The sequence below is a fragment of the Leifsonia sp. NPDC058230 genome, from assembly GCF_042882245.1.
Classification (GTDB): domain Bacteria; phylum Actinomycetota; class Actinomycetes; order Actinomycetales; family Microbacteriaceae; genus Leifsonia.
Genome location: NZ_JBHVWM010000001.1, coordinates 1 through 56498, shown reverse-complemented (window position 1 = coordinate 56498; position 56498 = coordinate 1). Strand labels below are relative to the sequence as shown.

Below are 56498 nucleotides of genomic sequence, written 5' to 3'. Positions count from 1 at the left end.
TAGACGCGGAGGGTCTCCTCCTTATTGTCGTGCTGCAGATAGCCGGCGAACTGGTCGACGCCGAGCTCGGCGAGCTGCTTCAGTTTCGCGATGTGGTCGTCCGCCGTGCCGAGCACGCAGAACCGGTCGACGATCTCGTCGGGCACGAACTCGGCATGCGTGTTGCCGGCCCGGCCGTGCTCGTTGTAGTCGTAGCCCTCGCGCCCGGCGATGTAGTCGGTCAGCGCTTTCGGCACCGCCCCACCCGTTCCGTACTTGGCGACGATGTCGGCGACGTGGTTGCCGACCATCCCGCCGAACCACCGGCACTGCTCGCGCATGTGCTCCCAGTCGTCGCCGATGTACATCGGGGCCGCGACGCAGAACGTGATCGACTGCGGGTCGCGGCCGGCGCGCTCGGCCGCCCGCCGGACGGTGCCGATCATCCATTCGGCGATGTCGGGATCGGCGAGCTGCAGGATGAAGCCGTCGCCGACCTCGCCCGCCAGTTTCAGCGCGAGCGGTCCGTAGGCGGCGACCCAGAGCTCGAGCTCGGATCCCTTGCTCCACGGGAACTGCAGCGTCGAACCCTTGTACTCGACCGACCGGCTGTTGCCGAGTTCGCGGATGACGTGGATCGCCTCGCGCAGCTCCGCCAGCGTCGTCGGGGCACCGTTGATCACGCGCACCGCCGAATCGCCACGCCCGATTCCGACCACCGTGCGATTGCCGTACATCTCGTTCAGCGTTGCGAAGACGGATGCGGTCACGGTCCAGTCCCGCGTCGCCGGGTTGGTCACCATCGGCCCGACCGTGATGCGCCGCGTCTCGGCGAGGATCTGGCTGTAGATCACATACGGCTCCTCCCAGAGGAGGTGTGAATCGAAGGTCCACACGTGGCTGAACCCGTACTGCTCGGCGAGTCGGGCCAGGTGGATCGTGCGGGAAGCGGGCGGATTGGTCTGGAGTACTGCGCCGAAGTCCATCGCGTGCTCCTAGACCAGGTACTGCGACAGGCCGCGCTTGAGGAAGCGCCCGTCGCCTTTCGTTCCGAGGTACTGGTTGTCGTCGACGACGACCTTTCCGCGGCTCAGCACAGTGTCGACGTGTCCGTCGATCTCGAACCCCTCCCATGCCGAGTAGTCCATGTTCATGTGGTGGGTCTTCTCCAGCCCGATACTCGTGTGGCCGTTCGGGTCGTAGAGCACGATGTCGGCGTCGGCACCGGGCTGGATGACGCCCTTCTGGCCGTACAGCCCGAACATGCGTGCCGGGGTCGTGCTCGTGAGTTCCACCCATCGTTCGAGCGTCAGCTCGCCGGTCACCACACCCTGGTACATGAGGTCCATGCGGTGTTCGAGCGACCCGATGCCGTTCGGGATCTTGCGGAAGTCGCCGAGGCCGAGCTGCTTCTGGTCCTTCATGCAGAAGGGGCAGTGGTCGGTCGACACCATCTGCAGGTCGTTGGTGCGCAGGGCCTGCCACATCGAGTCCTGGTGACCCTCGGCCCGCGAGCGCAGCGGCGTGGAGCAGACCCATTTCGCGCCCTCGAAGCGACCCCATTCCGGGCTCGAGGCGCCGAGCTGGTCTTCCAGCGACAGGTAGAGGTACTGCGGACAGGTCTCGCCGTAGACGTTCTGGCCTTTGTCACGAGCCCAGGCGAGCTGCTCGACCGCCTGCTTCGCGCTCACGTGCACGATGTAGAGCGGGGCGCCGGTGAGGTTCGCGAGCATGATCGCCCGGTGGGTCGCCTCCTCCTCCATCTGCCAGGCGCGTGCGATGCCGTGGTAGTAGGGATCGGTCTTGCCCTGCTCCACGAGCTGGGCGGCGAGCACGTCGATGGCCGGGCCGTTCTCGGCGTGCATCATGGTGAGCATCCCGGTGTCGCGCGAGACCTGCATCGCCTTCAGGATCTGGGCGTCATCCGAGTAGAAGACACCGGGGTAGGCCATGAAGAGCTTGAAACTGGTGATGCCCTCGTCGGGCAGCGCGCGGAGGGCCGCGAGCGAATCCTCGGTCACGTCGCCGACGATCTGGTGGAAGCCGTAGTCGATCGCACAGTTTCCCGCGGCCTTGGCGTGCCACTTTGCGAGTCCGTCCTGGATGCGGGTGCCGTACGTCTGCACCGCGAAGTCGATGACCGACGTCGTGCCGCCCCACGCGGCGGCCCGGGTGCCCGACTCGAACGTGTCGCTCGCCTCCGTGCCGCCGAAGGGCAGCTCGAAATGGGTGTGGGCGTCGATGCCGCCCGGGATGACGTACCGGCCCGTGGCGTCGATCACCCGGTCGACGGATGCTGCCAGGTCCGTTCCGAGCAGCACGGAACCCGGCTGCAGCACAGCGGCGATCGTCTCGCCGTCGACGAGCACGTCGGCGAGGCCGCGACCGGTGGCAGAGACCACGGTGCCGCCGGTGATGAGGGTTGTGGTCATGGAGCGCTCCTTGGTCGTCGCAGTCAGGGCTTCGGGATCGAGGTGTACGAGTCGGGGCGGCGGTCGCGGTAGAACTGCCACGCGTTGCGTACCTGTCTCACCATGTCCAGGTCGAGATCACGGATGACGACCTCCTCGTGCTCGGCGCTGCCGTACTCCCCGACCAGGTTTCCCTGCGGGTCGGCGAACTGGCTCTTGCCGTAGAAGGTGACGGCGAGGTCGCCGTACTCGTTGTCCTCCCTGCCGACCCGATTCGGCGCGGCGACGAAGTAGCCGTTGGCGGCTGCGGCAGCCGGCTGCTCGAGCTCCCAGAGGCGGTTCGACAGCCCCGGCTTCGTCGCGTTCGGGTTGAAGACGATCTCGGCACCGTTCAGGCCCAGCTCCCGCCAGCCTTCGGGGAAGTGCCGGTCGTAGCAGATGTAGACGCCGATGGGGCCGACGGCCGTTTTGAAGACCGGGTAGCCGAGATTGCCGGGGCGGAAGTAGAACTTCTCCCAGAACTTGTCGAGATTCGGCAGGTGGTGTTTGCGGTACTTGCCGAGGATCGTGCCATCGGCGTCGACGACGACGGCGGTGTTGTAGTACACCCCCGGCATGTCCTCTTCGTAGATGGGGAGCACCATGACGATGTTCAGCTCTTTGGCGAGCGCGGCGAACCGCTGCACGATCGGACCATCGGCCGGTTCTGCGTAGTCGTAGTACCTCGCATCCTCCGTGATGCCGAAGTACGGCCCGTAGAACAGCTCCTGGAAGCAGATCACCTGCGCGCCGTCGGCAGCGGCATCCCGTGCGAACTTCTCGTGCTTGGCGAGCATTGACTCCTTGTCGCCCGTCCACGTCGTCTGGGTGATTGCTGCTCGAACGATTGCCATGTGCTGCCTCCGGGAGGGTTGGAACACTTCGCTGATGTTCTCTATGACTACTGCCTCGGACTCGCGAAGGCAATGGTCGGTGTGTGCGAAATCGAGCAACGCATCGGACACCTTCGAGGGGTAGCCTTTCGCAATGGATCGCGGGCGGCTCGCAGAGGATCTTCAGATCGCGATCGACCGCGCCCTCGGCGGCGAGCGGCTCACGGTGGACCAGGCCGAGGCGCTGGTCGGCGCGACCGGTGCCGACCTGGAGCGCCTGCTCGACGCATCCGCCCGCCTTCGCGACGAGGGGCTGGCCCGCGCGGGGCGCCCCGGCGTGATCACCTATTCGAAGAAGGTGTTCCTTCCGATCACCACGCTGTGCCGCGATCGCTGCCACTACTGCATCTTCGTCGACACGCCGGGAAAGCTGGCGACCAAGGGCAAGCCCCTCTACATGTCGCCCGAGAGCATTCTGGACGTCGCCCGGCTCGGCGCCTCGATGGGCTGCAAAGAGGCCCTGTTCACGCTCGGCGACCGACCGGAGGACCGGTGGCCTGCAGCGCGCGACTGGCTCGACGAGCACGGCTACGAATCCACGCTGCACTACGTGCGGGAGATGGCCCAGCTCGTGCTCGACGAGACGGGGCTGCTCCCGCACCTGAACCCGGGCGTGATGACCGCCGAGGAGCTGGCGTGGCTCCGGCCGGTGGCCCCGTCGATGGGGATGATGCTCGAGACAACCTCGCAACGGCTGTGGGCCGACAAGGGCGAGGTGCATTTCGGCTCGCCCGACAAGCAGCCCGCGGTGCGCCTGCAAGTGCTCGAGGATGCCGGGCGGGCCCGTGTGCCGCTGACCACCGGGCTGCTGGTCGGTATCGGAGAGACGGCCCGCGAGCGCGCGGAATCGCTGGTCGCACTACGGGACGTGCAGGATCGCTTCGGTCATCTGCAGGAGGTGATCGTGCAGAACTTCCGCTCCAAGCCGGCGACGGCGATGCAGAACGACGACGACCTCGGCCTGCACGAGTACGTGGCGACGGTGGCGGCGGCGCGACTGGTGATGGGGCCGGATGCGCGCATCCAGGTGCCGCCGAACCTCTCGGATGCGAGCGAGCTCGGCCTCCTCCTGCGTGCCGGGGCCGACGACTGGGGCGGGGTGAGCCCACTGACCGCCGACCATGTGAACCCGGAACGGCCGTGGCCGCAGATCGTCGAGCTGGTCGAGCTGACCCGGCGCGAGGGTTTCCGGTTGACCGAGCGGCTCACGGTGCATCCGCCGTACATCCGGGATGCCGAGCGATGGATCGACGCCGCCGTGCGTCCGCATGTCGATGCACTCGTCGACCCGTCGACGATGCTCGCCGACGAGGGAGCACGGGCGACCCCGCGCCTCGCCGGCGACGGATGGCCTGCGCGGGCGCGGTCGGTCGCCATCCACACGTCGCCCGTCAGGTCGGCGCTCGCGCGCGCTGCGTCCACCCCCGACGGGCTCACCGATCGCGACTACACGGAGTTGATGGAGGCGGAAGGCGACGACCTCGAGGCCCTCGCCGCGCTCGCCAACGACCTGCGCCGCTACACGGTCGGTGAGGCGATCAGCTTCGTCGTCAACCGCAATGTCACGTCGACCAACCTGACCCCGACCGGCCTCGGCGACGCCCCGGATCGCACGGCCCTCACCTTCGAGACGCTGGCCGACATCGTCGACGATGCGTGGGCGCTCGGCGCGACCGAGCTCTGCGTGCAGGGCACGATCCCGGATGCACTGCCTGCCGGCTCCTACCTGCGACTGGCCCGCATCGTGAAGGCCACCCGCCCTGAGCTGCACCTGCACGCGTTCCGTCCCGCCGACATCGCCGACGGCGCCGCCCGGCTCGGGCTCGACGACGTCGACTACCTCGTCGCGCTCCGCGAAGCGGGCGTCGACACCGTGCCGGGAACGGGAGTGAAGATCCTCGACGAGGCCGTGCGACTCCGGGTCGCGCCGGGCGACCTCCCCGTCGACCGTTGGACCTCGATCATCATGGCGGCGCATCGCACAGGATTCCGCTCGACCTCGGTCATGGTCTACGGAAACGGCGAGTCCCCGGCCGATCGCGTCGGGCACCTGCGCCGGCTGATCGAGCTCCAGAGCTCGACGGGCGGCTTCACCGAGTTCGTGCCCATGCCGGCGGTCGGCCTGTCTTCCAGGCCGGCCGGGCGGGAGTCGGATGAGCACCGCCGGGTCCACGCGGTCGCCCGGCTCATGCTGCACGGGCACATCGACCACATCCAGGCGCCGTGGACACGACTCGGGTTCGCGGAGGCCGCGCTGATGCTGCAGAGCGGAGCCGACGACCTGGGCGGCACCCTCCTCGACGGTCGCGTCCTGCCTGACGCGGGGGTCGAGCACGGGCACGAACTGCTGCCGGCCGACGTCGACCGGATCGCCCGGTCGCTGTCCAGGCCTGTGCGCCAGCGCGGGACGACCTACGGCGATCCGACGGCTGAGCGCAAACGCGTGGCCCGCGCATGATGGAGCTCGATGTCGCGATCGTCGGCGCAGGATTCGCAGGACTCGGACTCGGCATCCGTCTGAAACGTCGCGGCGTGACCTCGTTCCTGATCTTCGAGCGCGCGGATGCGGTCGGCGGCACCTGGCGCGACAACACCTATCCCGGGGTCGCCTGCGACGTGCCCTCGCACCTGTACTCCTGGTCGTTCCGACCGAACCCGCGCTGGTCGTCGTTCTTCTCGGAGGGCGCGGAGATCCGCGACTACCTCGTCGCCGGTGCGGACGAGGAGGGGCTCGGCGATCACCTGCGGCTCGGCATGGATGTGGACGCCATGACGTGGGACGAGTCGCGTTCGCGCTGGGCGCTCCGCACGAGCCGGGGCGAGTTCTCGGCCCGGACCGTCGTTCTCGCGTGCGGCAGGCTGACGGAACCGCGCATCCCCGACGTTCCGGGGCTCGACACCTTCCGGGGGCCGATGTTCCATTCGGCTCGCTGGGATCACGACGCCGACCTGCGCGATAAGCGCGTCGCGGTGGTCGGGTCGGGGGCCTCGGCCATCCAGCTCGTTCCGCAGGTCGCGGAGATCGCGCGCGAGCTGGTGGTCCTGCAGCGCAGCGCGCCGTACGTCATCCCACGCGAGGAGCACCAGTACACCGAAGCCGAACAGGCGCTGTTCGAGCGCGACCCCGAGGGGCTGACCCGCCTCAGGTCGACGCTGTTCTGGGGCGCGGAGGAGGCCTACGCGCAGCGTGCGGGCGTGCCAGTGGCGGTCGAGGAGGCGCGGAAGCGTGCGCTCGATCACCTCGCGGCGCAGGTCCCCGACCCGGCGCTGCGGGCGAAACTCACTCCGCACTACGAGATCGGCTGCAAGCGCGTTCTCATCTCGAACGAGTACTACCCCGCCCTCACCCGCCGAACGGTGACGGTCGAGCCGTCGGCGATCGAAGCGGTGAACGGCAACACGCTCATCACCGCCAACGGCGCGCAGCACGAGGTCGATGCGGTGATCTTCGCCACCGGATTCCATGCGGCCCAGCAGCCGTATGCCCGAATCGTGCGCGGTATCGGCGGCGAACTGCTGGCGCGGCACTGGGCCGGAGGTATGACCGCGTACGCGTCGACGGTCGTCAGCGGCTTTCCGAACCTCTTCGTCGTCAACGGTCCCAATGCCGGGCTCGGACACAACTCGGCGATCTATATGATCGAGACGCAACTGGACTACATTCTCGGCGCACTCGATCACCTCGAAGCCGACGCAGACCTGGTGCTCGACGTGAGCCGTCAGGCAGAGGACGAGTACACCGCGCTGATCGACGAGTTGAGCGCCACGACGGTGTGGATGACCGGCGGCTGCGAGAGCTGGTACCGCGACGGACGCACCGGGCGGCTCACCCTGCTCTGGCCCGGATACGCGCACACCTTCCGTGAGCGCAACGGCGAGTTCTCGCTGAGCCCCTTCTCGTCCTCACCTACCCGACTGATCGCGAACTGAGGAGAACCACGTGCCCATTCCCCTGCGCTTCGGCTACAAGGCCTCCGCGGAACAGTTCGGCCCGGGCGAGCTGCTGAGATACGGAGCACTGGCCGAGAAGGCGGGCTTCGACTCCGTGTTCGTCTCCGACCATTTTCAGCCGTTCCTCCACGAGGGCGGCCACGCGCCCGCCGCGATCCCGTGGCTGGGCGCCCTCGGGGCGAGTACCGAGCGCATCCTCATCGGCACCTCCGTGCTCACGCCGACGTTCCGCTACCACCCGGCCGTCGTCGCCCAGGCCTTCGCGACGCTCGGCTCGCTCTTTCCGGGCCGGGTCGTTCTCGGTGTGGGAACAGGCGAGGCGCTCAACGAGGTCGTGCTCGGCATCCAGTGGCCCGAGGTCAAGGAACGATTCGCCCGCCTCAAAGAAGCCGTCACGCTGATCGAGAAGCTGTGGACCGAAGACGAGGTGACGTTCGCGGGCGACTTCTACCGCACCGACAACGCGACCATCTATGACAAGCCGGATGCTCCGGTGCCGATCTACATCGGAGCATCCGGCCCCGCAGCGACCCGGCTCGCCGGCCGGATCGCCAGCGGGTACATCACCACCTCGGGCAAGGAGCGGACCCTCTACACCGAGACCCTTCTGCCCGCGCTCGAGGAAGGCATCGAGAAGTCCGGCCGCGCACGCGACGACGTCGACACGCTCATCGAGATGAAGGTCTCGTTCGACCACGACCGCGAACGCGCTCTGCAGGACACCCGCCACTGGGCGCCTCTCGCGCTCACGCCGGAAGAGAAGATGAGCGTCGACGACCCGCGCGAGATGCAGCGCCTGGCCGACGCGCTGCCCATCGAGCGGGCGGCCTCGCGCTGGATCGTCGGGGCCGACCCGGACGAGCACGTCGAGCGCATCGAGGAGTACCTCGATCTCGGCTTCAGGCATCTCGTGTTCCACGGTCCCGGCACAGACCAGGAGCGATTCATCGAGCTGTACGGCGCGGAGATCCTGCCGCGCCTGCGCGAGCGGCACGGATCGGCGGTCACCGGATGAGGGGGATCACCGTGCTCGCGGGCGGGGTCGGCGGCGCGCGCTTCACGCGTGGGCTGCTCGCGCACCTCGCCGCGGAGTACCCGGCGGCAGACGGCCACGGCTCCACGGTGCCGGTCACGGTGGTCGTCAACACCGGCGACGACATGTGGCTCACCGGCCTGCGCATCTGCCCCGACCTCGACACCGTCATGTACACGCTCGGCGGGGGGATCGCCGAAGACCAAGGGTGGGGCCGCGCCGACGAGACGCGCCGCACATCCGGCGAGATCGCGGCCTACGGTGCCGGCTGGGACTGGTTCACCCTCGGCGATCTCGACCTCGGCACCCATATCGTGCGCACCGACCTGCTCCGCTCCGGCCGAACGCTGAGCGAGGCCACGGAGATCCTCGCGCGACGGTGGCGCCCGGGCGCCCGGCTGCTCCCCATGAGCGACAACCCGGTCGAGACGAACGTGCGGCTCGCAGCCGACATCGACGAACACCGGGCAGGCGACCTCATCCACTTCGAGGAGTGGTGGGTGCGCTACCGCGCTGCTGCCCCAGCCAGCGCGTTCGTTCAGGTCGGCCTGGAGCAGGCGGAGGCCGCCCCAGGCGTGCTGGAGGCGATCCGCGACGCCGACGTCGTCATCGTCCCTCCGTCGAACCCGGTCGTCTCCGTCGGCACGATCCTCGCCGTCCCGGGTGTGCGCGAGGCGCTGCGCGACACCGACGCACGGGTGGTCGGGGTCTCGCCGATCATCGGCGGCAGCGTCGTGCGCGGCATGGCCGACCGGTGCCTGGAGATCGTCGGGGTCGAGTCGACCGCCCTTGGCGTGGGACTGCTTTACGGCTCGCGGGCCGACGGCGGCATCCTCGACGCCTGGCTCGTCGACGAGACGGATGCGGGGCTCGTGCCGGCCCTGCAAGCGGCCGGCCTCCGCGCCTCAGCCCATCCCCTCTGGATGCACGATGTCCGGGCGACCGCCGCGATCGCCGCCGACGCTCTCCATGCCGCCGGCGCCGGCGCACTCGATTGACCGACGACGACCTTGAAGGAGCCCCATGACTGACCGCCCCGTCCGCATCGGCGTGCAGCTCGCGCCGCAGCACGCGACCTATGCGCAGCTTCGCGACACCGTTGCCGCCATCGAAGACCTCGGTGTCGACATCGCCTTCACCTGGGACCACTTCTACCCGTTGTCGGGCGAGCCGGACGGCTCGCACTTCGAGTGCTGGACGATGCTGGCCGCGTGGGCCGAGCAGACCAGCCGGATCGAGCTCGGTGCCCTCGTCACCTGCAACTCGTACCGGAACCCCGACCTGCTGGCCGACATGGCCCGGACGGTCGACCACATCAGCGCGCGCGGCGGCGAGGCCGGGCGTCTCATCCTCGGCATCGGCTCCGGCTGGTTCGAACGCGACTACCTCGAATACGGCTATTCGTTCGGCACGGCCGGGGAACGTCTCGACGCGCTCGCCGAAGCGCTCCTGCGGATCGAGTCGCGATGGGCGACCCTGAATCCGGCCCCGACGCGCTCGATCCCTGTGCTCATCGGCGGCGGAGGCGAGAAGAAGACGCTGCGGATCGTCGCCCAGCACGCCGACATCTGGCACAGCTTCAGCGACGTCGAGACGCTGGAGCGCAAGCTCGGGGTGCTTCAGGAGTGGTGCGAGCGCGTCGGTCGCGACCTCTCCGAGATCGAGATCTCGACCGGCGTGCGGCGCACCCACGACGGCACGATCGGTGCGATGGATGCGATCGAAGCGCACCATGCGCTCGGCGCGCGGCTCTTCACGCTCGGAATCAGCGCACCCGACCTCGATCTCGGTCAGGCCCGAGAGCTGGTCGCGTGGCGGGATCGGATGAACGCGACGTGACCGTCCACTCCAGTACCGCGCGCGTCGCCTCCCCCAGACCGAGCAGCCGAGCCCGCTCGAGGTCGGTGGCGTCGTCGATGTCGAGTCGCAACGACGATTCGGGCGGCAGCGCCAGCGCACGGTAGCCGGCGGTCGTGTGAGCGGCGCACGACCCGATTCCGAAGTGCGTCGCAGCGTGGGCGCCGGGTGCGAGTGCCACCATCGTGGTTCCGGAGCCCTCCCGGTCGGGAACGAACGTGAGCCGCGCGCCGGCCGTCGCCGCCGCTTCGGCGAGGTGGAAAGCCTGCGTGAGGTCAGTCGGGCGCAGGGCGGCGAGGTCGCCGGTGACGGCTGCGGTGCAGGCGCCGGGAGCGGCCGCGCGAAGGTGTGCCAGACCGGATGCGACCGCCGCGTTGACGCCGCCGCCCGGGTCGGGGATCACCTGCGTCTCCACGTCGGCGCTGCCGGGAGGACGAGCGACCGCCGCCGCGAGCTCCGCGGCGAGCCCCGGCTGGTTCGAGACCACGATCACGCTCGACACAGCGGGCACCCGGCTCACAGCCCTGACGGTGTCGACCAGGAACGCGACCGCGATCGCGGCCCGCTCGCCGTCGCCCAGCGATTCCGTGAGCCGGCTCTTCGCATCCGCGCCGCCCTTGAACGGCACGACCACGGCCCAGCGGGTCACTCGGATGCCCGCCCCGCCTCGAAGCCGCGTGCGTACCCCTCGGCGAGCGCCTCATCCGTGCCCAGGCGGAACATGTCGGTGGGGCCCGTGCGCACCAGCGTTCTCGCACCCGGGGCGTCGAGACCGGTGACGAAGCGGCCGAGCCCCCGCACCACGGCGACCGGCAGTCCGTTCGCCTTGCCCTTCACAAGATCGGTCAGCGCCGCGATCTCGTCGGCGACGACGGGCTGGGTCACACCGAGGGGCCGGCCATGCGCATCCGTCGACCCCCGAAGGTCGTCGGTGACCAGCACGCCCGCGGCCCCGATCGCGACGTCCGTCTGGCCGATGCGCCAGGCGCGTCCGAGCGTGTCGCTCACGATCACGCCGACATCGACACCGAACCGCTCCCGGAGCGCCGCGCAGATCGAGCGGGCGGAGGCATCCGGTTCGATCGGCAGAAGCAGCACGGTGCCTTCGGGTGTGTTGCTGGCATCCACTCCGGCTGCCGCGCCGACGATGCCGAGCCGGTTCTCGACGATACGGGTGACATGGTCGCCGGCGACACGGGTCGCCACGACGCGCACCGTCTCGTCCGTGATCGCCTGCTCACGGTCATCCGCCCGCACGATGCGGCCCTCCGCTTTCGAGACGATCTTGCTGGTCACGACGACGATGTCCCCCGCCTGCAGCTGGTCGTCGGGTGCGGATGCGGCGAGCGCGTCGCCGATGAGCCAGGCCAGCTCGTCGCCGGGGGAGACCTCCGGGATGCCCGCCACCGCCCATGCCGAAAGTCGCGCCGTCATCATTGCCCAACTGTAGAACGCCCGGGTAGAGACGAGTCCACACATTCGCGATAATCGCGTTATGAGCGTGAGCACCACGGAATCGGTACCGGCGGCGCGCCACATCATCAGACCGCCCGGACTTCACCGACTGTCGAGTCGGCCGCAGAGCTGGGCCGACTCCGAGGGGAATCCTGTTCTCGATGCGGCGGTCACCGATCGTTTGAATCGCCTGCGGATTCCGCCGGCGTGGACACATGTCTGGGCGTCCCTGGATCCGGCCAGCCCCATACAGGCGACCGGTGTCGACTACCGCGGCAGAACCCAATACCGCTACTCCGCCTCAGCCACGGCTGCTGCGTCGCAGGACAAGTTCGACCACCTCCTCCAGTTCGCGGCGTCCCTTCCTCAGCTGCGGGAACAGGTAGACGCGGATCTCGGGCCGGTGCCGCTCGGATCGACGGAGAACCTGGAACCCAGGCGTGTCACCGCGGCCGTCATCCGGCTCCTGGATCGCGGACTCTTTCGTGTGGGAAACGAGCGGTACGCGCGCGACAACCACACCTACGGACTCACCACGCTCCGACGAAGCCAGGTCTCCGTCGCCGGCGACACCGCCACCTTCGATTTCATCGGCAAAGAGCACGTCGCGCATCACCTGGTCGTCACGGACGTCGGCGCGGCAGTCGTGGTCACGGGCCTCCTCGGGCAGGAAGCCGATCCAGAGGTCCCTGTCTTCGCCACGGCGGATCCGCCGCTCTGGCGTCGGATCGACAGCGTGACCGTGAATTCCTACATTCACTCCCACGGTGCCGTTGAGGCGACCGCGAAGACCTTCCGCACGTGGGGCGCGACCGTCGTCGCAGCATCCGTCGTCGCCGGCGCCTCCTTTCAGGACGCCGCCAGGACACGACGCAACGCTGAGCTCATTCCGTACGATGCGGCCGCCTACCTGCTCGGCGACACGCTCGCTGTGGCACGCCGGTCGTACGTGCACCCCCTCGCGGTGCAGGCCGGCCGTTCGGTGGACGTGGCGGCAGCCGTTCGTCGTGCTACCGCCGAGTCCGACTCAGATGACGTGCGTGATATCTTCCACCACCACGGGGTCCAAGCCGCCGTGCTCGACTTCTTGGTCTCGAATGCGGGAGCTGCACCCATCCCCCGATAGCGTCGCGCGGCGCATCGTATGCGCAGCTACGCAACCCCTGCGGGAGTAGTGCCGGCCTTATGGGAGTCGGCCGGCACTACGAGGTCGCCCGCGAACCGATCAAACCAGGGGCGCCCTCAACTGTTAGGACACGACAACAGCGCATCCATTACGGCAAACGCCAAAACACGTGTGTGAGGGCACCGCCGGCCCTGCAAGGGAGGAGACCACAAGGGGCCGGCGGTGCCGCTTCGCGGACCCGACCTCGAAGCGCGACGTGAGCCAACCCGAATGGCCCACGTCAATAGCTATAGACCGCCGCCCGGCTGATTCGTAACGCTATGTGTGAGAACCGGTCGGTGCTGATGCTTGGTGCGCGGTCCACACCGCGAGCTGAGACCTCGAGCCGAGGCCGAGCTTCGCGAGACTGTTCGCGACGTGTCCTTCGGCAGTCCGTCTCGAGATCACGAGCCGGTCGGCGATCTCCCTGTCGGTGAGTCCTTGTCCGACCAGCGCGGCGACCTGACGCTCGCGCGGGGTGAGCGAATCAACGTTCGCCCCACGCGATTTCGTGTCCGAGCGCGGGGGAAGCTGTGCGCCGAGCGCGTACGCGATCCCATCTTCCATCGTCATGGCCTTGCCGCTGGCGATCGCAGAGTCAGAGGCGCGCGGACCGAGCATTCGGCGGACGACGTCCTCTGTGTCACCGCGAACCGCCGCATCGGCCGGGAAGACGGACGCGATTGCGCCGACCGGGCCGACGATCGCGCGAGCGATGCCCAGAAGCGTGGCCGCCCGCCGGTAGTCGTGACTGTCTGCCGCGACGTACGCCAACACCTCATCGACTTGGGCGAGCCCGAGCGCATGATCGAGGTTCTGCATAAGGCTCAAAGCCTGTCGGAGAATCTTGACGGCAGTGTCCAACTCGCCGCGCCGGGCGGCTAGCAAGCCGGTGTTGTAGAGCAGGAACACGGTCTCGAACGACTCTCCCGCCCGGATCGCTCGAGCGACGAGAGTGTCCCGCATCCGTTTGGCGATGTCGGGGTGCCCCAGCCGATCGTGTGCGTTCGCGATCCGTTCCTCGAAATTCGCACGAGCGGGCATCGGATTGCTTCCTCCGAGCAGGGCAAGCGACTTCGTGTAGAGCGCCAAAGCCTGCTCGGCGTCGCCCCCGACCGAACCGCGCATCGTGTAGACGAGCGCCTCGGAGAATCGATCGCCGAGCTGCTGCGCGAGCTCCGCGGCTTGGGAGAGTCGTCGCGCTCCCGCGTCGGTGTCCCCTTGGACGACCTCCATGCCGCCGAGGATGGTCATCGCCTGGCAGAGGTCCGGCGTCGGTAGTGTGTCGAGTTCCATCACTCTGGAGCACCATCGAGCCAGCTCGTCCGTGCGGCCGTGCGCCTGCCAGACCACCCGCCACGCGGTCACCAAGAGCGTTGCTCCTCGTGCGCCATCGTCCTCTGCGATGCAGTACTCGAGTGCGGCTCGGATATTGGGTATCTCTCGCTGGGTCAAGGCCAGCCAGTACGACTGTTCGGGCCCGTACCAGTCGGCCTCGAGCGCTGCCAGACGTTTCAAATACCAGTCGCGGTGGCGAGCCTTCGCAGAGTCCACTTCGCTCTCGGAGGACACCTCGATCCCGAACGTGCGGACCGTGTCGAGCAGGCGATAGACGATGCCGCCCCTCACTCGCCGCCCGGCGACGATGGACTTGTCGAGCAGCGACTGGACGACATCGAGCACCGACTCCGCACCCGTGGATGGACCGGACATCCACTCCGCCGACTCGAGATCCCACCCGCCGGCGAAGACGGACATCCGCCGCCACATCGCCTGCTCGCTCTCCGTGCACAGCTTGTAGCTCCACGCGATGGTCGTTCGCAGCGTCTGTTGCCGATCGGGAGCGTCCCTAGCCCCTCTGGTGAGAAGATCGAGGGGCTGGGCGAGCCGGTCGAGGAGCTGAGCGGGGGTGAGCATCCTCACACGGGATGCGGCCAGCTCGATGGCGAGCGGCAGCCCGTCGAGTCGGCGACAGATCTCCGCGATGGCCTCGAGATCCACCGGCGACGGATCCGGAAGGTACATCGCGCACCGGTCGAGGAACAGGGTGACCGCCGGAGATGCGGCACCTCGATCCGAGCCCGTCGTCTCGAGCGGTTCGACCATGAATGTCGACTCGGCGGCTATTCGCATCGCCTCGCGGCTCGTTGCGATGACCGTCATCGCCGGGCACTCGCCCAGGAGGTGTCGAACGAGCTGGGCGCACTGCTCCACCACCTGCTCGCAATTGTCGAGCACGAGCAGTCCCCGTTTCGACCCGAAGAACTGCGAGAGAGCCTCGTGTCCGTCACGGGACGTGCCCTGCGAACCGACGATCCTGCCGACTTCGTCCACGACCGAACCCTCCGGGCTCACCCCGCTGAGATCGACGAACCACACGGCGTCCGCATACAGCCGGCGTACATTCTTGGCCAGCCGGACCGCGAATCGTGTCTTGCCGACACCGCCCGCACCCAGCACCGTCAGAAGTCTGGTCGAACCCAGCACAGATCGCGCCGCCGCGAGCTGCGACGTCCGCCCCACGAAAGTGGAGAACTCGATCGGCATGGAATCCGCCCGGGCCGAGTCAATTCCGCTCATACCCGCACGGCCTCCGACCTCTCGCACTCCCGCCATTCTGGCCGCCCGATCCGAATGCCGGAAGCCCTTTCGCAGATCTTGGCCTCCGGGATGAGGAGCTTCACCCTTTCGGATGACGATCCCGAGCCTGAAATGTAGAACCCTGGTCGAAGGGCGCCGGCGATCGTGCATCCCGATGAGTTCAGACCGCTGTCCACACTGGAGTATCCAAGATGACCGACCCTTCATCAACCCATGCCACTCGTGAGGGTTGGGGTGATGCGCTCAAGGGTGTGCTGATCCTGCTCGTGGTGCTGTGGCACGTCATCATGAAGAGTTACCTGCAGGTCGACTGGCATATCAGCGTGCCGATTCCCGGAGCGTGGGGGCTCTTCGGCGACCTGATCTGGCCGTTCATGATGCCGCTGTTCCTGCTGGTATCCGGCTACTTCGCGGCGAACGCGCTCACCCGACCCTGGTCGGCGGTCGCCCGCCCGCGTATCCTGCGGTTCCTCTACCTGTACCTGTTGTGGTCCCTCATCCACATGGCCCTCCTGTGGGCGTTCCCTGACTTTCCCACGCTGATTCCGCGGAGCCTCGCCGAGTTCGTCGAGTTCGTCACGATCAGCCCGCCGAACACGTGGTACCTGTACGCGCTGGCGCTCTACTTCCTGGTCGCCAAGGCGCTGTCTCGCTTCCGGCCGTGGCTGATCATCAGCGCTGCCGCCGTCCTGTCGATCGTCGTCTCGGCCGGCTATGTCGATGTGGTGAGCAATCGGGCCTCGCTGCTCTACAACTTCACGTTCTTCCTGCTCGGACTGCATCTCGCCCCGCAGATCCGTCGCTTCGCCAACCGAGTCACGCTACCTGTCGCAGGGGTGCTCATCGCCGGGTATCTGGTCGTCTTCGGGGCGATGCGCCTCACGGGCACCGAGACGCTACCGGGCGTTTGGCCGCTCGTGTCCGTGGTCGGGGTCGCAACAGGGCTGGCAGCAGCGAGGACGATCTCGCGGATGTGGAGGGTTGGAGCGGGGTTGGCGTGGTTGGGACGCCGCAGCCTGCCGATCTACCTGATTCACATGCCACTGCTCGCCATCTGCGACCTCGTCCTTGTCCAATGGCTGTCCGACGCCCGCGTGGGAGTGCAGCTCGTCGCCGCTGTCATGCTGCCCGTAGTGCTTTCCGCCCTCCTCGTCGCGGTGTCTCTGCTGCTGGACCGTCTCCTGGCTCGCGACGGCGCCTCCTGGCTCTTCGATCTGCCACGGCGGCCCGTGCCGTCTCGCACACGCCGGTCGGTCGCCTCGGGTGCCGTGCTCCGCCGCGCGCCTTGGCGGGCAGGCGTCGCGGTGATGCTGCTGGCCGCGAGTGGAATCGTCGCCGCACGCGCGATCGCGATTCCCGGATGCGCGCCCGACTTCCGCAGTCAGCCCGCCGACCTGCCCGGGCAGGTCAGCATCGGCGCGACCGGCGATCTCCTGATCCACGACATCGGCCACGGAGTCCCTGACGACGGCGGGGCCGACCATTTCGAGGCGGTCCGTCCGTGGTTCACACAGGACGTGGTGACCGGAAACCTCGAGCAGGCGATCACCGAAGACACCGGTTATGACAAATGCGGAGCCGACACTGACTGCCTGGCGTTTCGCAGTGATCCGGAAACCGCGCAGTACTTCGCCGGGTTCGACCTGCTCAATCTGGCGAACAACCACACCAATGACTTCGGTGCCGCCGGTTACGCGAACACCCGGTCGAATCTCGCCGCGAACGACATCCGGACGGTGGGCGATCGGAACGAGATCGTCTGTACGCGGATCGGCGACACGACAGTGGCCGTGATCGGATTCGCTCCGTACCAAGGCACCAACCGGGTGACTGACCTGCGGCACGTCCGGAACCTGGTGAGGGCGGCAGCCGCATCCGCTGACCTGGTGGTTGTGCACTCGCACATGGGCGCAGAAGGACCGGATGCGAACGTCGTCACCTCTGGCGTGGAGCGGATGTACGGCGAGAATCGAGGCGATGTCATGGCGTTCTCCCATGCGGCGGTCGATGCCGGTGCGGACCTCGTGATCGGCCACGGCCCGCACTCGTTGCGAGGAACGGAGTTCTACAAGGGACGGCTCATCGCCTACAGCCTTGGCAATTTCGGCGGCGGCGGCGTCTTCGGCGCGGAGCAGTCCACCCGGTACGGCGCCTATCTCGATGTGAGCCTCCGCTCCGATGGCGGCTTCGTGAGGGGCGCACTGCGCTCGGTCATCTTCGACTATCAGGACGGCAGGCCACGGCCTGACCCCGACAGCCGGGCCGCCCGGTTGATGGACGAATTCAGCCAGCGCGATTTTCCGGACACGGCGCCCCAGATCGACGCGGCCGGCGTTCTCACCCCCACTCGGCGGTCAGGGTAGAAGCGGAAGTCGCTCGTGTCATATGTGGTCGAACGCGTTATCAGATCGGCCCTGCCTGATCCTGTCCCAGTGTGAAGATCATTCGATCTCCGCGCGCTCGAAGGGAAGCTTCCATATGTACGACGAAACACTCGCTATGACTGGATTGGGCGCTGTCGTTCTCGGTACCGCCGTTGTCGACCTGTGGTGGCTCGCCGCTGCCAGCGTCGCGGCGATGGCGGTCGGCGTCACGATCATGCGTTTGACGCGCCGCGGTTCGCGCCGTCGCTCCACGCACCAGTGAGAGTAGCGGGGGCCGTCGCGTTCGCGGCGCTCGCGACCGCCTTCGCTTACCTCTGGTGGCTGAACGGAGGACCGAATTGGTACGGCGCGGCGGTCATGGGACTGCTGGCCGTGAAGCTCGTTCTCTCGTGGAGTCAGCGTCCGATAGCCGCACGAACTGCGATTCACCGGGAGCGTCTCGCGGGAATCGGAGTCGGGGTGGCGATCCCGATGTACAACGAAGATCCGGCGATGCTCCGGGCGTGCCTCGGCTCCATCCTCGAGCAGACGCGCTCGGTCGCCTCGCTCGTCGTCGTCGACGACGGATCGAGCGACGACCGGTCCGTCATCGAGGCGGAGACCTGGATTCCGAGGTTCGCCGACGCGGGCATCCGGATGGAGGTCGTGCGGTTCGCCGACAATCTGGGCAAACGCGAGGGCCTGATCGCGTGCCTCGAACGCCAGCCCGACGCAGACCTCTTGCTCTGCGTCGATTCGGATACGGTGCTCGACCAGCACGCGCTCGAACGGATCCTGCCTCCGTTCTTGGACGATGAGGTGAAGGTGGTGACGGGCCTTGTGCTTGCGCTCAACTACCGGACCAACATCCTCACAAGGCTCATCGATCTCCGTTATGCAAACGCCTTTCTGTTCGAGCGCGCGGCGTACTCCGCCCTCGGTTCCGTGCTGTGCGCTTGCGGCTCGCTTGCCGTGTATCGCACCGAAGTTATGCGCAAGTACTCGCACGACTTTCTCACGCAGACGTTTCTCGGCCAGCCGGCGATCTTCGGCGACGACCGTCGGCTCACCAACTACGGGCTCCTCGAGGGCAAGGCGCTGTTCCAGTCGAACGCGATCGCCTACACCGCCGTGCCCGAGCGTTCGGCCATTACGTGCGCCAGCAGGTCCGCTGGAACAAGTCATTCCTGCGGGAGTCCCTGTGGGTCCTCAGATCGATGCCGCTCGCAAAGCCGGCGTTCTGGCTCACGGCGCTCGAGCTCTTCACCTGGGCGATCTTCTCGACGGCGATCGTCTTCGCCCTCATCATCGCTCCCATAACGACGGGAGCTCACCTCTTGATCCCGTACCTGCTCTACATAGCGCTGCTGAGCTTCGCGCGTTCTGTGCGCTACTTGGACATGACCGGCGTCAGACAGTCCCGCACCGACACGTTCGTCGGCTTCCTCATCGCGCCGCTCTATGGAGTGATGCACATCGTGTTCCTGATCTGGCTGCGCCTCTATTCGCTCGCGACCCTGCGCAGCGGAACGTGGGGCACACGCTCGTCGGTCGAGGTGAGCCTCGGCGACGGTTCCACCTAAAGCCTGGAACCCGATATGCAGTCTCCTCACTCCCGCTAACCGATGGCGGATGCGCCGAGTTACGGCACGCCCTAGTTTGGTTCGTAGGCGGCGAGCCGGACCGAGGAGCCGGCGGCCGAGAGGGAGACCGGCATGGGCCACGCATCCGATGTCGCGTCGGTCGCGCGCGAACTGTTCGGGTGGACCGAATTGCGCGCAGGCCAGGGCGAAGCGATCGCCGGCGTGATCGCGGGCACCGACACGCTCGCGGTCATGCCGACCGGACACGGCAAGTCCGCGATCTACCAGGTCGCGGGCGCGATGCTCGACGGTCCTGCGATCGTGGTGTCGCCCCTGATCGCGCTGCAGCTCGACCAGATCGAGGGGCTGGCAGAACGGCCGAATGCCCCGAGTGGGGTCGCGGTGAATTCGAACCAGGGCCAGCGGAAGAACGAGCGTGCCTGGTCGCGCATCGCTGACGGCACCGCGACGTACCTCTTCCTCTCGCCCGAGCAGCTGGCCAAAGACGACGTCATCGAGCGCCTGCAGCCGCTCGGGGTGAGCTTGTTCGTCGTCGACGAAGCCCACAGCGTGTCGTCGTGGGGCCACGACTTCCGGCCCGAGTACCTGCACCTGGGTTCGGCGATCGAGAAGTTGGGCCATCCGGTCGTGCTCGCGCTGACGGCGACGGGATCGCCGCCGGTGCGCGACGAGATCGTCGACAAGCTGGGCATGCGTGAGCCGCGCATCCTGGGCAGTGGGTTCGACCGGCCGAACTTGCGCCTCGAAGTCGTTCGGCACGAAGACGACCAGGAGAAACGCACCGCTGTCGTCGCCGAAATCGCGGGGCTCGCGAAACCCGGCCTGCTGTACGTCTCGACCCGCCACGACGCGGAGCGGTACGCGGATGACCTGACCGGGCACGCGGTGACGGCCGTCGCCTACCACGCAGGGCTGGGTTCCGCGGCCCGCAAGGTCGCTTACGACGATTTCCATCAGGACCTGACCGACGTGGTCGTCGCGACCAGCGCATTCGGGATGGGCATCGACAAACCCGACGTGCGTTTCGTCGTCCACGCCGCCATCACCGATTCCCTCGAGAGCTACTACCAGGAGATCGGCCGCGCGGGCCGCGACGACGAGCCGGCGCGAGCCACCCTCCACTACCGAGTCGAGGACCTGGCCTTGCGCAACTACTTCACGTCGCACTCGTCGGAGCAGCAGGAGCACATCGAGCGATCGAGGCTCGCGATGATGCGCGCGTACGCCGAGACCAGGCGATGCCGCCGCCAGTTCCTGCTCGCCTACTTCGGCGAGGAGCTACCGCAACCGTGCGGCAACTGCGACACGTGCGCGAGCGGAACGGCCTACGAGCTGAACTCCGCCGACGGCGCCGACGATCCGTTCACCCCGGAGACGCGCGTCACGCATCACGTCTGGGGCTCGGGAGTGGTCGTGAGTGCCCTGCCCGACCGCATCACGGTGTTCTTCGCCGCGGAAGGCTACAAGACGATCGCGCGCGAGGCGGTCGACCTGGGCATCCTGACGCTCGCCTGAAGCGCGGTCTGCGAGCGGATGCTCCGCTCGGCCGGAGAGAGTAGCTTGACTCTCATCATCGCGAGTCCGACGAATGAAGGAGCGGCCATGACGAACAAGACTCCCCGCGAGGAAGCCATTCAGAAGGAGCAGGAGCGCAAGGACGAGGAGAAGGAGCGCCTGGAGGAGGCCGAGGAGCGCCGCCTCGAGTAGGCGGCACCGCGTCAACGGGTGGGGACATCCAGGTACCTAGACTGTGACGGTGGATTCCGACCGTCTGATCGCCTGGGACGCGGAGCTTCGTGGAGTTCATTCTCGGCTGCGTGAGGCGCTCGCCGTGACGCAGGAAGCTGTGGCTGCCGGAACCGCTGCCCCGGATGCCGCCTCGGATCTCCTGCTGTACTGCACAGGGTTCTGTGTCGCCCTCGATGGGCACCATCGGAGCGAAGACGCGGCGCTGTTCCCCGCTCTCGCTGCGGAGCATCCCGAACTCGCCCCGGCGATCGAGAAACTCATGCAGGACCATTCGATGCTCAGTCAGCTGCTCGGCGCCCTGCGCACCGCCGCGGAACGGCAGGAGGACACAGCCGCGATCCGGGGACACCTCGACGGCATCAGCGCGATCATGGAGTCGCATTTCCGCTACGAGGAGCGCGAGATCCTCGAGCCGCTGAGCTCCCTGCGCCTGTCCGCTGACCCGGCCGACGTCCTCGGTCCGCTCTAGTCACCGCGTTCAGCTCAGCTGAACGGCGATGACACGGGCGAACCCGCAGAACACGGAGTCGACGAGCAGGGCGACCGGGACGGATGCGATCAGCGGTACGTGGCGAGCAGTTCCCACCGGCCGTCCGCGAGCTCGCGGACGTCGAACATCCGGACATCGCCGTCGCTGACGGATGCCCCTTGGAAGCGCCAACCCTCCACCCGCAACAGGGGATGCGTGATGGCGTCATGGATGGCCGGTTTCGTCAGGGGAGTTGGGTTGTCGGTCACCACGTAGCGGGCCCCGCGCCAAACGATGCGAGTGGGCCGGCCGCGTTCGGTCCAGACCGAGACGATGTCAGATGCGTGGGCGATGCTCATCGGGTGACCTCCTGCGTCCGGGTTGATGTCTTCATTTCACCACAGTTTCGAAGGTTTGTACGAATAACGTTCGTTGTGTCAGTCGTCAGGAGGGCGGCGCAGCCGTTTCACGTCGGTGCGCCGCTTCTTCGCCTCCAAACGCCGTTGCTTGGCACCGCGACTCGGCCTCGTCGGTCTTCGCGACGGTGGCGGCGGCAGGAGGGCGTCGCCCACGATTTCGGCCAGCCGAGCGCGCGCAGCTTCCCTGTTGCGCAATTGGGCGCGGTGCTCGGATGCCGCGATCGTCAGCACTCCGTCGACAATGCGATTGCTCAGACGCTCGAGGAGTCGCTCGCGTTGGGACGCCGAGAGAACGGCGGAACCCGCCACATCCCACACGAGTTCCGCTCGAGAATCGGCAGTGTTCACACCCTGCCCGCCGGGACCGGATGACCGCGAGAACCGCCAAGACAGCTCGGACTCGGGGATGGTGAGTCCGGAGTCGACCCGAAGGCCGGGACGGTGAGCGGCGGGCATGGGTCCATCATCCTCTGACGCTCGAGGCCGCACCTGGTGGGCTAGCATTCGGGAATGAGGAACCAGGCTCCGATCGACGACGTCCCGATCGGTGGTGAGATGATTCGCCTCGGGCAGTTCCTGAAATTCGCCGGACTCCTCGAGTCCGGTGGAAACGTGAAAGAGGCCATCATCGACGGCTTCGTGACCGTGAATGGCGAGGTTGATCGCCGCCGCGGACGGCAGCTGCAGCCTGGCGACATCGTTGCCTTCGAGGGGCGCAGAGTCCGCGTCTGCTCGTGAAAGGCCCTTTGTGAATATCACCCTGCTCGTTCGTTTTGTCGCCGTGGCCGAGGAGCTGCATTTTCCGCGCGCGGCGCGCACGCTCAACATCCCTCTCGCTGCTCTCTACTCGTCGATCTCGAAGCTTGAAGACGAAGTGGGATCTCCACTCTTCGTTCGTGATTCCACCGGAACCCGGCTGACCAAGGCCGGAGACCTCTTTCTTGCCACGGCACGGGACGAGATCGCTGCCGCCCCTGCCCCGGTCGAGAAGCCTGTCGTCCCGGCCGGCGGCAAAGCCAAAGCCTCGAAGGGCAAGGGTCGCGCCCCTGCCGTGAAGGGGCAGCCGAAACCGTTCAAGAAGCGTCAGGGCCGTTAGTCCGCTACCGGCAAAGGACGATTCCCAGCATGGCCATCGACAGCACGACGAAGACGAGAAGAACGCATAGTGCGACCCGATTGGTCCTGGCCCATCGGACAACACGCTGTGAAGAAGCGCGCATGTCATCTCCCTGACAGGAGAAACCGCAAGACGCTGCCTCGCGCCCGACGCCAGCGTGATGGCGCTCGCTGTGGCTCGATCGGATCATCCTTTTCACGGTCGTGCGGCGTCGGCGGGAGGAATTCGACAAAGCCACAGCGTCTGCAACTGGACAGATGTCGGTGGACTGCCAGACCTACGCCGTAATAGGGATTGACGACGATGCGGGCGCGGTAGCCGCACTGCGGGCACCATCTCGGTCTTGTCGGGATGTTCGACTCGTTCACTGGACACGACCCCTGGCTTGGATACGTCGGGTCAAGGAGCTGCCTTCGCCGGGCACACGGTGGCCCTCCCCACCCGAAGGGCAGGGCCACCGTGGATCGTCGAGCCGGGGAGCTCGACGGTGCTTTTCAGGCTATGAGCGGGAGCGTGGTGCCCGATATCCGGCCAGCGCTGAGGAGTGTCCGATCTGCGCGAGGAGCGATTCGTGCACTAACTAACGACGCTTAGAATCGCGGCATGCACTTAGACACTGGCGAGATGTTCGGGAGCCGCCGTGTCGCATCATGCCGCGGCGTCGACGAGGCCCGGCAGGCACTCAGCGAATTCTTCCTACCCGTCGACTTCCCCTCGGCGCGGGCCTCGAGCATCGTCGACATGGAACTCAACGCCTTGAGGGTGGGTCGGCTCACATGCGGCTACATGCGGTTTCGGGATGCTGTGCGCATCGAGACGGCGGAGCCCGAGAACTACCACATCGACATCCCTATGGGCGGCCGCGCGAGGATGCGAGCAGACCTCGGGCCGCTGGTGCACGGAACGCAGCGGACGGCTGCAGTCTTCATGCCCGGGCGACCGGTCGAGCTCGACTGCGGGGAGCGGTTCGCGCAGCTCTCCCTGATGATCCCTCGTGACCAGCTGCAGCTCGAACTGGAGAACCTGCTCGGCGCGAAACTCACCCGCGCGCTCGAATTCAGCGCCGAACTGGATCTGACGACACCCGCAGGGCAGATGATTATGCAGACCATGCGGGTGATCGACGAGGCTTCGGACCAGAAGGGCGGACCGCTCGCGCACCCGCTGGCGATGCAGCGGCTGGAGCAGGTTCTGATGCACAGCCTGTTGTTCGCGCAGCCGCACAACCATTCGGCCGCGCTGGCCGTCCCCTCGCCGGCCGCAGGGGCGCGGCCCGTCTCGCAGGCGGTGGAGCTTCTGCGCGGCAGCCCCGCGCATCCGTGGACCGTGGCCGAATTGGCGGCGGAGGTGTCGCAGAGCGTGCGCAGCCTGCAAGAGGGCTTCCGCCGGTCGCTGGACACCACGCCGATGGCATACCTGCGCCGCCTCAGGCTCGAGAAGGTACGTGAGGAACTGGCGACGGCCGCACCGGGCACGATCAGCGTGACGCAGGTGGCCGCGCGCTGGGGTTTCGTTCATCTCGGGAGGTTCGCGGCGGCCTACCGCAGGGAGTTCGCCGAGCGCCCGTCCGACACATTGCGTGCGGCACGCGTGCCTCCCTCGACGAGGTGACGTCGCGCGCGGCGTTCAGAGTCGGCAGCCTCCGGTCTCGAGGTGATCGTGCACCATTTTGATGACGCTGGCGCCCTCCCCGATCGCCGCCGAGATGCGTTTCACCGACCCGCTGCGGGCGTCGCCGACGGCGAACACCCCGGGCACCGAGGTCTCAAGCGGTTGCCGACGTGAGCCGGGCGTCGAACGGGTTCCGGTGATGAGGTAGCCTCGTTCATCGCGTTCGATACCCGATCCGAGCCACGACGTTGCCGGGGTCGCCCCGACGAACACGAAGAGGAAGGCGGTGGCGACTTCTTCCCGAGCGCCGGACGTCAGGTGCTCGACGATGACCGACTCGAGCTGAGCTGTGCCGTTCGCCTGCACCACCACCGATTGCAGGTGCACACTGATGCGGGGATGACTCTCCACCTGGACGATCAGATACCGTGACATGCTTGCATTCAGGTCCGTCCCCCGCACGATCAAGTGCACGTGCGAGGCGGTCCCCGCCAGGAAGACGGCCGCCTGCCCTGCCGAATTTCCGCCGCCTACCACGACGACCGGTTCGGTGCCGCACTCGCGCGCCTCGTTGATCGTGGCGGCGTAGTACACGCTGGTGTACTCGAAGCGATCGAGATTCTCGGCCGACAGGCGGTTGTACTCCATTCCGGATGCGACCACCACCGCCCGAGGCGAGACACTCGTTCCGTCCGAGAAGCGGACCTCGAGCGCACCCTCCTCGAAGCTGAGGTCCTGCGCAGTAGACGGTGCGAAGAGGGTGGCGCCGAACTTGGCGACCTGGAGGTTGGCGCGTTCGGCGAGTTCCGCACCGGAGATCCCGGAGGGGAATCCGAGATAGTTCTCGATTCGAGCCGAGCGTGCGGCCTGGCCGCCGGTTGCAACCGCGTCGGAGAGAACCACCGATAGTCCATCCGAGGCGGCGTAGACAGTGGCGGCCAGACCCGCCGGCCCGGCGCCGACGACCAACACATCGGTGGTCGCCGGAGGCCGGCTTCTCCGCAGGGCCAGCGCATCCGAGACCTCGACGATGGACGGATTCCGCAGGATGCGCGAGCCGGCGACGATGACCACCGGGACATCTGTGACGTCCAGGCCGATTCGTCGCACGATGGCTTCAGCCGCGGGATCGTGGTCCAAGTCGAGCAGCCTGTGCGGCACGCGGTTGCGAGCGGCGAAGTCGAGTAGCCGACGCGTGTCGGGTGAGAAGCGTGACCCGATGATGCGCAGCCCGCTGCCGTAGCCGATCGCCATCGACCGGCGGATCAGATACGCGCGCAGGATGACGTCGCCGATCAGCGGGTCTCCGGTCACGATCCGTTCCAACTGCGCGAGCGGTACCTCGAGCACCTCGCCCCTTTCCAGCGCGGCGATCGTGGAGAAGGACGGCTGCCCTTCGAGCAGGCCGATGTCGCCGACGAAGCGGCCGGGACCGTGGATCTCGACCTGTGCACCTGCACCGCCTGGCTCATCGCGGCCGGCGTCCTGACCGCCTGGCGGGCTCGGCTCGCCGTCGTGGACCATGACCCGGCCCGCGATCACGACGAAGAACGAGCCGAGGGGCTCGCCCGCGCGCGCGAGCACCTGACCCTCGGAGACGGGTGCGGTCGTCCCCACCCCGCTCAGCGTCTGCAACTGCAGCGGGGTGAGCCGCGGGAACGCACCGAGCGTGTCGGGGGTCTCTGCGGCGAGACTCGTTGACCCGGCACCGCCCATCAGACGTAGTCCTCGTCGAAATAACACCAACGCCAGCTCTCCCCCGGCTCGAGGGAGCGAACGATCGGATGCATGTCGCGCAGCGCATGCGCTCGCGCGTGCCTCATCGGCGAGGAATCGCAACAGCCGACCTTGCCGCACGTCAGACACAACCGCAGGTGTACCCACGGCGTCCCAAGGGCTATGCAATCCTCGCAAACGCCGGGAGTGCGCGGGGCCACCTGCCGAACGTAGCTGACATGCGGGTCGGGACGGTCGGTCATGAAGCGCGTCCTTGCTCGGGGCCCGAGCCGGCCTTCTTCTCGTCGCGCGCATCCTTCGCCATCGCGTCGTCGAACCAGCGGCGCAACACCTCGACGGGGGCAGCGCCGGCCTGCCGCGCGACGACCTTGCCGTGGTGCATGATGAGCAGCGTCGGCACGGCCTGCACTGAGAACCGCGAGGACAGGTGGGGCGCTCGGTCGACATCCACCTTGACGAGCTTCACGTCGCCCGCCCTCTCGGTCGCCAGTCGCTCCAGCACCGGGCTGACCATGCGGCAGGGGCCGCACCAGGTCGCCCACATGTCGACGATCACCGGCGGGTCCGCCTTCTCGGCGATCTCCGCGAAGGTGTCGTCGAGAGCGTCGACGATCCAAGGAAGCGCCTTGTGACAGTTGCCGCAGCGCGGACGTCCGCTGGCCACGACGGGCACGCGGTTCTTGTGGCCGCAATTCGGACAGCGGGTGATCGTGGTGGCCGTGGGCGCGGCCGTGGGCGTCGTCATACCGCCACCTCGGCGTCTGAATCGGCCTCGGAGGGCACGTGCACCACATCGACGACGAGGTCGTCGTCTCTCACGTCGATGCGCACGGTGGCACCCTCGGTCACGGCTCCGGACAGAAGGGCCCTGCCGAGGCGGGTCTCGATGTCGTGTGAGATGTACCGGCGCAGCGGCCGTGCGCCGTAGAGCGGATCGTAGCCACGCTCGGCAATCAGGTGCCGTGCCTCGGGAGTCAGTTCGAGCGTGATCTGCCGTTCCGCGAGGCGGCGGCGGAGGTCGTCCATCAGCAGTTCGACGATCGACTCGATCTGCTCCAGGCCGAGTGGGGCGAAGACGATGATGTCGTCGACGCGGTTGAGGAACTCCGGGCGGAAGCGGCCGCGCAACTCAGCGAGCACCAGGTCACGCACGTCTTCGGGGATGCCTCCGCTGCTGTCACGCGCACTTGTGAGCAGGTGCTCGGCCCCGATGTTGGAGGTCATGATGACGATGGTGTTGCGAAAGTCGACTGTGCGACCCTGGCTGTCGGTGATGCGGCCGTCGTCGAGCACCTGCAGCAGAGTGTTGAAGACGTCCGGATGCGCCTTCTCGATCTCGTCGAAGAGCACGACGCAGTACGGTCGCCGCCGCACGGCCTCCGTGAGCTGGCCGCCCTCGTCGTAGCCGACGTATCCCGGAGGGGCGCCGACGAGCCTGCTGACCGTGTGCCGCTCCTGGTATTCGCTCATGTCGAGGCGGATCATCGCGGACTCGCTGTCGAACAGGGCGCTGGCCAAGGCTTTCGCGAGCTCCGTCTTGCCGACCCCCGTCGGGCCGAGAAAGATGAAGGAGCCGATCGGACGTCGAGGGTCGCGGATGCCCGACCGGGCGCGGATTATCGCGTCGGTGACCAGTCGCACGGCTTCCTCTTGCCCGACGACCCGCTCGTGCAGGATCTCGTCGAGCTTCAGCACCTTCTCGCGTTCGCCCTCCTGAAGGCGTGCAACGGGAATGCCCGTCCAGGCGGCGACGATCTCGGCGATCTCTTCATCGGTCACGACTTCGCGCAGCAGACTCTGCTGGCCCTGCTTCGATTGGAGTCGCTGCTCTTCGGCAGAGAGCTGGCGTTCGAGTTCGGCGAGCTTGCCGTAACGCAGCTCGGCGGCACGGTTGAGGTCGTAGCTCCGCTCGGCGTCCTCGGCCTCACGCCGTACCTTCTCGAGTTCGCTGCGCAGCTCCTGCACTTTCCGGATCGCTTGGCGCTCGGCTTCCCATTGGGCGCGTTTCGCATCGGCGTCGGCTTTCAGATCGGCGAGTTCGCGTCGCAGTTCGTCGAGGCGGATGCGGCTCGGCTTGTCCGTCTCCTTCTCGAGCGCGGCCTCCTCGATCTCGAGGCGGGTCACCCGGCGGGTCAGCTCGTCGAGCTCGGCCGGCATCGAGTCGATCTCGGTGCGCAGCCGGGCACAGGCCTCGTCGACGAGGTCGATGGCCTTGTCGGGCAGGAACCGATCGGTGATGTACCGGTGCGAGAGGGTTGCTGCCGCCACGAGTGCGTTGTCCTGGATGCGCACCCCGTGGAAGACCTCGAGGCGTTCGCGCAGACCGCGGAGGATCGAGATGGCGTCTTCGACACTCGGCTCCTCCACCATCACGGTCTGGAAGCGGCGCTCGAGAGCGGCGTCCTTCTCGATGTGCTGGCGATATTCGTCCAGCGTCGTCGCGCCGATGAGGTGCAGCTCGCCACGCGCGAGCATGGGCTTCAGCATGTTGCCCGCATCCATGGCGCCTTCGGTCGCCCCGGCGCCGACGAGCGTGTGGAGTTCGTCGATGAACAGGAGGATGCGCCCATCGGAGGCGGTGACTTCGGCAAGCACCGCCTTCATCCGCTCCTCGAATTCGCCGCGGTACTTGGCGCCGGCGACAAGGGCTGCGAGGTCGAGCTGGAAGATCGTCTTGTCGCGGAGTCCCTCCGGCACGTCGGTGCGTACGATCCGTTGGGCGAGACCCTCGACGATGGCCGTCTTGCCGACACCGGGCTCGCCGATCAGGACCGGGTTGTTCTTCGTCTTGCGCGACAGGATCTGGATGACACGACGAATCTCGGTGTCACGGCCGATGACCGGGTCGAGCCTGCCCGAGCGCGCGTCGGCCACGAGGTCGCGGCCGTACTTCTCCAATGCCTCGTAAGTCTGCTCGGGTGTCGCCGAGTTGACGTGCTGGTTGCCCCGAACGGCGGTGAGCGCCTTGAGGAATGTCTCCCGTGTCACGCCGTTGCTCTGCAGGAGGCGCGCGGCGGCGCTGCCCGATGGGTCGTCGGCAAGCCCGAGCAGCAGATGCTCGACCGAAACGTAGGAGTCCTTGAGGCGTGTCGCCTCCCGCTCGGCGCGATCGAGAGTCGCTGCCAGGGTCTTCGAGAGGAACACCTGCCCGGGAGTCGCGCCCGGGCCGGTCGTGCTCGGCTTGCGCTCGATCGCGTGCTGTACCTCGTTGAGCAGCACGGTCAGATCGACGCCGGCCGCCTCGAGCAGTCGCGGAATCAGCCCGCCCTCTTGAGTGAGCAAAGCGAGCAGCAGGTGCTCGTTCTCGGTCTCCGTCTGCCCGTTGCGGCTCGCGATGCTCTGCGCTTCCTGCAGGGCTTCCTGGGACTTCTGGGTCAGCTTGTTCATCTCCATGAGGGAGTCTCCTTTCCCGAGCGGATCACCCACCGCCGGCTCTCGAGCACGTCGATCCGCGCGAGCAGATCGATGACGAGGGCGACGGCGGTGTAGTTGAGTGAAAGGTCGGCGTGCAATCGAACGATGCGGCGTACCAGTTCGGGCGCGGCAGGGGTGAACCACAACCGACCCGTACCGTCGACGCTGGCAGGAACGAGCCCGAGTTCGACGAACCGTTGAAGCAACTCGGGGTGGACACCGGATGCGGCAGCGACCATCTCGAGGTCGAGACGGACCGGGACCACGGGGAGCAGAGGAGAACTCATGATGACGACCTCGGGGTGAAGGAGGATTCGCGCTGCAGCTGCTCGAAGAGCTCACGCTCACGATCGGTGAGGTGCGGGGGAACCATGATCTTGACCCTCGCGAACAGGTCGCCGGGCTTTCCGCCCGACTGCGGCATCCCTTGGCCCTTGAGTCGCAGTCTGCGGCCGCTGGACGAACCGGGCGGAACCCGCACCGTGATCGGACCGCCCGGCGCTCGTGTCGAAACGCTCGCACCGAGGGCGGCCTCCCAGGGAGAGACAGGCAGGTCCATCTCGATGTTCTTGCCGTCCAGCCGCAGGCGCCGGTCGGGGCGGACTCTGAAGGTGATGATCAGATCTCCGGCCCCTCCGTTCTGCCTCCCAGCACTTCCGCCACCGGCCACGCGGATGCGCTGACCGTCGAGAACGCCGGGCGGGACCTGTATATCGAACGTCTGCCGGTCACCGTCTGGGCCGGAGAGCACGATCGTTCGCGGACCGCCGCTGAAGGCCTCCTCGACAGTCAGTTCGAGTTCGACCTCGCTGTTCATGCCGCGGCTCGAGCCGAAGACGTCGCCGAAGAGGTCTTCCCAGTCGACGGAAGCGCCGCCCGGACCGGCACCGCTCTGCGCGCTCGACCAGCTGAACCCGGACGGACCCGGGCGTGCTCTGGTGCGGCCGGCGCCGGCACCACCGCCGCGGGTCTGGGAGGCGTACTCGCGCTCGGCCCCGGCGTATTGACGGAAGTCCGGCCCGAAGCGGTCGTACTGGGCTCGCGAGTCCGGGTCGGACAGCACGTGGTACGCCTCGCTGATCTGCTTGAACTTGTCTTCGGCGCCGCGCTCTTTGTTCACATCCGGGTGGTACTTGCGAGCCAGTTTGCGGTAGGCGCGCTGGATCTCCTTGGCGTCGGCCGACCGCGGGACGCCGAGCAGCTGATAGTAGTCGTCGGCCACGGCGTCACTCTCCCGCCGCAGTGACCACGACGCCGGCGGGCCGCAGCAGTCGCTCGGGGGTCCCGAATCCCAGGCGAGCGACTGCAACGACTGTCCGCGGCGGCACGTCACCCCTCTCGACGACCGACAGGACCTCGTGGATGCGCGGATCGAACGGCACACCCACCTCGTCGATGCGAGGGTAGCCGAGGCGCTCGAGCGCACCGACGGCCTGTTCCCGGATCGATTCCATCCCCTCGGCGAGACCTTCGTTCACTTGCTTGGCGTAGCTGACCGCATCCTGGAGTCCGTCCACGACGGGGAGGAAGACGGACGCGGCACGAGCCCGCTCCGCATCCCGGGCCAGCGCGAGTTCGCGGGCAGCCCTCTTCCGGGTGTTGTCCAGATCTGCCGCCGCCCGATGCCAGCGATCCTCGACTTCCGCAAGACGGAGTTCCAGCTCGTTCGGCGGCGCTGGGGACGGCTTCTCCTCCGGGTCGACAGGCTCTCGGGAAGCGAGATCCTCGTCGGGTTCGGTGCTGCGCGCATCCGGGTGTTCCATGTCCCGAGGCTCCTCAGTTGCGATCGAACTCGGCGTCCACGACGTCGTCGGAATCGCCGGAATCGGCGGAGCTCTCTGATGACGACGCCTGGTCGGCGCGAGCGACGGACAGGGCGGCCTCGACTTGCTGAAGTTCGCTTGTCAGTTCGCGGGCCTCGGATGCGGAGACCTCTCGCCCGACGGCCTCTCTCGCCTGCCCGATCAGCATCTCGGCGCGGGCGCGCTCATGTTGTGGCACGGATTCGCCGTGCTCGGACAGGGTGCGCTCGACCCGGTATGCGGCGGCGTCCAGCTCGTTCCGGGCATCGATGTCTTCGCGCAGACGCTGGTCTTCGGTGCGGTGCTGCTCGGCTTCTTGCACCATGCGCTCGATCTCGGCCTGATCGAGATTCGTGGTACCGCTGATCGTGATCCCCTGCTCGGCACCAGTGTCCTTGTCGCGTGCGGTCACATTGAGGATGCCGTTCGCATCGATGTCGAAGGTGACCTCGACCTGCGGCTCGCCGCGCGGCGCCGGCCGGATACCGGTCAGGGTGAATCGGCCCAGGACGCGGTTGTCGGCGGCTCGTTCGCGCTCGCCCTGCAGGACCACGATCTCGACGGAATCCTGGTTGTCCTGAGCGGTGGAGAACACTTCGCTTCGGCGCGCCGGAATGGTGGTGTTGCGTTCGATGATCTTCGTCATCACGCCACCGCGCGTCTCGACACCCAGCGAGAGCGGGGTCACGTCGAGCAAGAGCACGTCGCTGACTTCACCTTTCAAAACGCCCGCCTGGATGGCCGCCCCGATGGCGACCACCTCATCCGGGTTCACGGTCATGTTCGGGTCTTTGCCCCCGGTGAGTCGTTTGACGAGGTTCTGCACGGCCGGGATCCTCGTCGAACCGCCCACCAGGATGACCTCGTCGATGTCGTTCTCGGAGACCTTCGCGTCCTCCATCGCCTGGCGGACAGGGCCGAGGCAACGCTCGACGAGGTCGGCGGTGATGTTCTCGAACGTGGCACGCTTGAGCGTGGTCGTCAGGTGCTTCGGACCGGCGGCATCCGCCGTGATGAACGGCAGGCTGACCTGGGTCTGGCTCACGGTGCTGAGCTCGACTTTGGCCTTCTCGGCCGCCTCGAACAGACGCTGGAGGGCCTGCGGGTCGTTCCGAAGGTCGATGCCGTTCTCTTTCTGGAACTCGTCGGCGAGGTAGTCGACGATGCGACGGTCGAAGTCGTCCCCGCCGAGGTGGGTGTCGCCCGCGGTTGAGCGCACCTCCACGACGCCGTCGCCCACGTCGAGCAGGCTTACATCGAAGGTGCCGCCGCCGAGGTCGAAGACGAGCACGGTCTCGTGCTCCCGCTTGTCCAACCCGTATGCGAGAGCCGCCGCGGTCGGCTCGTTGATGATGCGCAGCACGTCGAGGCCGGCGATGCGGCCGGCATCCTTCGTCGCCGTCCGCTGAGCGTCGTTGAAGTACGCCGGGACGGTGATGACCGCCTCGGTGACCTTCTCACCCAGGAACTTGCCGGCGTCATCGACGAGTTTGCGCAGCACCAGCGCGCTGATCTCCTCGGGCGCATACAGCTTTCCGCGGACCGTGAACCTGGCTTCGCCGTTCGGACCGGGCGCGATGTCGAATCCGACCGCCTTCGCCTCCTCGGCGACCTCGTCGAAGTTGCGCCCGATGAAGCGTTTGGCCGACGAGATGGTGCCCTTGGGGTTCAGGATCGCCTGCCGTCGGGCGAGCTGCCCGACGAGCCGTTCACCGGTGTCGGTGAACGCGACGACGGACGGAGTCGTGCGAGCGCCCTCCGCATTCGGGATGACTTTCGCTTCGCCCCCCTCCCATACGGCGATCACCGAATTCGTGGTGCCGAGGTCGATGCCGACTGCTTTGGCCATGAGACGCTCCCTTTCGTGGTGTCGTCGCGTAGTTCGAGTGTGCGACCACGACCAGCCGGATTCTTCGACCCGACAGGGTGAAAGAATCCTCCGACGTTGCACTGTCGGGGTCAATCGAAAGCGGCTAGCGTGAGGTCAGGAGAGTCCTCCACCATGTGCGCATTGAGCGATCCGGATTTTGTCGCTCAGGCCGACCTCTACGCTGAAGCGCAGTCGAGTCTGTACGGCCTGTTCAGGGTGGGCGCGAAGATGTTCGAGCACCCGACAGTTCGCGAGACTTTGCGTCTCGCGGGCGCCTCTGCCAAGGCGATCGCCGGGTGTGTTGTGCCCGCCGTCTACGTCGCCGACGGGGACGGGCTTGTCCGCTATTCGGGCCGAGCGAACCGTCGCCTCGACCTCTTGGTGGAGGCGTGCGCGGGAAAGAGCGGCGTCTTGGAGGACGGCGCCGTCTGGCGGTATGCCCTCTTCTTCCGTGGGACCGGCAAGGTCAAGGGAGCTTTTGTGCTCGAGGCTGCGACGGAACCCTCGAGCGAGGCGATGCTCCTCCTCCATGCGCTGGCGGAGCCCACCGGTGCGGCGCTGGCCACGGCCGAACTCGTCGACCGCGAGCGCCGACTTGCCGGCGAACTCCGCCGGCTGGGAGAAGCGCAGGCGGGCTCGAACCGCACGATGGCGGCGACGATCGTGCATCTGAACGCGCACCAGAAGATCCGCGATTCCATCGTCGCCGCAGCCGGAACCGGCAACGGTGAGGCGCAGATCGTCGAGACGTTGAGCGCTCTCACTCGACGATCGATCGTGTTGCAGGACTCCTTCGGCAACGAGCGCGCGTTCATCGGAGTCGGCGGCCACCTGGCGCCGTCGAGCATGCTCGTGCCCGACATCGATCTCTCCCCAGCGGGGCTATTGAGCACCGATTGGCGGTCGACGCTGATCCGTTCCCGCGGAGAGACTCTCGGTGTCATCGGTATCTACGATCATGATGACGACAGGAGCGGCGACGATCGATTCGCCGTCGAGTATGCGAGCGCGATGATCGCCGTCGAACTCGCTCACCACCGCGACATCGCGGAGGTCGAGATCCGCTTGGGCCGCGACCTCGCTGACGACCTCGTCTCGGGCACGGAAGTCATCGATGCACTCGCTCGTGCCGAGGCTCTCCACTTCGATCTCAGTGGTTCTCTGCGCGTGGTGCTCGTCGGGTGGGAGCACCCGACGCCGCACGGGGTCGACATCGGCGCTGCGATGCGCCACGAACTCGCGGTCATGCGCGTGCCCACTTTGATCTCGCGGCGACCGGATGCGATGCTCGCGGTGGTCGCCGACGGCCACGATCTCTCAGGTCTGTTCGGCAGGCTGTCCGCCGCCGTCGGCAGCACGCGGGGCGCGATCGGCGTCGGCGGGAGCTGCATCGCCGAAGACCTCGCCCACTCCTTCGCCGAGGCCGGCCGCGCCCTGCAGATCCGGGTCGAGTCGCATCGGCCGTACGGAACCTCGAACCACGACGACCTCGGGCTGCTCCGCATCCTGGACACCTCCGACGACGGGGCCGCCCTCGAACGGTACGTGAACGAGTGGCTCGGTGCCCTGCTCGACCACGACCGGGATCACCGCTCCGATCTCGTGCGCACGCTCGGCGTCTATCTGGATTCCGGCGGCAACTACGATCGCGCCGCGAATGCGCTGATCATCCACCGGAGCACCCTACGGTATCGCCTCGGCCGAATCCGCGAGGTGAGCGGCCGCGACATCGGCGACCCGGAGTCCCGGCTCAACATGCATGTCGCCATCCGGGCTCGGGCTGCCCTGCGAGGCACCCTGCGCTGAGTTCCAAGCACGTTTGTGAGTGCGCTCACTCAATCACCTGTGAATCTCACGGGCGTTCCCAGTTGCCTAAGGGCGCGTTTCAACGGTTTCATAAATAGCCCTCTACCAGCGATTTAACTCGACCAACTCGTCGATCCCAAGCGAGCTCGGGATGAGTTGACCTCCGTGGCGCAGGGAGAAGCGGGCATTTGACAGTCGCTGATAGTGCGCTAACATGGCCAATCACGAACCCCAATCAACGAAGGAGTTGGACGTGACTGAGCCGTACACAGTCGTAGCGCTCTCGCCGCTGCAGATCCCGATCGTCGAGCCGGAAGACGCGCTGAAGAACACCAAGCGCATCATCGGCTTCATGAAGACGGCGGTCGGCGTGGCAGCGACCGAAGGCCACCCGGTCAAGCTGGTCGTCATCCCCGAGATGGCGATCCAGGGTATGCACATGGCCTTCACCGCCGGCAACCGCGAGGCGGAGAAGAAGTTCGCCCGCACCATCCCCGGCCCCGAGACCGACGAGCTCGGCAAGGCCGCTCGTGAACTGAACACCTACATCGCCGGCGAGCTGTACCTCGTCGCCGACGACGACTTCCCCGACCGCTACTTCAACTGCGCGTTCATGATCGACCCGAACGGCGACGTGATCTACCGCCGTGCCAAGGCGACGAGCGACGGCTTCGAGGGAGGAACCCTCGGCACCACCAACCCGCACGACCTGTGGGACGAGTGGGTCGAGAAGAAGGGCGGTGGCAACGCGATGGACGCCATCTACCCCGTCGCCAAGACGCCCGACATCGGCAACATCGGCTACGTGATCTGCCACGAGGGCGCCTACCCCGAGATCGCTCGCGGACTGGCCATGAACGGCGCTGAGATCATCATCCGCGCGACCCTCATCGAGCCGCAGACCTCGCAGGGCATGTGGGAGGTGCAGAACAAGGCGCACGCCCTGTTCAACAACGCGATCGTGGTCGCGCCGAACCTCGGGCCGGAGCTCGGCCCGGACGGCGTCATCAACGACCTCTTCGGCGGCCGCTCGATGATCGTCAACCAGCGCGGCAAGATCATCACCGAGACGCCCGGCGTCACCGCCGGCGACACCTTCGTCAGCACGACGATCGACATCGACGCCCTGCGCCGCGACCGACAGGCGAACGGGGTCTTCAACGGCTTCAAGGACCTGCGCACCGAGCAGTACGCAGCGATCTACGAGAAGCCCATCTACCCGAAGAACCAGTACCTCGACGCCCCTCCCGGGGAAGGTTGGCTGGCTCGCGAGCGTGAGACCCGCGCCCGCAACATCAAGCTGCTCGAGGAGCGCGGGGTCTTCACCCCGCTCGACTGAGCCCCACGGATGTGGCGGCACCCCGGGGCCAAACCGGCCCTTTCCCGGCCCGGGGTGCCGCTGCTCGCAGCAGCTGCTGCACCGGCACGATCCGCACCACCTAGCGCCACCTGCACCAATTAGCTGTACCCAGCACCGATCACCTCACAAGGAAGTGGAAAAATGATCAGTCCCAGCAGCACCACAAAACACACCCGTACCCGGTCCATCGTCAAGGTCGCAGTCATCGCAGCGGCGACAGCGCTCGTCTTCACCGGATGCGCGCGCGGCGGAACCGACGGCCAGGCTGCCGCGAACGACGCAGCCAAGAAGACCGGCGAGGGTCTCGTCATCGGTTGGAGCCAGCGCGGCATCAGCGGCAGTGACTGGTGGAAGACCCTCGTCGAGGGCGGCCAGTCCGAAGCCAAGAAGCTGGGCGCGACGATCCAGCTCCTCGATGCGAACGGCGACACCGTCCGGCAGAACGCCGACGTGCAGACGCTCATCACGAAGAACGTCGACGTCGTGATCATGAACCCGAACGACCCGATCGGCGTCGGTGCGTCGGTCGCCGCCTTGCAGAACGCCAAGGTTCCCCTCGTCACCGTCAACTCGAACCTCGACCCGTCGCTGGTCAAAGACATGTACTGCTATGTCGCCGAAGACCAGGGATACACCGGGTCTCTCGCAGGCGAGGTCGCGGCGAAGAAGGCCGTCGCGAAGTTCGGGGAGACCGGCGAGATCAAGGTCGTCGGCATCGGCGGCTTCCCCGGTGACGTCATCAGCGACCTGCGCTACAACGGCTTCCTCAAGGGCTACGAGAACGTGATGAAGGACTACCCCGGGATCACGACCAAGAAGCTCGAGACGAAGTACGGCGAGTGGAAACCCGACAAGGCTCTCGCCCCGATCCGCGACGTCGCGACGGCGAACCCCGACCTCAAGCTCGTCTACAGCATGAGCGACGTGATGGAGGGCGGCATCGAGCAGGGCCTCCAGCAGGCGGGCGTCTGGGGCGACGGCATCATCGTCGCCGGGTACGACGGAGGAATGAACGCCGTCAAGGAGATGGTCGACAACCCGACCGGTCCCCTCCAGGCCACCGCTTCGAACCAGCCGTGGGACCAGGGTGTCGCCGCAGTCAAGATGGCCGTCGCCGCCTACAACAACGACAAGTCGGCGTGCCCTGACAAGGAGGTCTTCATCAAGACCACCGTCGTCACGCCGGAGAACGCCAAGGAGTACTACAAGCCCGAAGACACGTACGTGCGGGCCAACGACTAGGCACCCGCGGGTACCACCAGGAGTCGCTGCGCCCGATGTCATCGGTTCGGGCGCAGCGGCCACTTTGATACGACACAAGTCACGAGGAAGTGCAGAGGAACTAATGGACGAGCTTCAGCTCGAAGGCATCACCAAGGGCTACCTCGGTGTGCAGGCGCTCAAGGGGGTGAGCTTCTCGGTCAAGCGAGGGAGCATCCACGCCCTCGCCGGACAGAACGGAGCCGGCAAGTCGACGCTGGTCAAGATCCTCTCCGGGGCGGAGACACCCGACGGCGGCACCATCCGCCTGGGCGGCGAGGTCATGAAGTTCCGCGAGCCGACCGATGCGCAGGCCGCAGGCATCCACACCATCTACCAGGAGCTGAGCCTCGTGCCGTCGCTCTCGGTCGCCGAGAACATCTTCCTCGGCACCCTTCCCAACAAGGGAAGCGTCGTCAACTGGGCTGAGATGCAGGCCAAGTCTCGGGAGTCACTCGCCCGCGTCGGCTTCGACCTGGACGTGCGTCAGCCGGTCTCGAGCTTCTCCGTCGCCGAACAGCAGGCCGTCGAGCTTGCCAAGGCGCTGCACAAGGATGCGCGCGTGCTGCTGCTCGACGAGCCCACCTCCACGCTCCCACTGCCCGACGTCGAGCGCCTCTTCACGGTTCTGCGCCGCCTCGCTGCCGAAGGCGTCACCCTCCTCTACATCTCGCACCGAATGGACGAGCTCTACAGCTTGTGCGACGCAGTCACCGTGCTGCGCGACGGCGTCACCGCCGCCGACCTGACCACAGCAGAGACGAAGCCGGCCGACGTCGTGACAGCGATGGTCGGCAAGAGCCTCGAGGGCTCGATCGCGGATGCCGCCCTCCGTGGCGAACGCAGCCCCCGTCTCGGCGCAGGTCGCACCGACACGATCCTGATGTCCGCTCGTGGGCTCGGCGAGAACGACCGGGTGTCCGAGATCGACTTCGATCTGTATCAGGGCGAGGTGCTCGGCATCGCCGGTCTGATCGGCTCGGGACAATCCGAGCTGGCGAGTCTGCTCGCCGGCGCTCGCAAAAGGACGGACGGGCAACTCCTCATCGACGACAAGTCCGTCACCTTCAACTCGCCCCGCGACGCCATCCGGCGCGGGATCGGTCTCCTGCCGCAGGACCGCAAGGCGCAGGGCTTCATCCCCGAGATGGGCGTCGCCGGCAACATCACTCTGGCAAGCATGCCCATGTTCAGCCGGCTGGCCGTGATCGACGGCAAGCGCGAGAAGCGTGCGGCGCAAGACATGGTGACGAAACTCGGGATGAAGGTCTCCAGCGTCAACCAGCCGATGAAGACGCTGAGCGGCGGAACACAGCAGAAAGGCATCCTCGCCCGCTGGCTGGTGCGCTCCTCCCGCCTGCTCATCTGCGATGAGCCGACCCGCGGCGTGGATGTCGGCGCCAAGGAGGACATGTACGAGCTCATCCGTGACTTCGCCCGTTCAGGGGGAACCGTGATCATCGCGAGCTCCGAGATCTCCGAGGCGATGATGTGCGACCGCGTTCTGGTGATGGCCCGCGGCCGAGTGGTCGCCGAATTCGACCACGACGAGATCGACCCGCAGGGTCAGCGGATCCTGCAGCTGCTCGCCTGAGCCGGCCCTTCGAAAACCCCTAGACGAAACCCACTGACTGAAACCCACTGACGGGAAAGACAATGTCGAACAACACTCTCAAAGAGCCGGTGAAGCCCACCGGCGAGTCCGCAGCCTCGCAACCGCGCTCGACCTGGGGCGGTGTGGTCAAGCGCATCCTGCCGAAGACCTACCTGCTGCTGGTGCTCGTCGTCATCATCGTGATCGGCTACTACGTCTCGGCCGACTTCCTCACGTTGAGGAACGCGGAGAACGTGATCGCGGCAGCGTCGATCGTAGCGGTGCTCGCGATCGGCCAGTTCTTCGTGATCCTCACCGGCGGCATCGACCTCTCCGTCGGGTCGATCCTGGCGATGTCCACCGTGATCGTCGCTCTGACCCTTCAGGCAGGCATGGCCACAGGGCTCTCCGTGGCGTTCACGCTGTTCTGCTGCGGGATCGCAGGACTGATCAACGGCCTGCTCGTGGTGTGGCTGCGCATCCCGCCGTTCATCGCCACGCTCGCCATGATGAGCGCGGTGAAGGGCTTCAGCTACATCATCCAGTCGACCAGCCTCATCCAGATCACCGACCAGACCTTCATCGACCTGTTCGCGCGAGGCACGAGCTTCGGCCTGCAGAACCCGGTGATGATCTTCCTCGTCGTCATGATCCTCGCGGCCCTCGTGGCGAAGTTCACGACCTTCGGGCGCTCGCTCTACGCGATCGGCGGCAACCCGGAAGCGGCACGTCTCTCCGGCCTCCCGGTGGCCCGCAACCTGCTCATCACCTACACGATGTCCGGCCTGCTCGCCGGACTCGCCGGCCTCATCGCGGCCGCCCAGCTCCGCCAGGGCAGCTCGCTCATCGGCGTCGGCTACGAACTGGACGCGATCGCAGCGGTCGTCGTCGGTGGCGCCTCCCTCATGGGTGGCAAGGGCGACCCGATCAGCGCCGTGATCGGTGTGTTCGTGCTGGCCACGATCATCAACGTCATGAACCTGGTGGGCATCTCCTCGGAGCCCCAGCTCGTGATCAAGGGTGCCGTCATCGTGATCGCGGTCTTCCTCTCGAGCGCGGGCGGCGTGCAGAGGATCTCCGGATTCTTCAAATCGCACTTCGGCCGGCGCATGGCACGGGCGGCGAGCTAGAAGAATGTCGGCACCTTCGAGCAAAGAGAAGCAGTCGACGACTCGCGGTGCCAGGATGATCGATGTCGCACGGCTCGCGGGGGTATCCCAGCAGACCGTTTCCCGGGTGGTCAACGACAGCCCCAACGTGGCCCCGGACATCCGGGAGCGCGTGGAGCTGGCGATCCGTCAGCTGCGTTACCGCCGCAACCCGGCCGCGCGTGCCCTGGCGAACGGGCAGACGATGAACCTCGGGATCGTGAGCTTCGGCCTCGCCCAATACGGTCCCTCCGTCGCCCTCAGCGGCATCGCCGACGAGGCGCGCAGCGCCGGCTACGCGACCAACCTGGTCACTCTCGGTGACGTCGACCGAGTCGCCATGAAGGCCGCGCTCGACCATCTGGCCGAGGACTCGGTCGACGGGATCGTCGTGCTGGCGCCGGTGCAAGCGGCCCTCGAAGCGATCTCCGGGCTCGAAGCGGGCGTCCCCCTGGTCTTCTTCGAGCCGGGCGCCCCCGAGGGAACCACGAGCGTGGCGACGGATGAGGTCGGCGGCGCCGCGCTCGCCACCCGCCACCTCCTCGACCTCGGCCACGACACGGTTTGGCAGGTGGCCGGCCCCCGCGGCTGGCTGGGCAGCGAGGCTCGCCTGCGTGGCTGGTCGACGACCCTCGCAGCGGCGGGACGGGTGACGAACCGCGTGATCTCGGGCGACTGGACGACCCGCTCCGGTTATGCCGCCGGTCGCGAGATCGCCCGCAATCCGGGCATCACCGCCGTGTTCGTCGCGAACGACCAGATGGCGCTCGGTGTCGTCAAAGCCCTCTCGGAATGCGGGGTGCGCGTGCCGGATGACGTCAGTGTCGTCGGGTTCGACGACGTCCCCGAAGCCCAGTACTACCGGCCTGGGCTCACGACCGTGCACCTCGACTTCGAGGAGGTCGGCCGCTTGGCTGTCGACCGCATCCTGCACCTGATGCGCGGCGGTCAGGCCGACGCGTTGCCGAGGGTTCTCCCGACCCTCGTGGTGCGCCAGAGCACCGCACCCCCCTCAGGCATCCCACGAACCATCGACCCTCACCTCAGATAGAAAGCGAAGCGTATGACCATCAAACAACTCGGGCGCACCGACCTCACCGTCTCCGACGTCTGCGTCGGAACCAGCGCCCTCGGCAGCTTCCCCGCCCAATACGGGTACGAAGTCGACACGGAGACGGCCGTCGCCACCATCCGCCGAGTCTTCGAAGGACCATTCACCTTCATCGACACCTCCAACGAATACGGCGGCGGCGACAGCGAGAAGCGCATCGGACAGGCGATCCGCGACAACGGAGGGGTTCCAGACGGAGTCGTGGTGGCCACTAAAGTCGACCCCATCCCCGGAACGACCGACTTCTCAGGCGACCGCGTGCGGCGTTCGGTGGACGAGAGCCTCGAGCGCCTCGGCCTCGACAAGCTTCCGCTCGTCTACCTGCACGACCCCGAGAAGATCACCTTCGAAGAGGGCGTTGCGCCCGGCGGTCCGCTCGAGGCGCTGATCGCCTTGCGCGATCAGGGAGTGATCGACTATCTCGGCGTCGCCGGCGGCCCGATCGACCTCGAGCTGCAGTACCTCGCGACCGAGGCCTTCGACGCGGTCATCAGCCACAACCGCTTCACCCTCGTCGACCAGTCGGCTGAGCCGCTCCTCGACGATGCGCAGGCCCGCGGTGTGGCGTTCGTGAACGCGGCTCCCTTCGGCGGCGGGATGCTCGTGAAGGGTCCGGATGCGGTCCCCACCTACTGTTACGCCCCCGTCAGCGACGAGGTGCTCGAGCGCGTGCGCCGCATGGAAGCGCTCTGTGCAGAGCACGGGGTCCCGCTCGCCGCCGCAGCCCTGCAGTTCTCGCTGCGCGACCCGCGTGTCACGTCGACGATCGTCGGCATGTCCGAGCCGAAGCGGGTCGCACAGACGGCCGAGCTCGCCGCTCTCGAGATCCCCGGTGCGCTGTGGGGCGAACTGCTGCCGATCGCGCGCCTCGGCCGCGCCGGCGTGCTGGTGTAGCCCGCGCATCCTGAATCCCAGATCTCTCAGTAGGAAAGGACAGAGTATGACCACCCTCAAGAACCCCGAGCCCGTCGACGTCGTGATCGTCGGCGCCGGGGCCGGCGGGGCGACCGCCGCCAAGGTGCTGACCGAGGCCGGACTGCGCGTCGTCGGCCTCGAGCGCGGCCCCTGGCTGAAGCCCGAGCACGCATCCGGAGACGAGCTGAAGTTCCTCAACCGCAACTTCATCTGGCAGGACCCGAAGCTCAAGCCCCGCACATACCGACAGAACGACAGCGAAGAAGCCGTCATCACCAACTTCTCGGCGACCCCGCAGGTCGTCGGAGGCGGGACGACCCACTGGGGCGGCATGGTTCCCCGCATGACAGTCAACGACTTCCGCCTGCGCTCCCTGCACGGAGACGTCGAAGGCGCGAGCCTCGTCGACTGGCCGATCAGCTACGACGACCTCGAGCCGTACTACACCCGGGTCGAATGGGAGTTCGGCACCTCGGGTCTCGGCGGGGCCAACCGCTGGGAGGGCCGCCGCACCCGCGACTACCCGACCAAGCCGGCGCCGCTCAGCCAGATCGGCCGCAAGTTCGCGACCGCGATGGACAAGATGGGGCACAGCACCTTCCCGATGCCACAGGGCATGGTCACCGAACCGTATCGCGGCCGCAAGCCGTTCAGCGAGAACGGGTTCTGGCAGCAGTACCCCGACCCGGGAGACGGCAAGTCCTCGACCCTGATCAGCTTCATCCCGGATGCGATCAACACCGGCCTGTACGACCTGCGTTCCGACTGCTACGTCAGTGAGATCCTCGTCGACAAGACCGGCAAGGCCACGGGGGTGCGCTACCAGGACGAGAACGGCAACGAGTTCGTGCAGAACGCCAAAGCCGTCATCGTCTGCGGTGGCGGCATCGAGACCCCGCGCCTGCTGCTCATGTCCAAGTCGGCGCTGTTCCCCGACGGGCTCGGCAACGGCAGCGGCCAGGTCGGCAAGAACGCCACGTTCCACCAGTACTCGTTCTCGGTCGGCTTGTTCGACAAAGAACTGCACGACCCGCTCTACGGCTGGTCGGGGCACTACATGAACCTGTGCTCGTTCGACTTCTACGAGACGGACGAGTCGCGGGGACACATCCTGGGCTCACTGATCTTCCCATCGATGCTCGGCCACCCTGTCAACTGGAGCTTCCCCGGCCGCCCCACCTGGGGACAGGCGGCGAAGGACGCAGACCGGGACCTGTTCAACTACAGCATGAAGATCGGCATTCTGCTCCACGATCTGCCGGTCGAGTCCAACCGCGTCGACCTCGACCCGACGGTGAAGGATGCGTGGGGCCTGCCGGTCGCTCGTATCACCCACACACCGCACTCCAACGACTTCGCACAGGAGAAGTGGCAGGTCAAGAAGAACGGCGAGATCCTCGAGGCGGCCGGTGCCTCCAAGATCGTGCCGGTCAACATGGAGCGGATCACGGGAAACACCTCGCACGAGCTCGGCACCGCGCGGATGGGCGACGATCCGGCGACGTCGGTGGTCGACAGGTGGTGCCGCTCGCACGAGGTGCCGAACCTCTACGTCTTCGACGCGAGCTTCTTCCCGACCGCGACCGGCATCAACCCGGCGCTGACGATCATGGCGAACGCCTGGCGTTGCGCCGACCGCATCATCGCCGTGGACCGCCACGGCTGGACCGACTGACATCGACGCCGACTTCGGAGGAGAAGACGAAAACTATGGGACAGGCAGAATGGGTCACCGTACCGATCTCGACGCGAGACTCGAATGGGCCGCTGTTCTTCACAGAGCACGAATGGGCGACTGTCGAGGCCGCCACTGCACGCATCATTCCGACGGACCACCATCCGGGAGCGAAGGAGGCAGGCGTCGTCCGCTTCATCGACCGGATGCTGGCGGGGACGCAGTTCGTCTTCCCCGCGGCTGACGGCAACGGATTCCTCCGCATGGAGGGGCTCGAGGAGAAGGCCTGGCAGGAGCGCATCCAGAGCCGCCAGAAGTTCTACCGTGAGGGGATCGTCGAACTCGACGGCATCGCCGACGACAAGTTCGGCGCCCGGTTCATCGACCTCGACGACGAGCAACAGGATGCGGCGCTCGAGACCATCTCGAGGAGGGAGAAGCCGGCGAGGTTCGTCTTCGCCGACTCGGATGGTCAGGGCAGCGGGGGAGCGCCGGCCGGCAACCAGCCGGTCAACGAGGACTTCCTCGAGTTCTTCCCGCTGCTCGTGCTGAACACCCGGCAGGGCTTCTACGGCGACCCGGTCTACGGCGGCAACGACAACCGTCTCGGCTGGCGGGTCATCGGGTTCCCGGGCCCGCCGTCGCTCGCCTCGACGGTGGACGGCAGCTACACGACGCTCGAGTACATGATCCCGGAGGCCGAGTGGCCGTACGAGCAGCACCCCGCCGTGCTGCGTTACGGGAACCGCTGAGTTCGCCACTCATTCCGGTCGCACCGGCCGGGCGCGCTGTCCAGGCGCCCGGCCTGTCGCGGCCATAATTGGGGGATGGTTCTCCATTCCGCGCCGTCGTCGGTCGCTCGAGGGTCCGGTCGATGACGGAGTCGACCGAGGTTCCCCGCGCCGCGCGGATGGTCGATGTCGCTCGTCTCGCCGGGGTCTCGCAGCAGACGGTCTCCCGGGTCGTCAACGGGCACACGAATGTCGCCCCCGAGATCCGCGAGCGGGTCGAGAAGGCGATCTCGCAGTTGCGCTACCGCCGCAACTCGGCCGCGCGCAGCCTGGCGACGAGCCGTTCGATGAATCTCGGCGTGCTCAGCTACGCGCTGTCGGTGCACGGCCCCGCGCTCGCGCTTTTCGGTATCGCAGAAGAGGCGCGACGGAGCGGCTACGCCACGAGCCTGGTGAGCATCGCGGACGTGGACCGCACCAGCATCAAAGCGGGCCTCGACTCTCTCGTCGAAGACGGGGTCGACGCCATCGTGGTCCTGGCTCCGATGACGGCGGCCAGGGAGGTACTGCACCGGCTCGACTCGGATGTGCCGGTCGTGCGGTTCGAACAAGGATCGCCGGCCGGGCCGTCGACCGTGTCCGTCGACGAGACGCTCGGTGCTCAGCTGGCCACCCGGCACCTGCTCGACCTCGGCCACGAGACCGTCCATTTCGTCGGTGGTCCGGTCGGATGGATGGCCTCGGAGGCACGCCGGCGCGGCTGGCAGACCGAACTCGCCCTCGCCGGCCGGGTCACGCCCCTCGAATTCGAGTCCCCGGACTGGTCGGCGGAGTCCGGCTACCGCGCCGGCATCGAGATCGCCGCCGACCGCTCGATCACGGCTGTCCTGGCGATCAACGACGCGATGGCCCTCGGCCTCATGAAGGCGCTCGCCGAGCGCGGCCTCTCTGTTCCCGGAGACGTGAGCATTGTCGGCTTCGACGACCGCGACGAATCCCCGTTCTTCCAGCCCGCCCTGACGACCGTGCGGCTCGACTTCACGGAGGTCGGCCGCCGAGCCGTCGCGAGTGTGCTGCGCACCCTGCGCGGCGAATCCCCGCAGACGATCCCTCTCATCGAGCCCGAGCTGAAGGTACGCGAGAGCACTGCGCCGCCCCGCTGACCCGTTGGGACGCGCGCGCTCGTGGGTTGCTGTCCTCGGCTACGCGAGTCCGTCGAACGGACTCACGTACGAAGCTCGGGTAGGGCCTCGGGCAGGCCGAAGAGTGGGAGCACGCTGCTCTCGAAGCGGGACATCGCGGAGATCTGCTCGCCAATGAGGGTGAGCACGATGAACCCGCTCCCGTGACTCGGGCCTCGCGGGTCGGTGGATGGGCGGGCGTACAGACCGAATGCCGGCTGGCCGTTTGCCCGTGTTGGTACCAGCCGGAAGGTGCGGCCGCCGCCGAAGAGCAGCGCGCAGAATTCGCCAACGAGTACGCGTCCCTCGTACTCGAAGGGCATAGGCGGCATCGACATGAAGACGTCATCGGTGAGGAGTGCAACAAGGCCGTCGAGATCGCCGGACTCGTAGGCCGTGACGAACTTCGCCACAATCGCTTCCTCCGCCGCCGAGCCGGCAGCGGGAGCAAGCTCTCTCGAGTCGGCTGAACGCCGTCGATGAAGGGTGGCTCGCGCCCGTTTCAGGGCGCTGGTGACCGATTCGACGGTGGTGTCGAGGATGTCGGCTGCCTCGCGCGCGGGGAATCCGAGCACGTCGCGCAGGATGAGCACGGCAAGCTGGCGTGGCGGCAACAGCTGCAGGGCGGTGACGAAGGCGATCGAGATCGACTCCGTCTGCTCATAGCGAGCCTCCGGCCCCAGCGGCTGGGGGACCGCGCCGTGGAGAAGAGCATCCGGGTATGGCTCGAGCCAGACCACCTCACCGAGCCGGGTCGGTTCCGGCGGAACCACCCCTGGCACATTCCACTCTTTCGCCATGCGCCGGTTGGTGGAGCGACGCATATTCAGGCATCGATTGGTGGCGATGCGGTAGAGCCACGTCCGCAACGAGGCGCGCCCCTCGAATCCGTCGAGACCCTGCCAGGCCGTGAACAGCGTGTCCTGTAGGGCGTCTTCGGCGTCGTGGATCGATCCGAGCATCCGATAGCAGTGCACCTTGAGCTCGCGCAGGTGCGGCTCGGTCATCTGACGGAACGCGTCGCCGTCGCCGGCCCGTGCTCTCGTGATCAGATCCGTCGTCACGGTTGTCATCATCGCATCCTCTGGTTCGTGTTCGCGCCGGGCGCGCGTCGACTCTGTATGGACACCGCTGGTTGCGTGAATTGGGCGGTCGATCGTCGCCCAGTTCGCGGATGCTGCGGTGTCTATCTCGTCTGTACGCGTCGATCGACGTTCGTACATGTCACCGACAATGAGAGGAAAGTGCAATGGCAAAGATCGTCATCAGTGAGAACGTGTCGCTCGATGGAGTGGTGGAGGACCCGACCGGTGAGGAGGGATTCGTTCACGGGGGCTGGTTCGAACAGTACATGGGCAACGACCGCGGAGCTTGGGCAGGCGTGGAGTATCAGGAGGCGCTCGGCGCCGATGCACTGCTGCTGGGTCGGCGAAGCGACGAGTACTTCGGCACTCGATGGAACGCCGCGAAGGGCGAATGGCCCGACCGGCTCAATAGCCTCCCGAAGTACGTCGTGTCCTCGACGCTCGTCGCCCCAGTGTGGAGGAACGGGGTGGTCCTGCACGGCGACGCCGTCGCCGAGGTCTCCAAGCTGAAAGAGGAGGTGCAGGGCGAGATCGTGGTCTATGCCAGCCGCCAGCTCGTGCGGACGCTTCTGGAGCATGATCTCGTCGATGAGTTGCGGCTCGTCGTTTTCCCAGTGATTCTCGGCAGCGGCGAACGCCTCTTCGGCGAGACCAGCAAAAAGACTTCCCTCCATCTCCGTGACACCCGGGCTGTTGGGGAGGGTCTGAGCATTCTCCGCTACACGGTCATCCGTTAGGGTCCCGCCAGCGAATGCACAGGGGTGCCGGTCGTCGGCGTGTCGGCTCTCCCAATCGCGCTCGTTCGCTCGGGCCTGACTCGCGTCGTCTGCGACGTCGTGGGGTCAGGCAGGTGTCGAGAACCCCCCAAGCTGAGTGGCGAGCCGTCGTGCTTCGGCAAGCGCGTTCTCAAGCGATTGGCGCCCCTCCTCGCGTCTGTTGGCAAGCGCTTCCAGGTCATCCGCGAGAGTGAGATGCGCGACGATCCGGTGAGTATTCATGCCCATTGATTGGGCGAGCACGATCTCCACCGCCGCGGTTCCGTGGTCCCAGTCCGGCGGGTTGTCCGAACCGCCATACGCGGCACCCCTGGTCGATACGAGTACGGCAGGCTTGTTTCTCAATGGCAGTTGGTCCGTTGGCAGGCCGGCGAGCACACCTGGGACGTGAATGTGATCAATCCACGCCTTGAGCGTTGATGGCATCGAGTAGTTGTACATGGGGACCGCGACGAGCAGGACGTCCGCGTCGATGACCTCACGAATGTATTGTTGCTGCCGCGTCTCCCAGGTTGGCTCACGTGATCCGGGAATGACACCGGCTGGCCAATGAAGGGATGATGAAGGCAGATGCGGCGGCTGTTCCACGTGGAGGTCCCGCTTCGCAACAACGTGATCGGGGCTCAGCGTGCGCCACGCGTCCGCGAATTCTGCCGTGATCATGCGGGAACGCGATCGCGTGCCCGAGGCTGAAGAGTCTATTTGCAAGAGCGTGGGCATCGAAGCAAGCCCTTTCAGGTCTGAACGCTGGAGGCCCAACAACAAACTGTGGTGTACAGCGTTGACACTCTTCTTGAGCGAGGCTTGGGTGCCTTGATCCTAGGCCCATGCGTTCGCGTGTCGGTTATCTGGCGTCGTCCTCCGTGAATCATCTGCGCGCGCGAAGGGAATCGGCGTTGGCACTGTTTTCCGTCTTGACGAACACCGCTCCGAGCACGCAGATGGGGCGCTGTTGTCAGGCAGAAATACGGCTTTGCGCTCATCTTCTCCGCCGCAGATCGCGTGGCAAACGTGCTCACCCGGGACTGAATGAAGGGGGATTGCGATCACTCCTGCGCGACGCCTCTCATCCGCGCCGCGCTGAGTCCCCACAGCTGTTGCGCATCGGACTGGATGCGACCATCCTCAGCACTAGGGCTGAGGCACAGCCGAGAAAGCTTTTGGGGCCAGGATGCGACGACTTATTGCGACGGAGTGGGTGACCTTGGATGGAGTGGTTCAGGCGCCGAGCTACCCGGACGAAGACATCAGCGGAGGGTTCGAACACGGCGGATGGCACGCCCGATATCTCGAAGACGCCTCCCTCGGCCGCGTGGTCGAGAGCGTGACGAAAGCCGGGGCGTACCTCTTTGGTCGAGGGACATACGACGTCTTCGCCGCACACTGGCCGAGCGCCTCCGCAGAGGAGAAGGTCTTGGCCGAGCCGCTGAATACCAGACCAAAGTTCGTGGTCTCCCGCACACTGGGCGAGCCGCTGGACTGGGTCAACACAACCCTCATCGCCGGCGACGTTGCAACTGCTGTGGCAGATCTGAAAGATCAAGACGGTCAGGACATCCTCATCATCGGCAGCCCCGGGCTCTTTCAGACGCTCCTCCGTCTGGAACTGATCGACGAGCTACGCCTGATGATCGATCCCGTCGTCGTCGGCGGTGGGAAACGCTTGTTCGCGGACGACGAATTCCTCCACTCGTTCAGGCTGATCGAATGCGAGCCCACATCGACCGGGGCCATCCTCGCGACCTACGGCAGGTAGACCCGGCGTTCCATCGTCCTGTGGTGAGATCAACTGCGGCAGGCGGTAGAGCCGGCCGCCAATGAAGCGGGATTGGTCGCCGCGTGGCGTGCCGGTCAGTGGTCTGGGCGCTGTCGCCGGCCGACGGCCCCGGTCTGGTTGAACATGTAGTAGATGGCGACGGCGCCATAGATCCCCAGCATGAGTGGCGCGTTGAACAGTCCGACGAGTGTGACCACCGGGTATAGCACGATTCCGGCCCCGAATCGCGCGACGCTCGTGATGCGCGCCGCTGACCACTTCTTAGCCTTCGTGCTTTCGGGGCGGCTTACTCGGACGAAGAGAAGGCAGAAGCCGACAGCCATTCCCGTCATCGACGCGCCGTAAAGCAACACCGCAATCCGAACATCCTGTGCGTCCCCGTGCGCAAGGTATCCCGAAAGTGTCGCGGTGGTGAACGGCAAACTGGTCACCCACATCAGCAGCAGTAAGTTGTAGAAGAGGAGCAGCCGATCCACATGGTCTGCGAGCTGAACTACCTCGTGATGGTTCACCCAGATCAAGCCGATGACGAGGAAGCTCACCAGGTAGGCAGCGAAGGACGGCCACTCTGTCACGAGCTGCGCCGCCAAGCTCTGCGGTGAGCCCGGGTTCACGTTGAGATCGAGCACAAGCAGCGTGATGGCCACAGCCAGCACGCTGTCGCTGAACGCTTCTAGTCGTCCTCTCGTCATCGAAGTCTCCTTCGCTTGAGTTCCAAGCGCCCCCTGGGCGCTACTGCAAGTACCCCACGATCAGCGGTGGCGGCACGGCATTGTCTACACGGGGTCTACGCGTGCAGGCGTTGCGACTTCTTGATCGCGTCGTTTTGGCGTGGCGACCACTCTCAAACAGCTCAGTAGGGTTCAGCGGCTGCTTCGACGTTCGACCAACACAGTGTCGCGCCATGAACCTTCGTACGGTCCGTAGGTCATAAGGGCGATGCGCTCACGAATCCCGACCCGTCGGAAGCCGGCTCGGTCGTGCGAAGCAAGAATAGCTTTGCTATCCGGGAAAATGCTCGACTGGGCGGTTTCCAGATTCCGAGTCCCACAGTTTCGGCAAAAGCGCGACATCCGGTGACGTGTTAGTGACAAGAATCGAAGTGGGTCACACCGACCTTTGCAGGTGTACGTGACTGGTCTGTGGTGGAGCGAGTGACGGGAATCGAACCCGCGCTATCAGCTTGGGAAGCTGAAGTTCTGCCATTGAACTACACTCGCGTTTCGCCCCGGAAGGCGTGCGACCATCCTAGCGAAACCTTCTGCGAATTCCAGAACGCCGCCGAGCCCGCCGAGTCCGCCGCACCCGCCGAGTCCGCCAAAACTACCTGCCCAGTCCGCGCAAAGTCGCCCAAAAACCGCCGAGTCCGCGGAGAATTCGTGTACTCGCGGGCCGCGGCACCGGCGCCGCCCGCGCGGCTACGGGTCGTGGCGCGGCTCGTGGCTGACGAGGCCGACCGTGTTGCCTTCGCTGTCCTCGATGAACGCCATCCACTCATCCGTCCCCGCCGGGCCGAGCGTGTCGTCGGTGTGGCTGAAGATCACGTGCGCTTCGTCGACGATTCTGACTCCGGATGCGCGCAGCTCGGCCACCCGCGAGGCCGCGTTCTCGACCTGGAAGTACACCAGCGCCGACGGCGCGCTCTGCTCGAGCAGCAGGCGTGAGATCCCGACGTTGAAGAACACCAGACCCGGCGGGTCGAATCGGGCGGCGGGCGGCCCGCCGAGCAGCAGTTCGTAGAACGCCGCCGCTCTGTCGAGGTCGTCTGCGTGCTGAGCTACCTGAAGGATCTCCATGGGCGCCTCCTCGCGTCAGCGCCCAGTATTCGCCCTCAGGCCGCATCCGGCAACGACGGAACCGGGGCGGCAGGCTGGACCGGCTCCGGCGCAGCAGCCGGAGCGGCCGCCGGCCGGTCGGCTTCGACCCCCTGCGCCGTTCCGCCGGGTTCGGGGACGGCCGGGGTCCCGACCGGCGTCCCCGCGAGGGACGGCGAGTACCCGAGACTCGCCGTGCCCTCTCGAGCCAGGAACGATCCCAGCTCCCCGATCGTGCTCATCAGCGGCGCCGGGAACACGACCACCGTGTTCTTGTCGACGCCGATCTCGACGAGGCTCTGAAGATTGCGCAGCTGGAGGGCGAGCGGATGCGCCATCATCGTGTCCGACGCATCGCCGAGCGCCGCCGCTGCGAGCGACTCGCCCTGCGCCGCGATGATCTTCGCCCGCTTCTCCCTTTCGGCCTCCGCCTGCTTGGCCATGGCGCGTTTCATCTCGTCGGGCAGCAGGATGTCCTTCAGCTCGACGAGTGTGACCTCGACGCCCCAGTCCAGCGTGAGCAGGTCGAGGATCTCGCGGATGTTCACGTTGAGGGCGTCGGTCTCGGCGAGCGTCTCGTCCAGCGTGTGCTGGCCGACGACCTTGCGCAGAGTCGTCTGCGCGATCTGATTGATCGCCCCCTCCACGCTCTCGATCGCGAGCACCGACTTCACCGGGTCGACGACGCGGTAGTAGGCGACCGCCGAGACGCCGACACTGACGTTGTCGCGCGTGATGATGCCCTGCGACTGGATGGGCAGGGTCACGATGCGCAGGGAGACGCGATGCATCACATCCACGATCGGGATGATGAAGCGGAGCCCGGGCTCTCTCGTGCCGTGCAGTCTGCCGTAACGCAGCACCACTCCGCGCTCGTACTGTTTGACGACGCGCACCGACATGAAGAACAGGATGATCGCGATGACCACCACAATCGCGAGCACGACATAGAACACAACCATGAGACTCATCTCCATGGCGTCGGGAGGATCTCGACGTCGCTCCCCCTTATTGTCCGTCCGCGCGCGGCGAAGGCATGCAGAAATGGGCATCCTCACAGCGAATGTGCGCCCAGTAGGCTACGAATGTGCTTCTCTCTGATCGCGATATCAAGTCCGAGCTCTCTGCGGGACGCATCGCCCTCGAGCCTTTCGAGCCCGTGATGATCCAGCCGTCGAGCATCGATGTGCGGCTCGACCGCTACTTCCGGTTGTTCGACAACCACAAGTACCCGTTCATCGACCCCGCCGAGGACCAGCCCGAGCTCACGCACCTCGTCGAGGTCGACCCCGACCAGCCCTTCATCCTGCACCCGGGCGAGTTCGTGCTCGGGTCGACCTTCGAGCTGGTGTCGCTGCCCGACGACGTCGCCGCGCGCCTGGAAGGTAAGAGCAGCCTCGGCCGCCTCGGGCTGCTGACGCACTCCACGGCCGGCTTCATCGACCCCGGATTCTCGGGGCACGTCACCCTGGAGCTCAGCAACGTGGCGACGCTGCCGATCAAGCTGTGGCCGGGCATGAAGATCGGGCAGATGTGCTTCTTCCGGCTGTCGTCGGCGGCCGAGAAGCCATACGGCTCGAGCGAGTACAGCTCGCGCTACCAGGGCCAGCGCGGTCCGACCGCGTCGCGGTCGTACCTCAACTTCCATCGCACGGATGTGGCCACGTCGGATGCGGGACGTCCCGGCGACTGACCCGGCCCGCGCATCCATCACCCCGACCCGGAGGGCAGAGCAATGAGCGACTCATCCACGGAAGCGTTCGCACGGGCGCTCATCGCCTCGGGTCCGACCCCGGTTCGGCCGCAACGGATGCACCTGTTCGGCCAGCTGGTCGGGTCCTGGCGTGCTGAGGGCCGGTTCCTCGACGAGGAGTCCGGCGCCTGGTCCGAGTTCGCCAACGACTGGATCTTCGCCTTTACGCTGGGCGGCCGGGCGGTTCAGGATGTGCTGATCGCGCCGAGCGCATCCGACCCGTCCGTACTCGAGTCGAAGGGCACGACGGTTCGCGTCTACGACCCCGTGCTCGGCGCCTGGCGCGTCAGCTGGTTCGGTGCGGTCGCCAACCACTTCTGCACCCTCGTGGCGAACGGCCACCACCGTGATGGCATCCGGCAGGACGGCACACAGACGGACGGACGCCCGATCCGCTGGAACTTCAGCGGCATCACCGCCGACTCGTTCCACTGGGAGGGCTGGGTCTCCGACGACGAGGGCAAGACCTGGTGGCTGGAACAGGAGATCGACGCCGTTCGCGTCGGCTAGTACTGCGACCGCTCGCCCGCCGGATGCACGCGAAGCCAGCGATAGCCGTAGCCGTCGAGCGGAATCGCTGCTTTTCCGGTCGCTGTCAACGAGAGCACTTCGCCCGTGAAGAGGTCGGAGAGATGCGCGCCCCCGTCGACGTTCTTCGCTGTGATCGGCACCTCGGTGGCATCCGGTGCGAAGTTGTGCAGCAAGACCACCGATCGGTCGCCCCACGTGAGCCGGTGCGCGAGGACGGCGACGTCGGGCTGATCGATCACCTCGAACGCGCCCCAGCCGAGCTCTCGCGCATTGCGGTAGTGACGGATGAGGGTCTGCACGAAGCTCAGCAGCGAGTCGGGATCTCTGCGCTGGTCGGCCACGTTGATGTGCTCGGGTCCGAACCCGCCGGTGGTCATTGCGTTTCGCAGACGTGAGGGACGTGCAGCGGAGAACCCTCCGTTCTTGCCGGAGTTCCACTGCATCGGGGTACGCACGGCCATCCGGCCTTCGAGGTCGAGATTCTCGCCCATCCCGATCTCCTCACCGTAGAACAGCACGGGAGTTCCCGGCAGCGAGAACAGCAGACTGTAGACCATGCGGATTCGGCGGGGGTCGCCGTCGAGCATGGGAGGCAACCGCCGGATCAGTCCGCGCCCGTAGACCTGCATCCGCTCCTCGGGCCCGAATGCGGCGAAGACTTCCTCGCGTTCGTCGTCGGTGAGCTTGTCGAGCGTGAGTTCGTCGTGGTTGCGCACGAAGTTCGCCCACTGGATGTCGGGCGATCCGCCGGGACGCGAGAGCAGCGCCTCGGTCAGCGGACGCGCATCCTTGCGGGCGAGCGAGAGGTAGAGGTTCTGCATCGCGATGAAGTCGAACTGCATGGTGAGTTCGTCCCCCGCATCCCCGCCGAAGAACAGCGCCTGATCCTGGCGCGGCAGGTTCACTTCGCCGAGCAGGATGCCGTCTCCGCTTCGACGTCCCACGAACGACCTCAGCGACCGCAGGTACTCGTGCGGGTCAGGCAGACGACGGGCTCCGTCGACGATGCCGTCGGTCTGCAGAAGGAACGGTACGGCGTCGACGCGGAAGCCGGAGACGCCGAGCTCGAGCCAGAAGCCGATCACCTTCGCGATCTCGTCGCGCACGGTCTCATCGGTGATGTTCAGGTCGGGCTGTTGCCGGTAGAAGACGTGCTGGTAGTACTGGCCCGCCTTCTCATCCCATTGCCATTCGCTGGTCTCCTTGTCGGGAAAGACCGGCGCCCCTTGCTTCTTCGGCGGCTCGTCCCGCCACACGTAGTAGTCGCGAAAAGGCGAGGTGCGCGATGAACGTGCGGCTCTGAACCACGGGTGCTGGTCAGAGGTGTGGTTGACGACCAGGTCGACGATGATCCGCATACCGCGGTCGCGGGCGATCCGCACGACCTCGACGAAGTCCCCGTGATGGCCCAAACGGCCGTCGACCCCGTAGAAGTCGGTGATGTCGTAGCCGTCGTCCCGGTCGGGGGTCGGGTAAAACGGCATGAGCCAGAGGCAGGTGACGCCGAGCTCGGCGAGGTAGTCGAGGCGGTGCGCCAGCCCGTCGAGATCACCGATGCCGTCCCCGTTCCAGTCCATGAACGTTTCCACATCAAGGCAGTAGATGACGGCGCTCTTCCACCACAGGTCGCTGGTGTCGGTGACTTTCATCCACTGCTCCTCGTCTGGTCCGAGCTGCCGAATATCCCCCCGCTATGCCCTCTCCCGCATATGTCGTGACTAGTTATCCACAGTCAATTACACAGGTGGAAATTATGAGGTCTGCTCACAGCTGATCCGAAGCTTCGAGCGCCCGGTCCTCGTAGAGTGCCGGCAGCTGAAGAGTGAGCCACGGGCTGAATGCCCAGGGCGTCGCATCCACTGCGGTGAGGAGGATGCGCGCGTCGACCCACTCCCACTCCAGAACCTCGGACGCCACCGGGTCGAGGCCGCCGGCGATGGTCGCGGTGTACACCGGGCAGACCTCGTGCTCGACGATCCCGGATGCGTCCACCGCGCGATACCGGAAGTCCGGCAGCACCACGGTGAGGTTCTCGATCGTGGCGCCCAGCTCCTCCGCGGCCCGGCGCACGATGGCGTCGTCCATCGCCTCGCCGGGGGCGGGGTGCCCGCAGAACGAGTTCGTCCAGACGCCCGGCCAGGTGCGCTTCTCGAGTGCGCGCCGTGTGACGAGGATGCGCCCATCCCCGTCGAAGAGGTGGCACGAGAACGCGAGGTGCAGGGGAGTGTCGGCGGTGTGGACGGTCGCCTTGTCCGCAACGCCGATCGGCGTGCCGTCGTCGGCGAGCAGCACGACCTCTTCGCGGGATGCGGTCATGAGACTATTCTCACCGATCGCGCCGCCCGTGGCCGCTGCTGACCGCTTCCGGATGCGCGCCGCCCTCCCGAATCGCATCGAGGGGTCGCAACACGCCGCCTCGCGCGCTGGCGAGACGGCGTGTTG

General features: G+C 66.6%; 52 protein-coding genes and 1 tRNA gene (1 of these 53 running past the window's edge). 29 read left to right on the top strand and 24 right to left on the bottom strand.

Going from position 1 to position 56498, the window contains the following annotated elements:
- The 3 genes in view from ACFVV0_RS00265 to ACFVV0_RS00255 are tightly spaced (at most 23 nt apart) and all read right to left on the bottom strand, a layout consistent with a single transcriptional unit that may run on beyond the window.
- On the bottom strand, positions 1 to 965 hold the 5' portion of the coding sequence (locus ACFVV0_RS00265) for a TIGR03842 family LLM class F420-dependent oxidoreductase (protein WP_387056880.1). Its footprint begins 52 nt before the window's first position; 965 of the gene's 1017 nt are visible here — the first part of the coding sequence; the start codon lies at positions 963 to 965; its stop codon lies off the left edge, out of view.
- A gap of 9 nt (positions 966 to 974) precedes the next feature.
- Positions 975 to 2411 (bottom strand): dihydropyrimidinase, encoded by a 1437-nt coding sequence (gene hydA / locus ACFVV0_RS00260; protein WP_387056878.1) that lies wholly within the window; start codon positions 2409 to 2411, stop codon positions 975 to 977.
- A gap of 23 nt (positions 2412 to 2434) precedes the next feature.
- A complete protein-coding gene (locus ACFVV0_RS00255; RefSeq protein ID WP_387056876.1) occupies positions 2435 to 3283 on the bottom strand; it encodes a nitrilase-related carbon-nitrogen hydrolase in 849 nt (282 codons plus the stop codon).
- A gap of 133 nt (positions 3284 to 3416) precedes the next feature.
- On the opposite strand from ACFVV0_RS00255, the gene cofG reads away from it, so the two are divergent.
- From cofG to ACFVV0_RS00230, 5 genes are read left to right on the top strand one after another with little or no spacing between them, the layout of a single operon-like run.
- Complete coding sequence (cofG, locus tag ACFVV0_RS00250; protein ID WP_387056874.1) at positions 3417 to 5780, top strand: 7,8-didemethyl-8-hydroxy-5-deazariboflavin synthase CofG; 2364 nt, start codon at positions 3417 to 3419, stop codon at positions 5778 to 5780.
- The gene (locus ACFVV0_RS00245; protein WP_387056872.1) at positions 5777 to 7252 is read left to right on the top strand and encodes a flavin-containing monooxygenase; all 1476 of its coding nucleotides are present in this window, start codon (positions 5777 to 5779) and stop codon (positions 7250 to 7252) included. The genes cofG and ACFVV0_RS00245 overlap by 4 nt, the downstream gene beginning before the upstream one ends.
- Positions 7253 to 7262: 10 nt before the next feature.
- Positions 7263 to 8288 carry a glucose-6-phosphate dehydrogenase (coenzyme-F420) gene (gene fgd / locus ACFVV0_RS00240; protein WP_387056870.1) on the top strand — a complete coding sequence of 342 codons (1026 nt, stop codon included), beginning with the start codon at positions 7263 to 7265 and terminating at the stop codon, positions 8286 to 8288.
- The gene (gene cofD / locus ACFVV0_RS00235; RefSeq protein ID WP_387056868.1) at positions 8285 to 9304 is read left to right on the top strand and encodes a 2-phospho-L-lactate transferase; all 1020 of its coding nucleotides are present in this window, start codon (positions 8285 to 8287) and stop codon (positions 9302 to 9304) included. The genes fgd and cofD overlap by 4 nt, the downstream gene beginning before the upstream one ends.
- 25 nt (positions 9305 to 9329) lie before the next feature.
- A complete protein-coding gene (locus ACFVV0_RS00230) occupies positions 9330 to 10145 on the top strand; it encodes an LLM class F420-dependent oxidoreductase (protein ID WP_387056866.1) in 816 nt (271 codons plus the stop codon).
- On the opposite strand, the gene cofC is transcribed toward ACFVV0_RS00230, so the two are convergent.
- Complete coding sequence (gene cofC / locus ACFVV0_RS00225; protein ID WP_387056864.1) at positions 10072 to 10812, bottom strand: 2-phospho-L-lactate guanylyltransferase; 741 nt, start codon at positions 10810 to 10812, stop codon at positions 10072 to 10074. The genes ACFVV0_RS00230 and cofC overlap by 74 nt on opposite strands.
- Complete coding sequence (locus ACFVV0_RS00220) at positions 10809 to 11597, bottom strand: coenzyme F420-0:L-glutamate ligase (RefSeq protein WP_387059392.1); 789 nt, start codon at positions 11595 to 11597, stop codon at positions 10809 to 10811. Before ACFVV0_RS00220 ends, cofC begins: the two co-directional genes overlap by 4 nt.
- A 67-nt stretch (positions 11598 to 11664) precedes the next feature.
- On the opposite strand from ACFVV0_RS00220, the gene ACFVV0_RS00215 reads away from it, so the two are divergent.
- Entirely contained in the window at positions 11665 to 12744 is a 1080-nt protein-coding gene (locus tag ACFVV0_RS00215) for a hypothetical protein (RefSeq protein WP_387056862.1), read from the top strand.
- A gap of 318 nt (positions 12745 to 13062) precedes the next feature.
- On the opposite strand, the gene ACFVV0_RS00210 is transcribed toward ACFVV0_RS00215, so the two are convergent.
- Positions 13063 to 15363, bottom strand: a complete 2301-nt coding sequence (locus ACFVV0_RS00210) for an ATP-binding protein (protein ID WP_387056860.1) — start codon at positions 15361 to 15363, stop codon at positions 13063 to 13065.
- Positions 15364 to 15575: 212 nt separating this feature from the next.
- Between ACFVV0_RS00210 and ACFVV0_RS00205 the strand changes: the two genes are divergently transcribed.
- From ACFVV0_RS00205 to ACFVV0_RS00180, 6 genes are all read left to right on the top strand, one after another.
- Entirely contained in the window at positions 15576 to 17747 is a 2172-nt protein-coding gene (locus tag ACFVV0_RS00205) for a CapA family protein (protein WP_387056858.1), read from the top strand.
- Positions 17748 to 17883: 136 nt separating this feature from the next.
- Complete coding sequence (locus ACFVV0_RS00200; RefSeq protein WP_387056856.1) at positions 17884 to 18030, top strand: hypothetical protein; 147 nt, start codon at positions 17884 to 17886, stop codon at positions 18028 to 18030.
- Between the two features lie 95 nt (positions 18031 to 18125).
- Entirely contained in the window at positions 18126 to 19067 is a 942-nt protein-coding gene (locus tag ACFVV0_RS00195) for a glycosyltransferase (protein ID WP_387059389.1), read from the top strand.
- A complete protein-coding gene (locus tag ACFVV0_RS00190) occupies positions 18965 to 19330 on the top strand; it encodes a hypothetical protein (RefSeq protein ID WP_387056854.1) in 366 nt (121 codons plus the stop codon). The genes ACFVV0_RS00195 and ACFVV0_RS00190 overlap by 103 nt, the downstream gene beginning before the upstream one ends.
- Before the next feature lie 132 nt (positions 19331 to 19462).
- Positions 19463 to 20866 (top strand): RecQ family ATP-dependent DNA helicase, encoded by a 1404-nt coding sequence (locus ACFVV0_RS00185; protein ID WP_387056852.1) that lies wholly within the window; start codon positions 19463 to 19465, stop codon positions 20864 to 20866.
- 241 nt (positions 20867 to 21107) lie between these two features.
- On the top strand, positions 21108 to 21569 hold the full coding sequence (locus tag ACFVV0_RS00180) for a hemerythrin domain-containing protein (RefSeq protein ID WP_387056850.1): 462 nt from the start codon (positions 21108 to 21110) through the stop codon (positions 21567 to 21569).
- Positions 21570 to 21658: 89 nt separating this feature from the next.
- On the opposite strand, the gene ACFVV0_RS00175 is transcribed toward ACFVV0_RS00180, so the two are convergent.
- Together ACFVV0_RS00175 and arfB are read right to left on the bottom strand one after the other, a co-directional pair.
- Positions 21659 to 21928, bottom strand: coding sequence for a hypothetical protein (locus ACFVV0_RS00175; protein ID WP_387056848.1), 270 nt, complete (start codon positions 21926 to 21928; stop codon positions 21659 to 21661).
- A 78-nt stretch (positions 21929 to 22006) separates the two neighbouring features.
- On the bottom strand, positions 22007 to 22444 hold the full coding sequence (arfB, locus tag ACFVV0_RS00170) for an alternative ribosome rescue aminoacyl-tRNA hydrolase ArfB (protein ID WP_387056846.1): 438 nt from the start codon (positions 22442 to 22444) through the stop codon (positions 22007 to 22009).
- A 54-nt stretch (positions 22445 to 22498) separates the two neighbouring features.
- Here arfB and ACFVV0_RS00165 point away from each other — a divergent pair, with 54 nt between their 5' ends.
- The 3 genes from ACFVV0_RS00165 to ACFVV0_RS00155 all read left to right on the top strand — a co-directional run bounded on the left by ACFVV0_RS00165 (position 22499) and on the right by ACFVV0_RS00155 (position 24716).
- Entirely contained in the window at positions 22499 to 22726 is a 228-nt protein-coding gene (locus tag ACFVV0_RS00165; RefSeq protein WP_387056843.1) for an RNA-binding S4 domain-containing protein, read from the top strand.
- A gap of 10 nt (positions 22727 to 22736) precedes the next feature.
- Entirely contained in the window at positions 22737 to 23084 is a 348-nt protein-coding gene (locus ACFVV0_RS00160; protein ID WP_387056841.1) for a LysR family transcriptional regulator, read from the top strand.
- A 624-nt stretch (positions 23085 to 23708) separates the two neighbouring features.
- The gene (locus tag ACFVV0_RS00155; RefSeq protein ID WP_387056839.1) at positions 23709 to 24716 is read left to right on the top strand and encodes an AraC family transcriptional regulator; all 1008 of its coding nucleotides are present in this window, start codon (positions 23709 to 23711) and stop codon (positions 24714 to 24716) included.
- Between the two features lie 15 nt (positions 24717 to 24731).
- On the opposite strand, the gene ACFVV0_RS00150 is transcribed toward ACFVV0_RS00155, so the two are convergent.
- Genes ACFVV0_RS00150 through dnaK form a run of 8 tightly spaced genes read right to left on the bottom strand, consistent with a single transcriptional unit; the run spans position 24732 to position 33518 of the window.
- A complete protein-coding gene (locus ACFVV0_RS00150) occupies positions 24732 to 26432 on the bottom strand; it encodes an FAD-dependent oxidoreductase (RefSeq protein ID WP_387056837.1) in 1701 nt (566 codons plus the stop codon).
- Positions 26432 to 26695 (bottom strand): UBP-type zinc finger domain-containing protein, encoded by a 264-nt coding sequence (locus ACFVV0_RS00145; protein ID WP_387056835.1) that lies wholly within the window; start codon positions 26693 to 26695, stop codon positions 26432 to 26434. Before ACFVV0_RS00145 ends, ACFVV0_RS00150 begins: the two co-directional genes overlap by 1 nt.
- Positions 26692 to 27198, bottom strand: a complete 507-nt coding sequence (gene trxA / locus ACFVV0_RS00140) for a thioredoxin (protein WP_387056833.1) — start codon at positions 27196 to 27198, stop codon at positions 26692 to 26694. The genes ACFVV0_RS00145 and trxA overlap by 4 nt, the downstream gene beginning before the upstream one ends.
- Entirely contained in the window at positions 27195 to 29846 is a 2652-nt protein-coding gene (clpB, locus tag ACFVV0_RS00135; protein WP_387056831.1) for an ATP-dependent chaperone ClpB, read from the bottom strand. The genes trxA and clpB overlap by 4 nt, the downstream gene beginning before the upstream one ends.
- Entirely contained in the window at positions 29837 to 30154 is a 318-nt protein-coding gene (locus ACFVV0_RS00130; protein WP_387056829.1) for a chaperone modulator CbpM, read from the bottom strand. Before ACFVV0_RS00130 ends, clpB begins: the two co-directional genes overlap by 10 nt.
- The gene (locus ACFVV0_RS00125; RefSeq protein ID WP_387056827.1) at positions 30151 to 31089 is read right to left on the bottom strand and encodes a DnaJ C-terminal domain-containing protein; all 939 of its coding nucleotides are present in this window, start codon (positions 31087 to 31089) and stop codon (positions 30151 to 30153) included. The genes ACFVV0_RS00130 and ACFVV0_RS00125 overlap by 4 nt, the downstream gene beginning before the upstream one ends.
- 4 nt (positions 31090 to 31093) lie before the next feature.
- The gene (locus ACFVV0_RS00120) at positions 31094 to 31630 is read right to left on the bottom strand and encodes a nucleotide exchange factor GrpE (protein WP_387056825.1); all 537 of its coding nucleotides are present in this window, start codon (positions 31628 to 31630) and stop codon (positions 31094 to 31096) included.
- A gap of 13 nt (positions 31631 to 31643) precedes the next feature.
- Positions 31644 to 33518, bottom strand: coding sequence for a molecular chaperone DnaK (gene dnaK / locus ACFVV0_RS00115; protein ID WP_387056823.1), 1875 nt, complete (start codon positions 33516 to 33518; stop codon positions 31644 to 31646).
- Between the two features lie 153 nt (positions 33519 to 33671).
- On the opposite strand from dnaK, the gene ACFVV0_RS00110 reads away from it, so the two are divergent.
- The 10 genes from ACFVV0_RS00110 (at position 33672) to ACFVV0_RS00065 (ending at position 46302) form a co-directional block, all read left to right on the top strand.
- Positions 33672 to 35345 (top strand): PucR family transcriptional regulator, encoded by a 1674-nt coding sequence (locus ACFVV0_RS00110; protein ID WP_387056821.1) that lies wholly within the window; start codon positions 33672 to 33674, stop codon positions 35343 to 35345.
- 253 nt (positions 35346 to 35598) lie between these two features.
- The gene (locus ACFVV0_RS00105; protein ID WP_387056819.1) at positions 35599 to 36684 is read left to right on the top strand and encodes a nitrilase-related carbon-nitrogen hydrolase; all 1086 of its coding nucleotides are present in this window, start codon (positions 35599 to 35601) and stop codon (positions 36682 to 36684) included.
- Between the two features lie 162 nt (positions 36685 to 36846).
- On the top strand, positions 36847 to 37947 hold the full coding sequence (locus ACFVV0_RS00100) for a sugar ABC transporter substrate-binding protein (protein WP_387056817.1): 1101 nt from the start codon (positions 36847 to 36849) through the stop codon (positions 37945 to 37947).
- Between the two features lie 103 nt (positions 37948 to 38050).
- Positions 38051 to 39559, top strand: coding sequence for a sugar ABC transporter ATP-binding protein (locus ACFVV0_RS00095; RefSeq protein ID WP_387056815.1), 1509 nt, complete (start codon positions 38051 to 38053; stop codon positions 39557 to 39559).
- A gap of 62 nt (positions 39560 to 39621) precedes the next feature.
- Positions 39622 to 40689, top strand: a complete 1068-nt coding sequence (locus ACFVV0_RS00090) for an ABC transporter permease (RefSeq protein WP_387056812.1) — start codon at positions 39622 to 39624, stop codon at positions 40687 to 40689.
- Between the two features lie 4 nt (positions 40690 to 40693).
- Positions 40694 to 41758 carry a LacI family DNA-binding transcriptional regulator gene (locus ACFVV0_RS00085; RefSeq protein WP_387056810.1) on the top strand — a complete coding sequence of 355 codons (1065 nt, stop codon included), beginning with the start codon at positions 40694 to 40696 and terminating at the stop codon, positions 41756 to 41758.
- Positions 41759 to 41770: 12 nt separating this feature from the next.
- Positions 41771 to 42712 carry an aldo/keto reductase gene (locus ACFVV0_RS00080; RefSeq protein WP_387056808.1) on the top strand — a complete coding sequence of 314 codons (942 nt, stop codon included), beginning with the start codon at positions 41771 to 41773 and terminating at the stop codon, positions 42710 to 42712.
- Positions 42713 to 42758: 46 nt separating this feature from the next.
- On the top strand, positions 42759 to 44408 hold the full coding sequence (locus ACFVV0_RS00075) for a GMC family oxidoreductase (protein ID WP_387056806.1): 1650 nt from the start codon (positions 42759 to 42761) through the stop codon (positions 44406 to 44408).
- 35 nt (positions 44409 to 44443) lie between these two features.
- Positions 44444 to 45160, top strand: coding sequence for a gluconate 2-dehydrogenase subunit 3 family protein (locus tag ACFVV0_RS00070; RefSeq protein ID WP_387056804.1), 717 nt, complete (start codon positions 44444 to 44446; stop codon positions 45158 to 45160).
- Between the two features lie 122 nt (positions 45161 to 45282).
- On the top strand, positions 45283 to 46302 hold the full coding sequence (locus tag ACFVV0_RS00065; RefSeq protein ID WP_387056802.1) for a LacI family DNA-binding transcriptional regulator: 1020 nt from the start codon (positions 45283 to 45285) through the stop codon (positions 46300 to 46302).
- Between the two features lie 62 nt (positions 46303 to 46364).
- Here the strand turns inward: ACFVV0_RS00065 and ACFVV0_RS00060 are convergent, their stop codons facing one another.
- Complete coding sequence (locus ACFVV0_RS00060; RefSeq protein WP_387056800.1) at positions 46365 to 47393, bottom strand: sigma-70 family RNA polymerase sigma factor; 1029 nt, start codon at positions 47391 to 47393, stop codon at positions 46365 to 46367.
- Between the two features lie 176 nt (positions 47394 to 47569).
- Between ACFVV0_RS00060 and ACFVV0_RS00055 the strand changes: the two genes are divergently transcribed.
- A complete protein-coding gene (locus ACFVV0_RS00055; RefSeq protein WP_387056798.1) occupies positions 47570 to 48142 on the top strand; it encodes a dihydrofolate reductase family protein in 573 nt (190 codons plus the stop codon).
- Positions 48143 to 48247: 105 nt separating this feature from the next.
- Here the strand turns inward: ACFVV0_RS00055 and ACFVV0_RS00050 are convergent, their stop codons facing one another.
- The gene (locus ACFVV0_RS00050; RefSeq protein WP_387056796.1) at positions 48248 to 48901 is read right to left on the bottom strand and encodes an FMN-dependent NADH-azoreductase; all 654 of its coding nucleotides are present in this window, start codon (positions 48899 to 48901) and stop codon (positions 48248 to 48250) included.
- 451 nt (positions 48902 to 49352) lie between these two features.
- On the opposite strand from ACFVV0_RS00050, the gene ACFVV0_RS00045 reads away from it, so the two are divergent.
- The gene (locus tag ACFVV0_RS00045) at positions 49353 to 49937 is read left to right on the top strand and encodes a dihydrofolate reductase family protein (RefSeq protein ID WP_387056794.1); all 585 of its coding nucleotides are present in this window, start codon (positions 49353 to 49355) and stop codon (positions 49935 to 49937) included.
- A gap of 95 nt (positions 49938 to 50032) precedes the next feature.
- On the opposite strand, the gene ACFVV0_RS00040 is transcribed toward ACFVV0_RS00045, so the two are convergent.
- The 4 genes from ACFVV0_RS00040 to ACFVV0_RS00025 form a co-directional block, all read right to left on the bottom strand.
- Entirely contained in the window at positions 50033 to 50650 is a 618-nt protein-coding gene (locus ACFVV0_RS00040) for a TMEM175 family protein (RefSeq protein WP_387056792.1), read from the bottom strand.
- Between the two features lie 454 nt (positions 50651 to 51104).
- Positions 51105 to 51178, bottom strand: a tRNA-Gly gene (locus tag ACFVV0_RS00035).
- 198 nt (positions 51179 to 51376) lie between these two features.
- A complete protein-coding gene (locus ACFVV0_RS00030) occupies positions 51377 to 51754 on the bottom strand; it encodes a VOC family protein (RefSeq protein WP_387056790.1) in 378 nt (125 codons plus the stop codon).
- Positions 51755 to 51789: 35 nt separating this feature from the next.
- Positions 51790 to 52734, bottom strand: a complete 945-nt coding sequence (locus tag ACFVV0_RS00025; RefSeq protein WP_387056788.1) for a slipin family protein — start codon at positions 52732 to 52734, stop codon at positions 51790 to 51792.
- Between the two features lie 125 nt (positions 52735 to 52859).
- On the opposite strand from ACFVV0_RS00025, the gene dcd reads away from it, so the two are divergent.
- Positions 52860 to 53465: a dCTP deaminase gene (gene dcd / locus ACFVV0_RS00020; protein WP_387056786.1), complete on the top strand. Its 606-nt coding sequence runs from the start codon at positions 52860 to 52862 to the stop codon at positions 53463 to 53465.
- Positions 53466 to 53507: 42 nt separating this feature from the next.
- Positions 53508 to 54035, top strand: coding sequence for a hypothetical protein (locus tag ACFVV0_RS00015; protein WP_387056784.1), 528 nt, complete (start codon positions 53508 to 53510; stop codon positions 54033 to 54035).
- Here the strand turns inward: ACFVV0_RS00015 and ACFVV0_RS00010 are convergent.
- Complete coding sequence (locus ACFVV0_RS00010) at positions 54032 to 55705, bottom strand: alpha-amylase family protein (RefSeq protein ID WP_387056782.1); 1674 nt, start codon at positions 55703 to 55705, stop codon at positions 54032 to 54034. The genes ACFVV0_RS00015 and ACFVV0_RS00010 overlap by 4 nt on opposite strands.
- Positions 55706 to 55820: 115 nt before the next feature.
- Positions 55821 to 56372 (bottom strand): isopentenyl-diphosphate Delta-isomerase, encoded by a 552-nt coding sequence (gene idi, locus ACFVV0_RS00005; RefSeq protein WP_387056780.1) that lies wholly within the window; start codon positions 56370 to 56372, stop codon positions 55821 to 55823.
- Positions 56373 to 56498: the final 126 nt, after the last annotated feature.

Bases quoted from the DNA above. Each gene is read 5' to 3' on its own strand.
- ACFVV0_RS00255 (WP_387056876.1), bottom strand. From the start codon at position 3,283: ATGGCAATCGTTCGAGCAGCAATCACCCAGACGACGTGGACGGGCGAC.
- ACFVV0_RS00155 (WP_387056839.1), top strand. From the start codon at position 23,709: ATGCACTTAGACACTGGCGAGATGTTCGGGAGCCGCCGTGTCGCATCA.
- arfB (WP_387056846.1), bottom strand. From the start codon at position 22,444: ATGCCCGCCGCTCACCGTCCCGGCCTTCGGGTCGACTCCGGACTCACC.
- ACFVV0_RS00200 (WP_387056856.1), top strand. From the start codon at position 17,884: ATGACTGGATTGGGCGCTGTCGTTCTCGGTACCGCCGTTGTCGACCTG.
- clpB (WP_387056831.1), bottom strand. From the start codon at position 29,846: ATGGAGATGAACAAGCTGACCCAGAAGTCCCAGGAAGCCCTGCAGGAA.
- cofG (WP_387056874.1), top strand. From the start codon at position 3,417: ATGGATCGCGGGCGGCTCGCAGAGGATCTTCAGATCGCGATCGACCGC.
- ACFVV0_RS00030 (WP_387056790.1), bottom strand. From the start codon at position 51,754: ATGGAGATCCTTCAGGTAGCTCAGCACGCAGACGACCTCGACAGAGCG.
- ACFVV0_RS00195 (WP_387059389.1), top strand. From the start codon at position 18,126: ATGGGACTGCTGGCCGTGAAGCTCGTTCTCTCGTGGAGTCAGCGTCCG.
- ACFVV0_RS00055 (WP_387056798.1), top strand. From the start codon at position 47,570: ATGGCAAAGATCGTCATCAGTGAGAACGTGTCGCTCGATGGAGTGGTG.
- ACFVV0_RS00050 (WP_387056796.1), bottom strand. From the start codon at position 48,901: ATGCCCACGCTCTTGCAAATAGACTCTTCAGCCTCGGGCACGCGATCG.
- hydA (WP_387056878.1), bottom strand. From the start codon at position 2,411: ATGACCACAACCCTCATCACCGGCGGCACCGTGGTCTCTGCCACCGGT.
- ACFVV0_RS00010 (WP_387056782.1), bottom strand. From the start codon at position 55,705: ATGAAAGTCACCGACACCAGCGACCTGTGGTGGAAGAGCGCCGTCATC.
- ACFVV0_RS00025 (WP_387056788.1), bottom strand. From the start codon at position 52,734: ATGGTTGTGTTCTATGTCGTGCTCGCGATTGTGGTGGTCATCGCGATC.
- idi (WP_387056780.1), bottom strand. From the start codon at position 56,372: ATGACCGCATCCCGCGAAGAGGTCGTGCTGCTCGCCGACGACGGCACG.
- ACFVV0_RS00085 (WP_387056810.1), top strand. From the start codon at position 40,694: ATGTCGGCACCTTCGAGCAAAGAGAAGCAGTCGACGACTCGCGGTGCC.
- ACFVV0_RS00205 (WP_387056858.1), top strand. From the start codon at position 15,576: ATGACCGACCCTTCATCAACCCATGCCACTCGTGAGGGTTGGGGTGAT.
- ACFVV0_RS00065 (WP_387056802.1), top strand. From the start codon at position 45,283: ATGACGGAGTCGACCGAGGTTCCCCGCGCCGCGCGGATGGTCGATGTC.
- ACFVV0_RS00045 (WP_387056794.1), top strand. From the start codon at position 49,353: ATGCGACGACTTATTGCGACGGAGTGGGTGACCTTGGATGGAGTGGTT.
- ACFVV0_RS00230 (WP_387056866.1), top strand. From the start codon at position 9,330: ATGACTGACCGCCCCGTCCGCATCGGCGTGCAGCTCGCGCCGCAGCAC.
- ACFVV0_RS00110 (WP_387056821.1), top strand. From the start codon at position 33,672: ATGTGCGCATTGAGCGATCCGGATTTTGTCGCTCAGGCCGACCTCTAC.
- ACFVV0_RS00175 (WP_387056848.1), bottom strand. From the start codon at position 21,928: ATGAGCATCGCCCACGCATCTGACATCGTCTCGGTCTGGACCGAACGC.
- ACFVV0_RS00040 (WP_387056792.1), bottom strand. From the start codon at position 50,650: ATGACGAGAGGACGACTAGAAGCGTTCAGCGACAGCGTGCTGGCTGTG.
- ACFVV0_RS00245 (WP_387056872.1), top strand. From the start codon at position 5,777: ATGATGGAGCTCGATGTCGCGATCGTCGGCGCAGGATTCGCAGGACTC.
- ACFVV0_RS00075 (WP_387056806.1), top strand. From the start codon at position 42,759: ATGACCACCCTCAAGAACCCCGAGCCCGTCGACGTCGTGATCGTCGGC.
- ACFVV0_RS00220 (WP_387059392.1), bottom strand. From the start codon at position 11,597: ATGACGGCGCGACTTTCGGCATGGGCGGTGGCGGGCATCCCGGAGGTC.
- ACFVV0_RS00210 (WP_387056860.1), bottom strand. From the start codon at position 15,363: ATGAGCGGAATTGACTCGGCCCGGGCGGATTCCATGCCGATCGAGTTC.
- ACFVV0_RS00090 (WP_387056812.1), top strand. From the start codon at position 39,622: ATGTCGAACAACACTCTCAAAGAGCCGGTGAAGCCCACCGGCGAGTCC.
- ACFVV0_RS00095 (WP_387056815.1), top strand. From the start codon at position 38,051: ATGGACGAGCTTCAGCTCGAAGGCATCACCAAGGGCTACCTCGGTGTG.
- ACFVV0_RS00060 (WP_387056800.1), bottom strand. From the start codon at position 47,393: ATGACAACCGTGACGACGGATCTGATCACGAGAGCACGGGCCGGCGAC.
- ACFVV0_RS00100 (WP_387056817.1), top strand. From the start codon at position 36,847: ATGATCAGTCCCAGCAGCACCACAAAACACACCCGTACCCGGTCCATC.
- ACFVV0_RS00015 (WP_387056784.1), top strand. From the start codon at position 53,508: ATGAGCGACTCATCCACGGAAGCGTTCGCACGGGCGCTCATCGCCTCG.
- ACFVV0_RS00070 (WP_387056804.1), top strand. From the start codon at position 44,444: ATGGGACAGGCAGAATGGGTCACCGTACCGATCTCGACGCGAGACTCG.
- ACFVV0_RS00190 (WP_387056854.1), top strand. From the start codon at position 18,965: ATGCCGCTCGCAAAGCCGGCGTTCTGGCTCACGGCGCTCGAGCTCTTC.
- ACFVV0_RS00130 (WP_387056829.1), bottom strand. From the start codon at position 30,154: ATGAGTTCTCCTCTGCTCCCCGTGGTCCCGGTCCGTCTCGACCTCGAG.
- ACFVV0_RS00120 (WP_387056825.1), bottom strand. From the start codon at position 31,630: ATGGAACACCCGGATGCGCGCAGCACCGAACCCGACGAGGATCTCGCT.
- ACFVV0_RS00145 (WP_387056835.1), bottom strand. From the start codon at position 26,695: ATGACCGACCGTCCCGACCCGCATGTCAGCTACGTTCGGCAGGTGGCC.
- ACFVV0_RS00080 (WP_387056808.1), top strand. From the start codon at position 41,771: ATGACCATCAAACAACTCGGGCGCACCGACCTCACCGTCTCCGACGTC.
- trxA (WP_387056833.1), bottom strand. From the start codon at position 27,198: ATGACGACGCCCACGGCCGCGCCCACGGCCACCACGATCACCCGCTGT.
- dnaK (WP_387056823.1), bottom strand. From the start codon at position 33,518: ATGGCCAAAGCAGTCGGCATCGACCTCGGCACCACGAATTCGGTGATC.
- ACFVV0_RS00150 (WP_387056837.1), bottom strand. From the start codon at position 26,432: ATGGGCGGTGCCGGGTCAACGAGTCTCGCCGCAGAGACCCCCGACACG.
- ACFVV0_RS00165 (WP_387056843.1), top strand. From the start codon at position 22,499: ATGAGGAACCAGGCTCCGATCGACGACGTCCCGATCGGTGGTGAGATG.
- cofD (WP_387056868.1), top strand. From the start codon at position 8,285: ATGAGGGGGATCACCGTGCTCGCGGGCGGGGTCGGCGGCGCGCGCTTC.
- ACFVV0_RS00185 (WP_387056852.1), top strand. From the start codon at position 19,463: ATGGGCCACGCATCCGATGTCGCGTCGGTCGCGCGCGAACTGTTCGGG.